Raw genomic sequence first — 57,671 nt, 5'->3', positions numbered from 1 at the left:
TGTAATCATAATAAGTAATAAGAAAGAATAGGAGTCAAACCTCTCCTTCTAATTTATTGAGGATTAGTTGTCCACAGCGATGCTGTTTTAACCATGGCTCTTCTTGGTAATCTCAATGTAGCTACGATAAGCTCTGCGAAGTCCTCTGGCTGTAAGATATGATCAGGGTTACCATCTGTAAGCCCTAATTCTATAGACATATCTGATGCGATAGTACTTGGCGTTAGCGTACATACTCTAATGTTGTTTTTACGCACTTCCTTCATTAGTGATTCAGACATCCCGATCACTGCAAATTTAGACGCAGAGTATGCAGACGTAGTTGCATTTCCGTTAAGACCAGCTGTAGAAGCTACGTTGAAGATATCTCCTTCATTCTGATCTATTAAGTGAGGTAGTACTTCTCTAGTCACATTATACACTCCCATCACGTTAGTAAGTAAGATCTCTTCCCAACGCTCAGCAGACATATCTGTGAATTTTCCGAATTCTGATATACCAGCATTGTTCACTAATATATCTACTCCTCCTAATGTTTCTATTAATTTAGCTATTTCAGCTTTTACTTTTGCTTTATCAGTCACATCGAATACGGCATAAGTAGCTTTCACTCCTAATGCTTCTAACTCTGTAACAGTAGCTTGTAATGTTTTCTCGTTTCTACCAGTAATAGCAACGTTTATCCCTTCTTGAGCGAAAGCAATAGCAGTAGCTTTACCTAATCCTCTTCCACCTCCGGTGATAATTGCGTTTTTACCTTTCAATTTCATGTTTTTAATGCTTTTGTGTAAATATATGTAAATTAATGAGAAATTAGTGTTTTGTAAACGTTAAACTTACTTGGTTTTTATAAATTTTTCGATAGAATTCCACAAGTTATAACGTTTTATTAGTGCCTGTTTAGAGATTGCGATGACATCTTGCCATTTCTGTTGATCATCTCCACATAGCTCAGAGATCATCTTCATCGCCATCGGACCATGCTCATCTCCATCTAGTTCGATATGACGTTCGAAGTAATACACTAGCTTTGTCAAGTCTGTCTCAGGGAAGTTTTGTTGAAAACCTTTTAAGATTTCGGTAAACATATCTGGTATCAAATCTTCGCGACCAAATGTGAAGGCTGCTGCGATCTCATGTGCTTTACCTCCTTCGATAGTCTTGAATGTAAAGTTTAAAAACTCTTTTACCCCTTCATCTAAGTCTGTCTGTGCTATCGCTTCGAAGATAGGTGTACCAGACTTAAGAGTGCGGATAAGTGCTTCGATAGCAGTAGTATCTGCTTTAGCCGTTATCATCGCATCTAAGTACATCTCGAAGTGGCTCAGACGCTGTCCATCATAGGCTAGGTCTGACTCTTCTGCTAGTACAATCTCGTTGATCAAATAGCGTGTCTGTGGAAACTCTGAGGCAAACCAAGGAGTCGTAGTACAAGTCAATTGTTGTTGTAACGCTTTAAGCAATGACATAAAATCCCATACCGCATATACATGCCCTTCCATAAATGTACATAAGTGAGGGATAGTCTTTATTTTATTATAAAGAGGGTGTTGAAGTAACGCATTTCTTTCTTCAGCTATCTGTGCATTGATTTCTTGAATAGTCATATCTTCTAAAATTTAGTACAAAAGTAAAAAAGCTTCACCGAAAGGCGAAGCTCTTTGTATAAAGTTTATCTATAAAGATATTTATTACTTAAATGCAGGGAATCCTGTCACATCCATACCTGTTATTAACAAGTGGATATCATGTGTCCCCTCATAGGTCACTACAGATTCTAAGTTCATCATGTGGCGCATGATAGAGTATTCTCCTGTGATACCCATACCTCCCAACATCTGACGCGCATCACGTGCGATGTCTAATGCCATAGCCACATTGTTTCGTTTAGCCATAGAGATCTGTGCAGAAGTAGCTCTTCCTTCGTCTCTCAGTACGCCTAATCTCCAAGTTAACAACTGTGCTTTAGTGATCTCTGTGATCATCTCTGCTAATTTCTTTTGTTGTAACTGAGTCGCACCGATAGGTTTGTCGAACTGTATGCGCTCTTTCGAGTAGCGAAGTGCTGTGTCATAGCAGTCCATAGCAGCTCCGATAGCTCCCCATGCGATACCATATCTAGCAGAATCTAGACAGCCTAGAGGCGCTCCTAATCCTGATTTGTTTGGCAATAAGTTAGCTTTAGGTACTTTGACATTATCGAATATTAACTCCCCTGTAGCCGAAGCTCTCAGTGACCACTTATTATGTGTCTCTGGAGTAGTGAAGCCTTCCATACCACGCTCTACGATCAGCCCGTGTATACGCCCTTCTTCATTCTTAGCCCATACTACAGCGATGTCTGCGAATGGAGCATTAGAGATCCACATTTTAGCCCCATTTAGCAGGTAGTGGTCTCCCATATCTTTAAAGTTAGTCAGCATCCCACCTGGGTTAGAACCGTGATCTGGCTCTGTTAATCCAAAGCATCCGATATACTCTCCCGTCGCTAACTTAGGTAGGTACTTCATGCGTTGCTCCTCATTACCATACTTCCAGATAGGGTACATCACTAGTGAAGACTGTACTGATGAGGTAGAACGAATACCAGAATCTCCTCTCTCGATCTCCTGCATGATTAGTCCATACGAAATTTGGTCTAATCCTGCTCCTCCATATTCTGTAGGGATATAAGGACCGAATCCACCTATCTCGGCTAACCCTGGTATTAATTGTTTTGGAAATTCTGCACGTTGAGCGAAGTCTTCTATAATAGGAGAAACTTCTTTCTTCACCCATGCTCTCGCTGTATCTCTAATTAACTTGTGTTCATTACTTAACAAGTCGTCTAATAAGTAATAATCAGGTGCCTGAAATAAATCTGGTCTCATATATCAATATCGTTTTTTGTGGTTGTATAACAAAAATAGACATTATTTCGAATTGACCAATTTTTACCTCTAAAAGAGAATATAAAAATTCAAATACACGTCGTTTTTATACAAATAATGCTTTATTTCTATCTTAATCTATAGTAGATGGTTCGGGTACAACCTGAATACAGTTCGGTAAACTACCTCTTATCCCAAGTAAATACTGGGTGTTACCGAATAGCTTCCGAATAAAAATAAATGGAATAAGCTTAAAGTTTTGAATCACAGATGTCTATGTGCAATAAGAAAGTGCATATCTGTGCAAAAAGAGCTAATGAGGTCATTATCTCCATAAGGGGGCAGGGATATTTGAAATCATAAAGAGGGAGAAGGTTATTCTTTGAATAATATTGTTCTGTATAAGTTGAATTACCTATCTTGTAGAGATTAAATAGTAAGCTATGATGAATAAAGTAATGATATTAATCGCATTATTCTTCTCTATAGGAATAATGGCTCAAGATAAACTACACGTAACAGGTAAGATTACGGGGATAGATAATAAGACTAAACTTAGTATCTCAGGAGGAGAGAAAGAAAAAGAGTTCTATCTAAAGGATGGTGTGATAGATGTAGAGGTTGATCTAAAAGAAGCACCTGCTTCTGTATCTATAACTGTGTATTATGACAATGATATCAAGTACACTTATTTTTTTTTAGGTAACGAATCTGTGACTATCGATGCTTCTATTGATGATTTTCCTAATGAGGTAGTTGCTAAAAACTCGAAGTATGATGGATTAAGATATGAGAATTATGTATTGACTAAAGATCTTGAGAAGAAGCGCAATGATATTAACAAGGTCATAGAAAAAGAGATAAAGGAAGGGGCTAAGCCTGATAGCATATTTATAAAATATAAAGCGGAACTAGAAACTATTAGAAAAGAGGTGGCTGTGCGCCAGTACGAGTTTCTGAAAAAGCACATTAATACTGATTATGGTAGACATTTAATTAGGTTTTATGTAGATCAATTTACTGAAGAACAGTTTAAGACTTTGTATAGCTTAGTGGATCCTATAAATATGGATAGAAGTGAGATTAGGTTTTTAAAGGCTTTATGTGATTCTAAACAGTTAGAAGTAGGAGATATATATTATGACTTTACCGCATTAGATTTGAAAAATAAGGAAGTTAGGTTCAGTGACTATTATAATGGTAAGTATGTCCTATTAGATTTCTCTAATGTTCACTGTTGGTTTTGTGGCAAGGCAGCTCCCAAGACCGCTTTGATAGCAGAAGAGTTAAAGGATAAAGTAATGTATGTGACTTATCACACAGGTGATAATCTGAAAGAAGCTGAAGAGTATTATGAGTTAAAAGGAAAGAAAGGAAACATAATTTGGAATAAAGAAGGTTATCTCCATCCTGCTATGGCTATGTACCGAAATATGATGACACCTACTTATCTTTTGTTTAACCCAGAAGGGAAGTTGGTAAAAGAAGTTAATGGGGCTAATACAGACCTAAAGACAATTATATTAGAAGAGATAGAGAAGTAAGATTAATCTTATTGTGTAGAATTTGTGATTATTGACATCTTAAGACAGTAATAATAAAAAAGAGACAGTAGTATCTATCTGTATTTACCAACCTAATTATTTAAACAATGACTAATAAACTAATGATGTTAATCGCATTATTCTTTTCTATAGGAATAATGGCGCAAGACAAACTACACATAACAGGTAAGATTACAGGAATACCTAATGAAGCTAAGCTTACATTAGAAAATAATTTTAAGAAGGTTGTCTTTCAATTAAAAGATGGAGTACTAGATGTAGAAATGGAGTTGACAGTTGTACCTACATTAGTCTTTATGATGGTAGAACACGAAGGTAAACAGAAGTATACTACTTTTTTTGTAGGTAATGAAGCTATTGTACTTAACGGCTCTATAGAGGATTTTCCTAATAATATAAAAGCAGAGAATTCTAAATATGATGAGCTAAGATATCAAGAGCATTTATTGACAAAAGAGTTAAATGATAAGATAGAGATCCTAAGTGCTGAAGCTCGTACTATGATAGAAGAGGGAGCTATCCGTGACAGCGTGTATAAAATGTATATGAATAATGTAGAACCTCTAGGAAAGATAACGAAAATCATAAGGGAGATAGAGCAGAAGTCGGCTGACTTTATAAAGGATAATATCAATACAGATTATGGGCGTTATTCATTGAGGTATTGTTTGAGTCAGTTTACTCCTGAAGAGATTAGAGAGATAGCACCTTTAATAGATCCGAAGTATAAGAATACTGAAGAAGTTCGATTTGTCTACTCTATAGCAGATAGTAATACACTAGAAGAAGGAGATAAGTATTATGATTTTATAGCTAAAGATATCAATCAAAAGCAAGTGAGATTTAGCGATTACTTTAAGGGTAAATACGTGTTGTTAGACTTTTCTACATTGCATTGTGGATATTGTCAAGAGGCAGCTCCTAAAACAGCTCAAATAGCAGAAGAGTTAAAAGATCAGTTAACATACGTTACCTATTATGTAGACCATGATATAGAAGGCCTTCATGATTATTACAAATTAAAGAAGGATAGAGGGAACTTAATTTGGAATAATGGAGGACGTTTAGAGCCTAATCTCGGTATGTATAGACAGAATGGGACACCACATTATATGCTCTTTGACACTAAAGGAAAGTTAGTAAAAGATTTCTTAGGAATGCAAGGAGAGGATTTTGAAGAGCAGTTGAGAGCGTTGATGAAATAAGAGCGTATCTATATTTATTTGAATGTTGATATTTAGTTGTATTTTAATTAGTTATATTGCTGTTACTTAGCTCTAATTAATTTGTGAATTATGAAATATAAGATATTCTATATGCTTTTAATGCTGTGTTCTATAGGAGTATTAGGACAGGAGAAGCTACATATAACAGGAAAACTGGAAGGAATAAGCAATGAGGTAAAGATGAAGTTATCTAGTGGTGGACAAGAACAAGAGTTTAGTCTAATGAATGGTAAGGTAGATGTATCTATGGTACTAGAAGATGTTCCTAATTATGTGAGATTAGATGCTTATGTAGGAAAAGAGACAAAGAGTACCTTCTTCTTTTTAGGAAATGAGTCTGTAACTATTCATGGCTCTATAAATGATTTTTCGGGTAATCTTAGAGCGATAAATTCTGTGAATGACAGTCTGAGATATGAAAATATGTTAGTTAATAAGCAGTTAGTAGAAGAACGAAGTGTTTATATCAAAGAGTATTATCGTCTTCTAGAAGAAGGGAAAGATAAGGATAGTGTAGCGAAGGTGTATCTAAGTGATGAAGAACCTCTAGGTAAGATTAAGAAGTTGTCAAATCTTATTAACAAACAAAATAATGCTTTTATAAAAAAGAATATTAATACAGCTTATGCTCGATACCTACTACAATACCAGGCTAGAGATTATTCATCTGATTATTTAAACGAGCTATATGCTCTTATAGACCCTAAGTATTATGATACTAAAGAAGTACAGATGCTTAAGATATTTATAGATCATAAGCCTCTGGAAGTTGGGGCTAAGTATTATGATTTTTATGCTGAAGATATGCAAACTAAGCAAGTAAAGCTTAGTGATTACTTTAAGGGGAAGTATGTATTGTTAGATTTTTCGACTTACCACTGTGGTTATTGTGAAAAGGCAGCTCCTAAGACAGCTCAGATAGCTGATAACTTGAAGGATAAGCTTGTACATATCACATATTACGCAGGACATGATCAGAAAGATAAGTTTAAATATTACTCAGAATTTAAAGGTAATAAGGGTATTTTATTAAGTAATAAAGAGGGGAGACTAAGTCCTGTTCTAGCAATGTATAGAAATAATAGTACACCTGATTATTGGTTGTTTAATTTGGATGGAAAACTAGTGATGAGATTTGAAGGAATGCAAGGAGAGGATTTTGAAGAGCAGTTAAGAGCGTTGATGAAATAGGAGTAAACGAAGGTGTATACGTTAGTCTAGGACAAAAGTCTTTTACCATCAAGAAGATTACGTATATTTTCGCTGTGAATAAAACAACACAACAAAATGAGAACTAAGATTGATACCACTCAATGGGAGAGAGGGGAGCAATATGCTTTTTTTAAACAGTTTACAGAACCTTTTTTTGGTATTACAGTACAAGTAGATTGTACTACGGTGTATAATAGAGCTAAAGCGAATGAGGATTCTTTCTTCCTTACTTATCTATATGATGCACTTAGAGCAGCTAATGAGGTAGAGGCGTTTAGATATAGAATAGTGGATAACGAGGTATATCTGTATGATGAGGTGCACGCATCACCTACCATCAATAGACCTAATGGAACTTTTGGGTTTGCCTATATGAATTATTATGCTGATAAACAGACTTTCTTCGCAGAGGCAAAAAGTGAAATAGAGAGTGTACAGCAGTCAACTTCATTATTACCTGCGTCGAATAGTGAGAATGTATTACATATCTCAGCTTTGCCATGGCTAGACTTTACGAGTATGAGTCATGCACGTAATTTTGACTTCCCAGATAGTTGTCCTAAGATTTCTTTTGGGAAAGTAATGGAGGAGAATGGTCGTAAGCGCATGGCAGTATCTATACATGGACACCATGCACTGATGGATGGATATCACGTTAGTCAATTCGTAGAACGCTTTCAAGAATTATTAAACGAGCAATAGGATGAGTACAACTGCTGTTCCGTTAGGAATAAAAAGAATAGCAACACTGTGTGTGTTGAGAAATGGGAATAACTTTATGCTTCTAAAGCGTTTAAAAGAACCCAATAAAGATACGTATACTCCTGTGGGAGGTAAGATAGAACCTTTCGAAACTCCTGAAGAGGGGGTGATCCGTGAGACATTTGAAGAGACAGGGATAAGAGTAGATAAGGTGAAGTTCTGCGGAATACTGACAGAGACTTCTCCTGTGAAGTATAATTGGCTAAGCTATGTGTACGTAGCAGATATCGATGCTGTCACTCCTCCTGAGTGTAACGAGGGAACTTTAGAGTGGATAGCGTATGAGGACTTGCTAAATGTACCTACTCCGAAGACAGATTGGTTTATTTATAAATACATCTTAGAGAATAAGCCTTTTGTGTTTCATGCATTATACGATGGAGAGTTGAATCTGTTAGAGATGAAGGAGGAGATTTCTAATGAGGAATTAGGAATTTAGAATTAGGTATGGTTTACGGTTCATAGTTTATGGTTTTTACCTGCGACATTAGGTATAAGTAGGATTTTACTGTAGAGACGCAAGATTTTGCGTGTCACATAAAGCAGGTAGATACACAATTAATATAAAAAGCCCTACTATAATGGTAGGGCTTTTGCTTTATATTAGTTTATTTTATTCTGTTTTCTGCGTTTTCTGATACGTCTGATGATAAAGATTAATCCAATTGAGATTAGGATAAATGGCCAGATATAGAATAGCCCTATTACGAATGATAATAGATTACTCCATCCAGAACCAAAGGCAGATGATATTTCGTGTCCAAAGCCTGTTGTTGATTCTCCTTTTTCATAGAAAGTTACCGTAAGAGTACTTAGCGATATTCTACTCTTTAGGTACTTTAGTCGTCCTTCGAATGACTCAATATCCGCACGTAGAGCCCCTAGTTCTCTTTCTATTCTTAGAATATCATCTATCGTGTTAGCGCGTTTAAGTAATTCTTTATAGCGTTCTTCTATTTCTTTTTTCGTCTTGATTCTCGCTTCTATATCGATGAACTCTTCGGTTACATCTAAGGCATTGATATTTTTGCTGTCTACTTTAGTGGCAGTCTGTGTAACTCCTTCTAACAAGGTTTCGAAGTTCTTTGCTGGTACGCGAATCACAATGGTATGTTCAGTGCGATTGCCATAGACATTTGATGTGTCTTGTGATAGATATCCGTTGAGTTTTTTACTACTTGCTACGATATTAGCTCGAGTTTCTTGTGCATTAGAAGTTTCGAAACGTATATTCCCTTCTTTGACTATCATACGCTCAGGTACAGTGATATCTTGAGTAGAATCTGTGGATTGTGGTGCTTCGGCAGTAGTTTCTGCAGCCGCATCTGTTGTGCTGATATCTTCTAAAGCAACAGCAGAGATTTCTCCGTATTCTGCTGATTTAGAGCAAGAGGCTAATGCTATGAATAACATTAGGGTTAATAGTTTGAGTGTCTTTTTCATAGTTATTGTTTTACATTAACAAATGTAATAGATGGTTTAATATATAACCTATTAGAGGTTAAAAATATTGTTTTAAATCACTGATTATAGGGAGGAGTTTAATTGGGAATGGACAATTAAGAATGTTTTATATTGTCCTATTAGCTACAGTGTCCCACTTTCTGCTACTAAAAGTGATTAAATGATATCATTCATAGTCAGAATAGTCAGTATTAAAAAGAGCATTTGATAAGAGAAGTACTTTTGGAGGGTGATTGATAGTGTATCAGTTACCTTTTAAGTTCACTTAGAGGATGTTCTTTGAAATATTGTTTACGGTTCAATGTATTGTGGTTATTGTTTTTGACACGCAAGATATGCGTCTCTACTTTATGTGTGTTGTGGAGCTGTATGTGTAATGTTTATTGTGTAGTATTGGTGGTAGATGTTTATTGTGGTTACTGTGTTTGACACGCAAGATATGCGTCTCTACTTTATGTATGTTGTGGAGCTGTATGTGTAAGTTTTATTGTTCAGCATTGGTGGTAGATGTTTGTTGTGGTTACTGTGTTTGACACGCAAGATATGCGTCTTTACTTTATGTATGTTGTGGAGCTGTATGTGTGAGTTTTATTGTGTTGCATTGGTGGTAGATGTTTGTGGTGGAGTTATGATTTGTATAAAACATAAAACCTCTTGCTTTAAGACAAGAGGTTTATCACAACCAAAAAATTATAAATAACGAGCTTATTAGTTTGCGGTCTACAAGTGGTCAACCGCTCCCTGTTCTCTAAACTGTTGCAAGCTTAATGATGTTCTTGATATTGTCAGATTTACCCATTGAGTAGTAATGTACTATAGGGGTTCCTGCTTCTATCAATTCTCTTGACTGCTGGGCACACCATTCGATACCGATTTCGCGGATGGCAGCATTGTCTTTTGCTTTGAGTACCTCAGCAACCAAATCATCTGGTAAGTCAACTTTAAAACGTTGAGGTAATAGATTGAGTTGGCTTAAGGTAGCTAAAGGCTTTAGTCCTGGGATAATCGGCACATCAATACCAATTGATCTACATTTATCTACAAAGGCAAAGAACTTACTGTTGTCAAAAAACATCTGTGTAACAATGTATTCTGCTCCATTGTCTATCTTCTGCTTTAGGTATTTAAGATCTGTGTCAAAGTTAGGTGCTTCCATGTGTTTCTCAGGGTAACCTGCTACTCCAACACAGAAGTCAGTCTTACTGGTATTCTCAAGTTCTGGGTCTAAATAGATACCTTGGTTAAGCTCACTTATTTGGGTAACTAGGTCAGAGGCATACTTATTTCCTTTGGGTTCAGGCTTAAAGTAAGTTTCGTTCTTTACAGCATCACCTCTAAGGGCTACAACATTATCAATACCTAAGAAATCAAGGTCTATGAGGAAGTTTTCGGTGTCTTCTTTGGTGAATCCTCCACATAAGATGTGCGGTATGGCGTCCAACTTGAATCTATTTTGGATAGCCGAACAAATGCCGACAGTTCCTGGTCTTTTTCTAACTGTTCTTTTTTCCCACAGTCCGTTGCCTGCTTCTTTGTACTCATATTCTTCTCGATGATACGTTACGTCTATGAAAGGAGGATCAAACTCCATTAGCGGTTCGATAGAGTCAAATATTCCTTGAATATTTTGCCCTTTTAAGGGAGGTAATATCTCAAAAGAGAATTGTGTTTTACCGTTTGCTTTTTGGATATGTTCTGTTACTTTCATGATTCGTTCGTCGTTAATTTATTATTTTGTGCTAAGTTGGGAGATAACCAACGTTCAGCTTCTTCTATTGATATATTTCTTCTATTGGCATAATCTTCTAATTGATCTTGTTCTATCTTACCTAACCCAAAGTATCTACTCTGTGGGTGGGCGAAGTAGTAACCAGATACTGCAGCAGCAGGGAACATCGCATAACTTTCTGTTAGACTAACACCTATTCGTTCTTCGACTTGTAGGAGTTTCCATATTGTACCTTTTTCTAAATGATCAGGACAAGCAGGATATCCTGGTGCTGGTCTGATACCTTGATATGCTTCTTTTATCAGTTCTTCATTACTAAGGTGTTCTTCAGAAGCATATCCCCATATTTCTTTGCGAACACTGTGGTGCAGATATTCTGCAAAGGCTTCTACTAAACGATCTGCTAATGCCTTCACCATAATAGCGTTATAGTCATCAAGGTCATCTTCGTATTCTTTTGCTATTTCATCTACTCCAAAACCTGTTGAGACAGCGAATAAACCAATGTAGTCTTCTAATCCACTTTCTTTTGGAGCAACAAAGTCCGCTAAGGCAATATTCGGAGCCTTGATATTCTTTAATGATTGTTGACGCAGTGTTAATAACTTATCTAATGTTTCTCCTTGTTCATTATACACTTCGATATCATCATCATTAACTTGATTTGCAGGGAAAATGCCTAAGACACCTCGTGCTTCGAACCAACGTTCATTAATAATCTTGTCTAACATAATCAAGGCATCGTCATATACTTGTGTAGCTGTCTGTCCGACTACCTCATCTGTTAATATCTGAGGGAACTTACCATACAACTGCCAAGAACGGAAGAACGGTGCCCAATCTATAAATGGCAATAACTCGTCTAACTCTACTGTTACGGTTTTCGTACCGATAAAGTTGGGTTTGACAATGTCTTTAGCATCCCATTCTATCTTGACTTTGTTAGCTCTTGCTTGTTCTATTGTGATATAGCTTTTGTCTCTTGCTCTACCTAAGTAATCGCGTCTTAGCTGATCATATTCTTCTCTGATGTTATCTTTAAATGTTGCTTCAATTTCTTTTTGTAATAACTGATTAGCAATGGTAACTGAACGTGAGGCATCGTGTACATGTACAACACAATTCTTGTACTCTGGTGCTATCTTCACAGCTGTATGAACACGTGAAGTAGTTGCTCCACCAATCATGATTGGAATATTGCTATTGACCTTGTCTAATTCTTTAGCTAAGTGTACCATCTCGTCTAAAGAAGGAGTGATTAATCCACTTAGTCCGATGATATCCACTTGTTCTTTAATAGCTGTTTCAATAATCTTCTCAGGCGGAACCATTACCCCAAGGTCTATAATCTCATAGTTGTTACAAGCCAATACCACAGCTACGATATTCTTACCGATGTCGTGTACATCCCCTCTCACGGTAGCCATAAGTATCTTACCAGCATTACCTACAGAGGCTTCTGCATTCTGTTTTTTATTTTCTTCAATAAAAGGAAGTAGATAGGCTACAGCTTTCTTCATCACACGTGCAGATTTCACTACTTGTGGTAAGAACATCTTACCTGCTCCGAATAGGTCTCCGACTACATTCATTCCATTCATTAGGTATTGTTCAATGACTTGGATAGGTTGAGGTACGCTTAGACGAGCTTCTTCTGTATCTTCTATGACGTAAGTTTCTATTCCTTTTACTAATGCATGTGTTAGTCGGTCTTGGATACTACCTGAACGCCATTCTTCTACTTTGATTTCGGTTGATTGAATAGCACTTTCATTTTTAATACTTTCGGCAAAGTCAAGTAGGCGTTCAGTCGCATCATCACGTCTATTTAGCAACACGTCTTCTACGTGTTCCATTAGATCCTTGTCTACCTCATCGTACACTTCTAACATCTCAGGATTCACTATACCCATATTCATACCGTGCTGTATCGCATGGTATAAGAAGGCTGCATGCATCGCTTCACGTACTTTATTATTCCCTCTAAACGAGAAAGAAACATTACTTACACCACCACTTACATTGGCGTAAGGAAGGTTCTCTCTAATCCATTTGGTGGCATTAAAGAAGTCCAAAGCATTGTTGTTATGCTCTTCCATTCCTGTCGCAACAGGAAATATGTTAGGGTCAAAGATGATGTCCTGAGGAGCGAAGTTTACTTGGTTGACTAATATATCATAAGAACGTTGACAGATCTCTATACGTCTTTCTAAAGAGTCTGCCTGTCCTTTTTCGTCGAATGCCATTACTACAGAAGCAGCTCCATAGCGTTTAATTAATTTAGCGTGTTCGATAAATAACTCTTCTCCCTCTTTTAGGCTGATAGAGTTCACAATCGCTTTACCTTGTACTACGCGTAGTCCTGCTTCGATAATTTCCCATTTAGAGCTATCAATCATAATAGGAACTTTCGCAATATCTGGTTCAGAGGCTATAAGATTAAGGAAGTTAGTCATACAGTGTACACCGTCTAACAGTCCTTCATCCATATTAATGTCTATAACCTGAGCACCACCCTCTACTTGTTCTCTTGCAACAGCTAAGGCTTCGTCAAATTTCTCTTCTTTAATCAGACGTAGGAACTTACGAGAACCTGTAACATTGGTACGTTCTCCTATGTTGATAAAGTTAGCCTCGGCAGTTACATATAGTGGTTCTAATCCAGATAATGCAAGTACAGGCTTTAGGTTGTATTGCTTTGGTTGTCTATCTTTACTGTGTTCTGCTACTGCCTGAGCAATTAACTTAATATGCTCTGGTGTAGTACCACAACAACCTCCAATAATCTGTACCAAGTTTTGACTCAAGAAGCTATCGATTAGTTCTTTCATCTCTGTTGGTGTTTGGTCATATTCTCCAAAGGCATTTGGTAAACCAGCATTCGGGTGAGCAGAGATATTCACTGCTGCGTGTTGACTCAGTTGTTTTACATACGGCTCTAATTGTTCTGCTCCTAAAGCACAGTTAAATCCTATACTCAACAAAGGGATATGTGCTATAGAAATCAGAAAAGCCTCAACAGTCTGCCCTGACAAGGTACGCCCCGAAGCATCAGTTATCGTACCTGAAATCATAATCGGAATATCGATACCTCGTTCTGCTTGTATCTCGTCTATAGCGAATAAAGCTGCTTTAGCATTAAGGGTGTCGAATATAGTCTCGACTAATAGTAAGTCACATCCACCGTCTAATAATGCTTCTGCTTGCTGTTTATACGCTATACGTAGTTCTTCAAAAGTAATGGCACGATATCCTGGATTATTTACATCAGGAGATAAACTCGCTGTCTTATTCGTCGGACCAATAGCTCCTGCTACATAACGAGGTTTATTAGGGTCTAAGGCCTCTACTTCGTCTGCTACTTCTCGCGCTATCTTAGCCGATTGGTAGTTTAGTTCGTATACTATATCTTCAAGGTGATAATCTGCCATAGCAATGGTAGTACCCGAGAAGGTATTCGTAGATAAAATATCAGCTCCTGCCAAAAGATATTGTCTGTGTACTTCTTTTACAGCGTCAGGTTGAGTGATAGACAACAAGTCATTATTTCCTTTTAAAGGATGAGCAAAATCAGCAAAGCGCTCTCCTCTAAAGTCTTCTTCTGAGAATCGGTAAGCCTGAAGCATTGTACCCATTGCTCCATCGAGTACTAATGTTCTTTGTTTTAATAGGCTTCTGATATCAGTATGTATAAGTGTTGTTGACATAATTTTCTCTTTTAATCAATGTTTTTTGAAGTGTCTTGAACTTGTTTTACTGTGCAGCAGTTAAAGCTTGTTCTAAGTCACGGATAATATCTTTTGTATTCTCTAAACCGACAGATAGACGTATCAGGTTGTCTGTAATACCTGTGGCTATTTTTTCTTCTGCAGGAACCTTACTATGTGTGGTAGAAGCAGGGTGGGTAACGATAGTTCTACTATCTCCTAGATTAGCAGTGCGACTACATAACTGTAAAGCATCTAAGAATGTTCTACCAGCATCCAGTCCTCCTTTAATCCCAAAGGCAATGATGTTGCCCCCTTGTTTCATTTGTTTTTTAGCAATTTCGTATTGTGGATGACTTGGCAAGAAAGGGTATTTGATAAACTCCACTGCTGGATGTTTTTCTAAATACTCGGCTATGGTCAAGGCATTCTCACAATGTCTATCTACTCGTATGGCTAATGTCTCTAAGCTCTTAGATAATACCCAAGCATTAAATGGTGAGATACTAGCGCCTATGGTACGGGCAAACAGATATATCTTATGGATGTATTCTTTATATCCTACGGTGACTCCTCCACAGGCTCTACCTTGCCCGTCAATTAACTTCGTAGCTGAGTGTACTACGATATGAGCTCCTAAGGTAATAGGGTTCTGTAGGTAGGGTGTAGCGAAGGTATTGTCAACGATAAAAATAAGGTTGTGTTTCTTTGCTATTTCTCCTAAGTAGGCTAAATCTAATACGTCCACTCCTGGGTTAGTAGGACTTTCTGCAAATAGTATCTTAGTGTTAGGTTTGATTAAACGCTCTACATCATATACTTGATTAAGGTCAAAGTAACTCGTCTCAACTCCCCACTCTGGAAAGGTATTACTGAATAACCCTCTAGTAGAACCAAAAATATTAGAACAAGAAACAATGTGATCACCTGTTTTTAATAATGGGAACAAGCTACAGTACACAGCCGCCATACCTGTAGCAAAGGCAAAACCTGCTTCTGCTTTTTCGAATATACGTATCTTCTCAACCAGCTCTGTTTGGTTAGGGTTAGTAAAGCGAGAGTAAGAGTATTGTTGTATTTCTTCTGCGAATACGGCACGCATATTCTCTGCATCGTCAAAGACAAAGCTAGAGGTTAGGTATAGTGGTGTAGAGTGCTCATTGTATTGGGAGCGCTCTGTCTGTGTTCTTATGGCTTGTGTCTCAAAACAACAGCCTTCTTCATTGTTTCTTGTATTCATCTTTATTTAGTTTACGGTTAACGGTTCACAGTGGACAGTTAACGGTGTTAGTCTTTAGTTTTTGGGTAATAGTTATATATCAAATACAAATCAAAAGTAGTCGCTTGTATAAAGTCTTTTTACATACTTGACTATTATGATCTAATATGATTATTATAGTATTAAATGGTAGCATAAAGTGGGACACTATAGCGGTTCACAGTTTTTGGTTTACAGTTCACAGTCCGTCTGTTAATTCTCCACTGCTTACAGATTTAGTAAACTTGATGAAACTTGGGTGACACGAATAATAATCCGTCTCTACATTGATATACTATGTGTACACAATGCCGAAGGCAAAAAACAGTAAACTGTGCACCCAATCCGTGATAACGACTCTGTTTACAGATTTAATAAACTTGATGAACCTTGGGTGACACGGATGGTAATCCGTCTCTACATTGATATACTATGTATACACAATGCCGAAGGCAAAGAACTGTTTACTGTCAACTGTTCATCGTTAACCAATTTATTTATCAGCTAATCTTAAGATATCTCCAAACACTCCGCGTGCTGTAACAGATGCTCCAGCTCCAGCTCCTTGGATAATGATAGGGTTGTCTCCGTAGCTCTCTGTGTATATCTCGAATATACTGTCTGAACCTTTTAACTGTCCTAATGCTGAGCTAGTAGGTACTTCGATTAGCTTCGTTTCTAATACTCCTTTGTCTTCTTGTAAGTCACCTGATAGTTCTCCAACATAGCGAAGTACTGTATCTGGTGCTAAGCCTTGTTTTATCTTATCGAAATAAGGGTTTAGCTTCTCTAAACTGTTTAAGAACGTTGGTGTATCCACAGCTTGTAAGTCTGTTGGAATTAAGTTTTGGATATTAATCTCTTCGAACTCATTCTGTAGGTCTAACTCACGAGCTAGTATTAATAACTTACGTCCAACATCATTACCTGATAAGTCTTCACGAGGATCTGGCTCTGTATATCCTTTCTCTATCGCTTCTTTCAGCACTTCACTGAATGGTCTGTCTTGGATAGAGTAGTTGTTGAAGATGTAGCTTAGACTTCCTGAGAACACTCCTTTTATCTTTGTGATATTTTCTCCTGATAAGTGAAGTAGTTTAATCGTATCAATCAATGGTAAACCTGCACCTACGTTTGTTTCGTATAGATATTCTTTGTGGTTTGCCTTTAATGTTTGACGAAGCTCTTTGTAGAAGCTATAAGAGATGGTGTTTGCTATCTTATTCGATGAGATAAGGTCAAAACCATTCTCTACTAATGGAATATAATTCTTGATAAACTCACCTGAAGCTGTATTATCTATCGCTATTAAGTTCTCTAAGTGATTAGCATTCGCATAGTCGATTACTTCTTGAATAGTATAAGCAACACTTTTTTCTTTTAGATCTTCTCTCCAGTTACAGTTAATACCTCCATCGTTTAGCAATACTTTTTTAGAGTTACCAATGGCGAAGATGTTAAGAGCTATATTCTTTTTGCCTTCTATAGATTGAGCCGAGTGTAAGATCTGGTCTATTAAAGTTCCTCCTACTAATCCGTGTCCGAATACAGCGATGTTTATCTTCTTCGCGATACCGAATATCTGTCCATGGATGACATTTAATGCTTTCTTCGCTTCTTCCTTACGGACAACTAAACTTACGTTCTTTCCTGTTACTGTATTGTTGAATAGAATAGGAACGATCTTATTCTTTACTAATGCAGCATAAGGCTTGTCAAATGTGCTTAGGTTCTGACCGATGATAGAGATCACTGCTATATCTCGAATGATAGAGATACTATTCACATCACGAGTATAGAAATCATTAGAGAATTCTCTATTTAGTGCTTCTGCTGCTTTATCAGCATCTTTCTCTTCTACGATAAAACCTAATCCACGTTCTGAAGAACCTTGAGAGATAACACCTACGCTAATTCCTTCATTCGCTAATGCTGTAAATACACGTGCATCAACTCCTACGATACCTAATAACCCGCGTCCTTCAAACTGTATTAAAGCAACATTAGACTGTACAGAAAGAGACTTGATTCCTTTAGCAGTAGTCTTGTTAGAGATTAATGTTCCTTTGTTATCTGGGTTTAATGTATTCAAGATACGCAGAGGAATATTGTTTTCTACTAGAGGTAATATCGTTTTAGCATGTAAGATAGAAGCTCCGAAGTTGGCTAACTCATTTGCTTCATCGAAGTGAAGTTCTTCTATCTTCTGAGCGTTCTTTACCCAATCTGGATTAGCAGTATAGATACCGTCTACGTGAGTATAGTTTTGCAATTCATCTGCTTGGATAAAATTAGCTAATAGAGCTGCTGAGTAGTTACTACCATTGCGACCTAGTGTAGTTGTTTCTCCTTTTTCAGTTGCACCGATAAACCCTGTTACTACTGCAATAGTCCCTTTGTCTAAGGTAGCAAAGTAAGCCTGAGTCTTCTTTTTCGATACTTCATCTAATGCTTGTGCACTACCGAAGTTGTTATCTGTGATAAAGAATTGACGGCTATCTACAGCAATGGCTTTTATCCCTTTGGCATTTAACTGAGCAGCTAATATCTTACTTGATATTAATTCTCCTTGTGCTAATACTTGGTCTTTAATTTTTAACCCGTAGTCTTCAATTAAAGAAACTCCTTCGTATAATTTGCTCAATACTTCTATTTCTGTATGTATATCTGCTTCATTGTGATATGCTCTGTTTTTGAATGCTTCAAAAGCAGTTGTATAATCTTGTTTAGTCTTTGCTAAGTCTAATATATTCTCTAAGGTATCTGTTGTATCTCCGATAGCAGAAACTACTATGGTAATAGGCCCTTCGTTTACCTTTTTCTTAATGATATTGATTACGTTGTCAAAAGCTTGCCCTGATGCAAGAGACTTTCCTCCAAACTTTACTATTTTCATGATGTGCTGATTTTAGAATAATGGTTTTAATAAATTGTTTAATTGTTCGTATTCAATTAAGAAGGCATCGTGGCCGTGTATTGATTGAATCTCTTGGTATGTAATGTGTTTGCAACAGTCCTTTAATAAAGCGACTGTCTGTTCTTGTTCTTTGTTTGTGAACATATAATCTGTATCTACTGCTATACAGTGTATTTGTGCACTTGTTAGTTGAGCAAAAGCCTTTAGACTGTTTTGTGTCTGTTCTTGACCTATTGTTTTGAGCAGGTGATTCATTAGCTTGTAAGCTTGTAGTTTAAATCTACCTTCTAAAGTCTGTCCGTGATATTTAAGCCAACTTTCTATCGCATATTGGTTTTCACTTTCTTTATACCCATTGGCGAACTTCTGCTGGAGCGATGCAGGAGTGCGGTAGAGTAGCATAGCATGCATACGAGCGTCTTCTATCGGCTTTGATGAGTTGTTCAGTATGCTGTCTTGTACTAAGGCATTACCTATTAACCAATCTGATGCTTTACAACTTGTCGCGATAGGGATTAAATGATCTACTGCCGTAGGTCTTATAAAAGCTAACTCCCATGCGATACTTCCTCCTAAGCTTCCTCCGATGATCGCGTAAAGGTGACTTACGTGTAATCGGTCTAAGGCTTTCCAAAATACTTCAGCGATAACTTTAGTCGTTAGTGCTTTATAATCTTGGATGAGGTGTGCTTCTTGTTGGTTAAAACCATTGCCGGGGATATCAAAAGCGATAACTGTGTATTTGTTGAGATCGATTACTTTGTCATAACCCACTAAACTATTCCACCAGCCGTTGTCTCCAGCTACTTGACTATTTCCTGTCAAAGCATGGTTAACCAATACGATAGGAGCACTGTGTAAAGGTTGTCCCACCACCTGATAGGTGAAGTGAAAAGTATGTGTACTTCCGTTTGGTAGTGTGTGATTAGTGATTGTTATTTCTTGTAAGCGACTCATGGTATTCTATTGTTATTTATTGTGCTAATGCTTGTTTGATATCTTCTATTAAATCTTCTGTTTCTTCTAATCCTATAGATAGTCGTATTAGACTTTCTGTTATCCCAGCTTGTATTTTAGTCTCTTTAGGTACGGAGCCATGAGACATCTCAAAGGGATAATTGCTCAAGCTCTTTATACCTCCTAAACCTTCTGTTAGGGTAAAGAGCTTTAAATTCTGTATGACTTGTAAGGCAGCTTCTCTTGTATTCTCTTTTAGATCAAAGCTGATGACTCCCCCGAAATACTTTTGTTGCTTCTTAGCAAGTTCATGCCCTTCATGACTTTTTAATCCTGGATAATATATCTTGTCTATCTTCGGATGCGTGCTGAGGTATTCTGCAATCTGGACAGCATTCTCAGAGTAACCTTTATATCTCAACAAGAGTGTTTCAATACCCCTGATGGTTAAGAAGCTATCGAAGGGACTTAGTATAGCTCCTGTTGAGTTTTGGTGGAACTTAATGACCTTTCCGATTTCTTCTGTTTTGGTTATTACTAATCCTGCTACTACATCAGAATGCCCTGCTATATACTTTGTAGCACTGTGTACCACGATATCAGCTCCTAAGTCTAACGGCTTTTGCGCTATCGGGGTAGCGAAGGTGTTATCTACGCATACCCATACGTTATGTTGCTTAGCGATACTCGTGATAGCTTGTATATCTGATATACGCAGTGTAGGGTTAGTAGGACTTTCTATCCATATCAATTTTGTTTTGTCATTGATTGCTTTCTCTACATTAGCGGCTACTGTTGTATCTACATAATGAGTCTTGATCCCAAACTTTGCATACACCTCATTCAATAACCTATAGGTGCCACCGTATATATTAGCTACTGCGATTACTTCATCTCCTTGACTCAGTGTTTTAAATACAGCATCTATTGCGGCAAGTCCACTTCCAAAAGCAAAACCCTTTGCACCGTTCTCTAAAGAAGCAACTAATTCTTCAAGGGCTTGACGAGTAGGATTATTGGTACGTGTGTAGTCAAATCCTTTGTTTACTCCTGGTGCTTCTTGAGCGAATGTCGTAGTCTGATAGATCGGTACGGCGATGGCTCCTGTGTGTGGGTCTATCGGAATATGTTTTAGTATATCTGTTTGGGTACTCATCTTATAATGTTTTAAATACGTTAGCTAAATCAGCTTTTAAATCTTCAATGTTTTCTATTCCTACTGACAGTCTGATTAAGTCAGGTGCTACCCCAGTTGCTTTCTGTTCAGCCACACTTAATTGTTGATGTGTAGTAGAAGCAGGGTGGATGATTAAGGACTTAGTATCTCCGATATTGGCAAGTAGTGAGAATAGTTTTGTCTCGTTCGCTACTGTCTTCGCTGCTTCAAATCCTTTTTTCAATCCGAATGTTACCACTCCACTTTGTCCTTTAGGCAAGTACTCTTTTGCTAAGTCGTGGTAAGGGCTTGACTTCAGACCAGGATAGTTTACCCATGCTACAGCATCTTGTTTCTCTAACCACTCTGCTAATGCAAGAGCATTCTCACTGTGCTTTTGGATACGGATAGGCAATGTTTCTAATCCTTGGATGATTTGGAAAGCATTGAATGGGCTAAGTGCTGCACCTAAATCTCTTAATCCTTCTACTCTGATTTTGGCAATGAAAGCGGCATTACCTAACGCTTGGTGATATATTAGTCCGTGGTATCCTGGAGAAGGTTCTGTGAACTCTGGGAATCTACCACTTGACCAATCAAATGTCCCTGCATCGATAATCGCTCCACCTAGAGAAGTACCATTACCTGTGATATACTTAGTCAGCGAGTGTACTACGATATTAGCTCCATATTCGATCGGATTAAGTAGAGCAGGGGAAGCAACAGTGTTATCTACGATGAAAGGTATTTTAAACTCCTGTGCAATCTTAGCTACTGCTTTTAGGTTAATGATGTCTAACTTAGGATTACCTAAACTCTCTACGAATATTGCTTTTGTGTTCTCTTGAATATTTGTTCTGAAGTTCTCTACATCAGATGGATCTACGAAAGTGGTGTTGATACCGAATCTTGGAAGAGTAACATTAAATAAGTTATAAGTCCCTCCGTATAAGCTATTAGATGATACGATGTGGTCTCCTGCTTTTAATAATGTTAAGAACGTTGTAGAGATAGCAGATGCTCCTGATGCTGTTACTACTGCTCCGATACCTCCCTCAAGTGCAGCTAGGCGTTGTTCTAAGATATCGTTAGTAGGGTTGTTTAATCTTGTATAGATGTACGCTGGGATAGACAGGTTAAAAGCTCCTGCCGCATGATCAGCATTTTCGAATACATACGATGATGTCTGATAGATAGGCACAGCTCTTGTTCCTGCTGTAGATTGTACATTGTGTCCTGCGTGTAATGCTTGTGTTGAAAAATTTAGATTGCTCATGGTTATATTTTTTTAATGTTTTAGTTACTTTTTTTGTTTTCTCAATACTTAACCCTGCTGAGTAAAGGGCATAAAAAAAGTCCTTTCGGCATTGCCAAAAGGACTTCAAGTATTTTAATCTCTTTGTTTAGATTATAACTAACTCGTTGACTTTAGGCAATAGGGCGTCGTGAACATCATCATGTTCATCATCATCATTGCCATCATCATTGTGTTAGTATTGAAAATCATGGTATTTATATTTATCTAATTATATACTGTTTGGTTTGGTGTAAAAAAAAAGCCCTCGCTATTGCAAGGGCTTTATATATGTTATTTAGAATTTAAGTTTATGCAAATAACAAGCCCCGCGGATTTCTCCACATCATCATTGTCATCATCATTGTATAAACTGTATTCATTTTTTCTTCTTTGTTTTCGTTGGTACAAATATCATTAATTTATTTTGGAATAAACAAAATAAAAGTAACTTTTTTTATAATTTTAAATAAAAATCTCTCACAAGTGTCTCAAATGCTGGGGTGTACTGATGTCTCTCTACTTCGATAGTTAGCTCATCTAAGGGGATTTTCTCCACTAATTGACGTGAAAAAGCAATTAAGCTACGTTTAATTTCAGCTTGTTCGTTCCCTCGAACGCGAGTTACCTTGAATGGATAGATACCAAACTCGGCTGCTAATCGCATCAGTGTCTCTTCTTCTTTGGCTGGAATAATTACACTAAACACTCCTTTCTCAGACAAGAAATATTCTACCGCCTCAATTAATAAATCAAAAGGCATCGCATCCTGAAAACGAGCAGTATCTCTCTGCTTATCATTCGTGTGATAATCTTCACTATAGAAGGGAGGATTAGAGATAATTAGATCATATTCTTCTTCCATCTCATTAGCGAAGGTCTCTAAATCGGCATGGTAACAGAATAGTCTATCACCCCAAGGGCTGTTCTCAAAGTTCTCTACAGCTTGCTCATGTGCGTTTTCGTCTATTTCTACTCCATCTATCTGCTCTGCACCTGTGCGCTGCGCCATCATTAAGGCTAATAGTCCTGTGCCTGATCCTATGTCTAACACATTGTAAGGATTATTGTCTATCGGTGTCCATGCTCCTAATAGTACTCCATCCGTACCTACCTTCATCGCACATTTATCCTGCTGTATCGTAAACTGTTTAAATTGAAACATCTTGCTTAGTCTTTTTGCAAAAGTACAAAAAGGAGGTTTAGCGACCTAATGTATAGCTGTACAGAAGTGTAAGTGAGAATAAAAGACTTAAGTTAAAAATCACGTTCAATTGGGTTCTCACTATCACCTACTTTTCTATTGAAATATTCAGCAGTAACTTTGTCCAGAACAGTACCTTTTTCTTCTAATAGTTGAGCATACGTTTTACTAGCCGCTACTTTGCGTGCTTTATTCGTTTGGTCTTTAGAATATTTTGCATACTTATCATCAGCGACAATATCCCATGAAGTAGATACTTTCTGACTGTCAAGTAGTTCAAAAACAAAGTGATTCTCACTATCCCAAGCCTTCACTACGAAGCCAGGTAGATTAATGAATTTATAAGGGCCGCTCTGTACAGGTATATCTTGGGTGAATAGTACTGTCCATGCTCTACCACCATAAGTAGCAGTTGCTTCTTGTACCTTATAGTTATTCCAGTCTTTAACCTCTGGAAGTATAGTCCACTTTATACTATTCTTATCTTCTTCATAATAGCTAAGGTCTAACCCTATCTTATCATAGAACGAAGTAGTAGTTCCATCAGCATATACAGTCCATTTAAAGGTTCCTTGATTCCCCTTCTCAGGGTTGTCTGTTTTTTGAGAGGTTATAAAACTATAGTTCATCAGATCTGTAAATCTAGATTCTTTATCTTTTATATCAAGTATAGCATTACCATCACGGACAAGCTTCTTAGACCCATTGGCAATACTCGTTTTATAACTGTATCTCATCACTTCTACTTCAGAGGTATTCTGAGCAAAAGAAGAGGTCATAATCAATAATAAGAATAGATACTTTTTCATAATTGTGGTTTTTATGAATCTAATATAATTCTTTTATTTAACTTATCTACAGATTATTAATTATGTTTTGAGGTCTTTTATTTGTGCTGTTGATAAAAAATTAGAATATATTTTTTAAACTAATTAAGCGTAATTTATAGTTAAGGAACAACCCAAAGGGGAGGTAGAGGCTTGAAAGAACCTTGGAAAGAATAAAGAGATGATGTGAAAAGTAAGATATAGGTATTGTAAAGGGTATAAATGAATTTTAAATCAATTTAATAACTATCAGAATAGACTATTTACAATCCCCACACTCTATACCACTTCATTAGTTCTTTAAAACTTCTGATATGGATGAAGGTAGCAGAGCTATTGTTAATCAGATCTACATACTTAGGGCTTTTTTTAGGAGCTTCGAATAAGATATACTTGACCATTTTCATACTGAATTGACTCTTGGCACCATCTAAGTTGCCAGGGCGAGTATCTCTATGCGTGATACTGCGCTTTATATATCTATACAGTGCTCCGATAGGAGAGAAGTCTAACCAGATAATACAGGTAGCCTCTTTAAATCGCTCAGGCATTAAGAAGCTATAGTTGCCTTCTATCACCCAGTCTGTATGATCCGTTAAGAATGCCTGATGATCAGCTGTCATAAGCGCTTTGTCACGAGGTGTCCAGTCTGTATTAGGGATATGTGCTATCTGATCTAAATGCAGGATATTTAGATTCAGTTTCTTCCCTAAAGCTTGTGCTAGAGTAGACTTGCCAGAGGAGCTAAGTCCAATGATGCAGATGCGATTACCTAAGTCATGTAGTGCTACCATAATCGACAAATATAAAAACAAAAAACCTCGAAACAAGTGCTGCGGGGTATGCATTATATTTCTATATCCCCTATTGCTCTAAGAAGTGTTAATATTTTAATCTTACAGTCTTCTACAAAAGTAGTAGATTCTATAATGTTTGTTTGCCAATTTTCTAGAGTAAGATTTTCGTTATAAGCATAAAAAGGCCACCATTCACTAGTTTTACGGTTTGTTACATTAGACTCTTCTAATTTTTTATGTATTATAGCTCTGTTTTCTATTGACATTAAATGTGTTTTTGGGTTATTAACAATTCCATAATGATATTTTTTACTTTCAAATGTAAAACCAATCCAAAATTTGCCTTTCCATTCTGTATTTGTAAAATAGAATCGCATATACTCTTCTTTGCTTTCTTCATAAACATACTCCAATCCATTTTCTTTAGCAAATTCTTCCATTAATGGGTTTACGTATTTTTCAGCCAAATAATCAAAAGTTGCGACATAGTTTTGAGCTATAGCTTGCGCAGCTTTAAGATTCTCTATTTTTGATAGTACTGCTACTATTTCTTCTTTATTTTTGGAATCCATATCTTGTCCTGTTAGTTGTTTTAAGTGATTTATGTATTGAATAATAGTCTCTCTTACTATTGGGAAACGAGATGCAATAGTTACACACTGTTCTAACCAATCTATGATTTCTTTACCATGAGCGATAGGAAGATAGGTTACTCCTGCACTACTTTGTTCAGAAGCATCTTCACCATAGAGACTAAGGTAAAGTATTTGGTAATTTTGTTTAGTGTCTTTTGCATAAGTGTCATATCTGATTAATTGTCTATCTTGATCTTCTGCATATATCTTATTCTCTATTATTATTGCATTATTATTGTCATCTTCAATAAATATATCAATACGTCCTTGGGGTGTAGAGTATTCTCTATGTACTTTAGCTGTCTCAGAATTGAAATTAGGAATACTAAAGTAAGGATCTAATGATTGAATGAAGGCATCTAATAGTTTGTGTTTTAGTCCATGACTTCCTTTTGGATTCAAAAGTTCTGCTATGATTGCAGAGTGTGTATTTTCGTAGTGATTGACACCGCAAATGGCAAACATATTAAACAGCCCACCTGTAGTGGCTAAAGTCTCTGTATTTTTCCTATCAATAATACTTATTTGACTAAGTAGATTCTTTATTTGTACCATTGTATTTAGTTTAAATGGATAGTAAAGCTACGAAATTCTGGAAGTATTATAAAAACAAAAAACCTCGAAACAAGTGTCTCGAGGTTGTATTGTATGATGTATTATCTACCTAAATAAATATCTAATAACCCAACAGGTACATTAAGATATAACTTCTTATTCTCACGATCTACTTTATGGATAAGTTCATCTATCATCGGAACTAATATTTCGGTTCCGTTAAAGTCTATCTCGAATAGAGGTTGATAATTACTATCGTTTACTCTTTTTAGTTGACCTATTTCACCTTCGTTAGTATCTATTACATCGAAACCAGTGATTTCGTGGTAGTAGAATTTGTTTCCTTCTAGTTTAGGAAGCATCGTCAGTGGTAGGTATATCTCTGATCCGACTAATCGGTCAGCATCTTCTTCAGAGTTAGACTCCTCGAATTTAACTCTTAAAAAATCGCTTTTATGTAATGAAGCTTGTTCCATAAAAAAAGGAACCAGTTGTCCGTCGAAGTCGACGAACACTGATTCCAAGTTTTCGTATAACTCAGGTTCATCGGTGTCTAAATAAATAAGCACCTCCCCTTTAAAGCTAAATTTCTTTGCGATTTTGCCTAAATAGAAACAATCCTTTTTACGCATATCGCTAGTAAATTATGCTTGAGTTTCTTCGTTGCTTTCTTCAGTTGCTTCAGCAGTTTCTTCTGCAGGAGCAGCTTGTGCTTCAGCAGCTTTAGCTTGAGCAGCAGCAGCACGCTTAGCGTTTACTTCTTTCTCAGCAGCTAATCTAGCAGCTTTGTCAGCAGCTTTAGAAGAAGATAATCCTTCTTTCTTAGCGTTGATTTTAGCAGCTTTTTCTTCTAACCAAGCAGCGAATTTCGCGTCAGCTTGCTCTTGAGTTAAAGCTCCTTTTTTAACTCCACCTTGTAAGTGGTGTTTTAACATTGCTCCTTTGTAAGAAAGTAATGTTCTAGCAGTATCTGTAGGTTGAGCACCGTTGAATAACCATTTAACAGCAGCATCAACATCTAATTCTACAGTTGCAGGGTTAGTATTAGGATTGTAAGTTCCGATTTTCTCTAAGAATTTACCATCTCTTTTAGCGCGTGCATCAGCAGCTACTACCCAGTAAAAAGGTTTTCCTTTTTTACCGTGTCTTTGTAATCTAATTTTTACAGACATAATTAATTTAATTAGTTGAGGTACCCGACCTCGGTTCAAAATTGAGGTGCAAAGATAATATTTATTTTGAAGTGATTCGTTAATATATTGATTTTTTTTATTTTCTATCTATCTGACACACTGTGTGTTCTATGACGTAATTAAATCAATTCTCTTCTACTATTCTAAACTGAGCTAGTCTGTAGATCATTCGGGTAGAGAATTAGAACGCTTCGGTAAACCTTTCTTTACCCTAAGTAAATACTGGTTATTTCCGAATGGTATCCTAAGGAATTAGTATAGAATTATCCTTGTTGTTTGATGGTGAGGTGGTTAGGGTAGGAGTGTGTCTTCATTATTGTGCAAAAAGGGCAAAATAGATCAAATAGATTAAAAGAGGGAATATATTGATATTATACTTATTTTTAATTAAAAAAGTATGAAAAGAATATTTAGTTTGTTATTACTGAGCTTATTTTTAATTAGTTGTAGCCGAGAGGTGTATAATAGTGAGTTAGTAACATCTGGAGGCTGGTATTACTGCCAAAATGAAAATAAGCCTTATACTGGTACTGGGATAGAGTATGATGAGAAAATGACTATTCGAAAGAGGTATAATTATAAGAATGGGGGATTAGAAGGAATTACTTATTACTATTACCCAGATGGTAAAGTAGAAGAGGAAGTAATGTTTAAGAATAATGTTAAACATGTGGTGTCTAGGTCATATTTTAATAGTGGTAGACTGTCTTCTGAAACTGCCTATGTTAATGGTAAACCTAATGGTGTATCGCGTAGTTATTATCATCTCAACGGAGAGCTATCTCATGAAGGGTACGTTGTTTCAGGGTTATTAGATGGTGCACAAAAAACATATTTCGAGGATGGTAATATTAAAAGCATTGAAATTTATAAAGCAGGAATACGCGATGGTTCTTTTATGATATATTTTTCGAATGGTAATGTTAAGGTAAAAGGTTATTTTAAAGACGGAATGGTGGATGGGGAATTTAAAGAATATGACGAGAAAGGTAAGGTAGTTGCTACTCGTATCTTTAAATCTGGAGTAGAGATTAAATAAGGCGTGTCAGTTCTGAAGCTAAAGAACTTTGCTAAGGACTAGTTGAGATAGAAAGAAGATCTTGGTATACTTTGTTTTTAGGAAGTAATTGGTTAATAGTGTGTTTAGTATTTGTATTTTTTTAAAATATGTTAAAAATATTTATATTTGTTGAAAAATATATTAATATGAAAATTTTTAGATTGATTTTTATTGCTTTTTTGTTAATTGTTTCTTCATGTTCTAAAAGTGATGATGGGGGGAATATTGATAATGAAGGACCTGTACTAATAGAAGAGGTTGTTTTTATGACTCCAAACCGAACTATTTTACCACAAGAAAGATATAATATGACTCAAGATTTGAAGTTAAAAAATGTGTCTAGTAAAGATATAATATTTACTGTTGAGGATCCTACTATAGCAAAGTTTGAAGAGAACAGTATTTTAGTTGGGCTTAAGAGTGGTGAAACTACTATTAAGGCACAGTCTAAGAATTCTAAAGCTTTAGCAACTATGAAAATTGTAGTTGATAAACAGAAGGTTTTATTTACAAAGAATGATGTGGTACTGGATTTAGAGGAGAAGTTGGATTTAAAAGAATTAATAGAGTTAACTAACGTTAAGTTGGAAAATATTGTATTCAGTGTTCAGGATGAAGATAAAGGAAAGATAGAAGGTACTATTCTGACAGCATTAAAAGAAGGTGATTTTATAGTGAAAGCTACTATAAAGAATACTGATAATACAGCAGTTTTAAGAGTCAAAAGTATTGAGAGGAAAATTGTATTTAAGAAGGAGTTAGTTGATATTGCTTTAGGTACCTCAATTGATCTTAATGAGATAATGACTTTTAAAAATATTAGTAAGGATAGTATTAACTGGATAAAGGAATTTGGTGATTATGTTGTTATAGATAATATGCAATTGACAGGAAGAAGTATTGGTAAAACTACTATTACAGCGCAGTCATTAGATAAAAAGATAGCAGCTAGTTTAAAAATAAATGTTATAAAAAGAACATTTAAATTTATGAGAGAATCTGTTAAAATAGATGGAGGAGAGTCATTTGATTTAAATGAGTTGTTACTTGTTGAAGATTTTGAAGCGGATAAATTAGTATGGGAAAGTTCTAGTAAAGATTTGCAAGTTAAAAATGGTATTGTAAATGGAGATGGATTTGTTTCCAAAGAGGGTGATTATACTGTAACTGTTAAAACGGTAGCTAGTCCTATTTTGAAAACCACTATAAAAGTACAAGTTTTAAAGACAGGGGTTCTTAAATTTTCTATTAATGAAAATCCTGTTGTAATAGCGAAAAAATCATCTAAAATGTTTAATTGTATTGTAGAGCCTGCTAATGCAAGTCCTTTGTCACTAGAGTTTGTTTCAAAAAATAAAACGACAAAGGTTGAATTTTTGGGTATATATGGGAATAGAATTAAAATCTTTAATTATGATTATATAGATGATGTAATTACTGTTTATGCTCCAAAAAGTGACGGAAGTAAAAAGAAAGTAGGTGAAATATTGGTCAAAGCTCCAAATGAATTAGATTTTAGCACAAGGACTAGTTTTTATGACTTAGGTTTTCCTACAGATTTATCTCCTTCTGAATTTGATATGTCATCTTTAGCTGTACATCCAACTGGCGCGACTGCTGATTGTGTTTGGAGATCAGATAATCCTAATATACGAATTACTCCTAATGGAGTTGTAACTAAACCTTCAGTACATACAACAGGAACATTGACCGTTACACATCCTTTTTATACAAATTTTGAAAAGAAAATTACTGTTAAATCGGGTTTATATGAAGAGTTCTATAAGGTAACTTTAGAGAGAAAGTCTATGGGAGAAGAGCAACTTACTTTAAAAATTCAATTTAGTAATAATACTCCTAATCACTATTATATAAATGATTATGTATTTCGTGATTCACAAGGAAAGAAGATAAGTGTTTATTGGCCTAGTGATAAATCAAGAGATTATAATTTACAAGAGTTTAAACAGTTTAGTATAGAACCAGTATTATATACTAAAGAAGTAGATTATGTGGATTTGAAATACTTTACTAATGAGGAAAAAACAGAAAGTAAGACTATTCGTTTTAATTTGAAATAAAGTGTAGTTTAAAAATAGTTCAAAAATAGTTCAAAAATAGTTCAAAAGTTAATATTATATTAAAATAAAGCTTTTTTGTGTGGTTAAAATACTATATTTTTGTATTTGCTGTTATTAAAGAAGATAGTTAAAAATATGAAAAAGGTTATAGGGATAGTTTTGATGGTATTAGGGTTAGGATTCATCGCATGTGAGAATGAGACGAAGACTGCTGATCCGAGTATTATTGCGATGGTTAATAATGAAGAATTTACAACTGGAGTGAAATTCGAAACATGGAGACCTCAGTATACTGACTTAAGAGTGGCTAATGAGAATATACTGTATCTAAAGGCAGAAACTGATACAACGATGTTTACCTTAAGAGTTCCTTATGCTTTCTCAGACGTACCTGAAGAAAGAACATTCGCTTTTGGGGATGTAGTGCCAGTAGATGTGTCTGACCTAAAGACAGCTTTCGCACAGTATATCGTTTATGATAAAGTAACTAAGGTACCTATCGCTATCTATAAAACAGCGAATAATATCACTAATACTGGTGAATTTACGTTTGCGGATAAGGATAGTCAAGTGCCTGGAATGGTCACTGCAGAGTTCTTTGCGAATATGAAGAAAGATACTATGCCAGGGTTTTATAAATTAACTACGAAACAGAAAGAGTACTATAAGAATACACTTAGGGATATGAAGTCTTTCCAAGATGGCGTGGTGTATAAAATGCCTGTGAGCGTAGGGAAATAATTACGAATTAGGAATTACGAATTAGGAATTTTTGCCTTCGGCATTGTGTGATATATAAGACTACTCTTTATGAGTGGTCTTTTTTTGTTTAGAGATGTCATGGATTGCAAATCTGCGACAACTGTAAATCCATGACAATTGATAACTGATAACATATAGTAGTATACTGTTAAGGATAGTGGAAAAGGGAGTCTATGTTCTGAAAGTTTTGTAACTTTGTTTTTTACACTATTCTACCTTATTTAAGGTTAAAACTCTTATAATCAAGTATGTATTTAATTTTTGATACCGAAACTACAGGGCTTCCTAAAAGTTGGCAGGCGCCCATTACCGATACTGATAACTGGCCTCGATGTATACAGATCGCTTGGCAGTTACACGATGAGTATGGTAAGCTGATAGAGCATCAAGATTATCTGATTAAGCCAGAAGGATTTAATATTCCTTATGATGCAGAGCGCATACATGGTATCTCAACAGAATTAGCAGAGCAAGATGGTATTTCTCTAATGGAAGCATTGGAGAAGTTTAATATTGCGCTGTCTAAGACTAAGTTTATCGTCGGTCAGAATGCTGGGTTTGACGTGAATATTATGGGATGTGAGTTTTATCGTAAGGGAGTGAATAGTATTATGTCAGAGCTACCTGTACTGGATACGTGTACAGAGGTGACGGCTGAGATGCTAAAGCTACCTGGAGGTAGAGGAGGTAGATATAAGCTTCCTACATTGACAGAGCTGCATACATTCTTATTTGGTGAGAAGTTCGCTGAGGCACATAATGCTACTGCCGATGTGGAGGCGACTACTCGATGTTTCTTAGAGTTAATCAAGCACGGGACATTCTCTACGCAGGAGTTACAGCAGGATGAGGAGTATATCGTGCGTTACCGCGAGGCTAATCCTCAGCCATTTCAGCTGATTGGTCTTAAACATATTAACTTAAAGAAAGCGTCTGAAGAGATCCGCAAGCGACTGGCTAACCTTGAAGGTGGGACAGCTGAGGAAGTGTCTGATCACGAGAAAGAATTACTAGATCAGGCGAACTTTGCACACTTACACGTGCATACACAGTTCTCTATCTTACAGTCTACGATAGCGATTAATAATCTAGTGAAGAAGGCTGGTGACTTTGATATGTCTGCTGTAGCGATGACGGATCACGGTAATATGATGGGAGCATTCCACTTCGTGATGGCTGTGAATAACCATAATAAGGGGATAGAGGCTAAGAATAAAGAGCGCGCTGAGAATGGAGAGGAACCATTACAGACACTGACCCCTATCGTGGGATGTGAGTTCTTTATCTGTGAGAATCATACGGATAAGACTAAAAAAGACAATGGATATCAAGTAGTATTACTTGCTAAAAATAAAAATGGGTATCACAATCTAGCGAAGATGGCATCTATCGCTTATACAGACGGGTTCTACTATGTACCTCGTATCGATAAGCAGGTGGTAGAGCAGTATAAAGAAGATGTGATGGTACTGACGGGTAACTTATATGGTGAGGTACCTGGTAAGATATTAAACGTAGGTGAACGCCAAGCTGAAGAAGCCCTACTATGGTGGAAAGAGCAGTTCGGCGATGATCTATACGTAGAGTTGATGCGACATAATCAAGAGGATGAGAATCGCGTGAACAAGGCATTAGTAGAGCTAGCACGTAAACACGATGTGAAGTTGATAGCGACTAATAATGCTTATTATTTAGATAAAAAAGATGCGAATGCACACGACATTCTATTGTGTGTGAAGGATGGTGAGAAGCAGTCTACTCCTATCGGTAGAGGTAGAGGCTATAGATACGGTCTTCCTAATCAGGAGTACTACTTTAAGTCTGCTGAGGAGATGAAGGAGCTGTTCTCAGACCTACCTGATGCCATCTATAATATACAAGAGGTAGTGGATAAGGTAGAGCCATTCGTGCTACACCGCGATGTATTACTACCTAAGTTCGATATACCAGAGGAGTTTCAAGATGCGCGAGATTTAGAAGGAGATGGAAGTGGTAAACGTGGAGAGAATAACTTCTTAAGACACCTTACTTATAAAGGGGCAGAGGCGAGATATCCTGAGGTGACAGCTGAGATTCGAGAACGACTAGACTTCGAGCTAGCGACTATCGAGAGAACCGGGTATCCTGGTTATTTCTTGATTGTACAAGATTTTATCGCAGCAGCGAGGGAGATGGGAGTATCTGTAGGTCCTGGTCGTGGTTCGGCTGCGGGTTCGGCTGTAGCGTACTGTCTAGGAATTACGAATCTAGATCCTATCGAGTATGATTTGCTTTTTGAGCGTTTCCTTAACCCTGACCGTGTATCGATGCCCGATATCGATATTGACTTCGATGATGAAGGTCGTGGTCGTGTAATGGATTATGTAATCAATAAGTATGGCTCTAATCAGGTAGCACAGATTATCACGTATGGTAAGATGGCGACTAAGTCTGCGATTAGAGATACGGCTAGGGTATTAGACTTACCGTTATTCGAGGCAGATAGAATCGCGAAGCTTATCCCAGGTATGATGCCATCTAAGTGGAATCTGAATCGATTCTTAACAGAGGATGAGAACGCTATAAAAGGAGTACTTCGATCAGAAGAATTTGATAAAGTAAAAGAATTAATAGCCTTAGCTCAAGAGGGGTCATTAGCTGCAGAAACTATACAGCAAGCTAAGATACTAGAAGGGTCAATGCGTAATACAGGTATTCATGCCTGTGGGGTAATTATTACTCCAGATGATATTACGAAGTTCGTTCCAGTAACGCTAGCTAAAGATTCTGACTTATATGTAACGCAGTTTGACAACTCGGTAGCAGAGAGTGCAGGTCTACTAAAGATGGACTTCTTAGGTTTAAAAACATTAACCCTTATTAAGGACACGATTAAGCTGGTGAAGTATCGTACAGGTATAGATATAGACCCAGATAAGATACCTATCGATGATGTGAAGACCTACGAGCTGTTCCAGAGAGGGGAGACTATCGGGGTGTTTCAGTACGAGTCTGCAGGTATGCAGAAGTATATGCGTGAGCTGAAGCCTACCGTGTTTGCCGATCTGATAGCGATGAATGCGCTGTATCGTCCAGGGCCATTAGAGTATATCCCTTCGTTTATTCGTCGTAAGAATGGGGAAGAGCCTATCGTATATGACTTAGATGCATGTGAAGAATACTTACAGGAGACGTACGGTATTACAGTATATCAAGAGCAGGTGATGCTTCTGTCGCAGAAGTTGGCTGGATTCACTAAAGGTGAGGCTGATGTACTGCGTAAGGCGATGGGTAAGAAACAGAAGGATGTACTAGATAAGATGAAGCCAAAGTTCGTAGAGCAGGCTTCTGCTAAAGGACATGATGCTACTACACTAGAGAAGATATGGAAAGACTGGGAAGCGTTTGCTTCTTATGCGTTTAACAAGTCTCACTCGACCTGCTATGCATGGATAGCGTATCAGACAGCATATCTGAAGGCGCATTATCCTGCAGAGTATATGGCGGCTGTACTGTCTAATAATATGAATGATATCAAGTCGGTTACCTTCTTCATGGAAGAGTGTAAGCGCATGGGGCTACAAGTATTAGGACCTGATGTGAATGAGTCATTCTACAAGTTTACAGTAAATGATAACTATGAGATTCGCTTCGGTATGGGAGCAATCAAGGGAGTAGGTCAAGGGGCAGTAAACACTATCGTAGAGAATAGAAAAGATGGGTTATATACTTCTGTATTTGACCTAGCGAAGAGGATAGATCTGAGATCAGCAAATAAGAAAGCGTTCGAGAACCTTGCTTTGGCAGGAGGTTTTGACTGTTTTAAAAACACACATAGAGCACAGTACTTCCACACAGACCCAAGTGATAATATCGTGTTCTTAGAGAAAGCTATACGCTATGGGGCTAAGTCTCAGGAGAACGATAATTCTTCTCAGTTTAGTCTATTTGGTGAGAGTAGTGAGGTACAAATACCTGAGCCTCTATTACCTATCTGTGAGGAATGGAGTACGATGGAGAAGTTGGCGAAGGAGAAAGAGGTAGTAGGTATCTATATCTCAGGACATCCCTTAGATGACTTTAAGTTTGAGATGAGATATTTCTGTAATGTGAAGGTAGAGGAGTTGACAGACTTGAATCCTTTCACAGGGCGTAATCTGATGTTCGGAGGAATGATTAGTGATGTACAGTTCCGTACTTCTGCTAAAGGGAAAGATTGGGCTATGTTTACCATAGAAGGTTATGACGAGAGCTTTGAGTTCAGAATGTTCAATGAGGAGTTCTTGAAGTTTAGACATTTCTTATTAAACAATACATTTGTATACATTAAGATATTAGTTAAGGATGGTTGGGTAAATAAAGATACAGGAGAGAAGAGCGAGCCTCGTATTCAGTTTGTGGAAATGAAGTTATTACATGAAGTAATCCCTACTTATGCTAAGAAACTTACTGTAGTGATGAACGTAAAAGATGTGGCTTCTAGGCAAGCGGAGTTAATCAAAGATGCTTTTAGTAGATATCAAGGGGATAGCTTTGTAAACTTCGAGGTACTAGAGGTAGAACGAATAGAGAAAGAAGCTACTCCTGTAGCAGTGCCACAGCTAAGAATGAATGAAGGAGATGAAGAGGATGGTGCTAGTGAAAGCTTTGATATGGATGAGCCTATAGCGGTGGATGTACCAGAGTTTAGAGTAGTGAATAGATTAGAGTTTACCAGTCGCAATAGTAGAGTGAATATCACAGCAGAATTACTAGAAGAACTGGAAGCCTTACAAGTAGATTTTAAATTAAACTAGTAAAAGCAATATTATTTGATAATGCTTTTATAGATAAAAAAAATTGTATGTAGGTCGATTACTATAATAATTTTATTAAGTTTGTTGGTATAATATAAAAAGCAAAGAATAATGGCATTAGAAATAACAGATGCTACTTTCGAGGAAGTAGTATTAAAATCAGACAAACCCGTAGTGGTTGACTTTTGGGCAGTATGGTGTGGACCTTGTAAAATGTTAGGGCCAGTAATCGAAGAGATCAGCTCAGAATACGAAGGAAAAGCTGTAGTAGGTAAAGTAGATGTTGATGCAAATCAAGAATTCGCTGCTAAATTCGGTATTAGAAATATTCCTACTGTATTAGTATTCAAAGATGGTGAAGTAGTACAACGTCAAGTAGGTGTTGCACCTAAGAAAACTTATGTAGATTTCATTGAAGGATTATTATAATCCTCGATATATATATAGTATAAAGGAAGACTCTCAGTAATGAGGGTCTTTTTTTTTGACTCTATTCTAGTGAAGTGAGTATAGTGTCCCAATAGTTGTGACCATAATAGGGCAAAATAATGCAGAAGTGACTATAATAAGCAGTATGTAAGATAAAGAATGTATGATCGTGTAGTTTTGTCAGTGAATTATAATTCATAGGTTCTTTGACATATTGTATTAATAGAGGAGAAATAATCTTAGGAGTAGCTCTTTTATGGAGGTGAGGATTACTCAATTTCTTGTTTTAGGACGAGTAAAGAGAGCGATTTATTAGATGGGACTTGTTTTTTTTGAGTAAAATAGGTTGTTGTTTCTGTTTTTTTTGATGGTGAGGCTTATTTTTTGTGGGAATAGTATGTATTTATTATGGTAAAATAGGGTGAATAATGGTGTCGGATAGTGTGATTTTGATTGTTTAGGGAAGGGGTGTGTGAAGAGAGGGAAAAAAAATGAAAAAAAGTTTATGTTTTATGTTGTTGATACTCAGTTTTATCAAATTTAATAAGGAGAAAAGTTTGATTTTTTTTAAAAGTACATTTGGAACTGTAGAAAATGGTTGTATATTTGCATCGCATTAAAGCAGTAATGACGAAGGTTTGGTAGTTCAGTTGGTTAGAATACATGCCTGTCACGCATGGGGTCGCGGGTTCGAGTCCCGTCCAGACCGCAAAAGGGGAGACTAGCATCTCTTGAAATATAGAGATGCTTTTTTATCCGCTCTTCGTTAGAAAATAAAAACTTTAAAAAAGTTTGGAAGTTTTAAAAAAAGAGTTACCTTTGTCGCCGTTAAAGAATTAAGCTTTAATACAAAAAACACTGGTTTGGTAGTTCAGTTGGTTAGAATACATGCCTGTCACGCATGGGGTCGCGGGTTCGAGTCCCGTCCAGACCGCCAATGAAAAGGAGCCTCTCACAACGTGGGACGGCTTTTTTTGCCCTCTAAAGTTTTTTAGGGAGCTAAAGATTAGTTGTGTTGTTAAGTGCGAAAGCACTAAAGGTTTAGTAGTTAGACCAATGAAAAGCTTTCCTAGTGCGGGAGAGCTTTTTTTAATCAACTGTTGACTTTTGATAATAACACGTAGAAAATATTGAATATTGGTTTGGTAGTTCAGTTGGTTAGAATACATGCCTGTCACGCATGGGGTCGCGGGTTCGAGTCCCGTCCAGACCGCCAATAAAAAAGAGCCTCTCATGAAGTTGGGAGGTTTTTTTTGGCCTCTAAATGTTTAACATTAGAGGAGCTAAAAATAGTTGTGTTGTTAAGTGCGAAAGCACTAAAGGTTTAGTAGTTAGACCAATGAAAAGCTTTCCTAGTGCGGGAGAGCTTTTTTGTTATTATATCCTTATCTGTATTGGTCTCTATTACGATATTTAAAAATTCTTAAGGCTACCTTTAAAAGGTTATTCTGGATATAATCATCTTTGACAAATATATAATCCATATAGATGGCGTTAGGATGTGGCACTGTTACATAAGGTGTACACTTGGTAAAACCATATTCTCTATAGATAGCGTTCTGGCCCTGTTGCGCTTTACTAGTAGTTACATAAATTCTCTTGTAGTTTAGTGATTCTATATGTTGTATGATCTGCTGGCATAGTTTATTTCCTAGACCAAGCCCTTGATGCTGTGGGCGTATATATAGATTAGTAATCTCACATGTCGTATCAGTAAGTCTGTGCATGGCGATACAGCCTGCTAGTGTACCATTCACTTTAGCTATATATAGTAACGCTTCATTAGAGACGTTATCTGTACTTGAGTTAGGACTTATGCTGATGGAGTTGTCTAATGGCCTTAAATCTGCTTGTATAGCTCTATTGTATTCTGTAAGTAATTGTTCTATATCTGTAGTCATAGTTAGTGACTGTATTATCTGGATGTTCATTATTAGGTGTGTTAATCTAAAGGATAGAACAAGGTATAAAAAAGGACTATTGTACATAGTCCTTTTAATGATGTTTAATTGGTTTTATAAACTGTAAGATTTTTAGCTGTAAAGTATGCAGGTGTGTTAACTCCCCATTCTCCTTTATCAGATGAATCTATATAAAACACCAGGTATTTTATATTAGTTAGTTTTTCTAAATTTACTTTTTGCCAGTCCATATTTACCTTACCAACTTCTTTTCTATAATCAATCAGGAAGTGTTCTATTGGTTCTGTAGCAATAGCTTTATTACTATCTAGTCCATAAACAAGTACTTTAAAGAAATCTCCTTTTACAAACTTCTTTGCAAAAGCATCTCCTCTTTGAGTTGAGTGATATGTGTATGGGCTTAATGCTAATTCTATTGATTCTGCAGAGTAGCTCTCTTTAAGAGTAACTACTGTTAATGCTTTATCAGTATCTATAATATCCCCTTTCTTTAGGTCTGATGGAACTCCTGAAGTGTTAGCAACTAAGAATGGTGTAGTGTTATCAGCCATTGTACCATACATGTAAGTAGGAAAGTTGTCATTATGATCCTCTTTATCTGTACTGTTGGATACAGTAAAGCCATTCCAATATTTAACACCACTAAAATCATTTACTTTATGACTGAATGTATAAGGAGAAACAACTAGAGGTGTGTTTTCAAATGTTTCTCTCCATATTTTGCCATCTTTTGTATCTAGCGTTAAAGGAACTGAAGAAAGATTTAATGATTCTCTTTCTCTTAATGGTATGCTATTATCATCACTAGAGCAACTAGTAAATGTAGTAGCAGTAAGAAGTGTAAGCCCTAATATTAAAGAGGTGCTTAGCCTTAAGAAATGTTTTTTCATAGTTTTTTATTTAAAGATTTAAAGAACTATTCTAGTAGTTGTTCTTTAGTTAATTATTTATCTATTTTATCAACTGTTAAGTTGTCCATACAGAAGTAAACAGATGTATTTGGCCCAAAGTCTCCTGCATCTGTAGTCTCCATCTGGAATACTAAATAACTTACTTCACCAAGTGATGATAGGTCTATTTTATGCCAATCTTTAGACATGATTAATTCATCACCTCTGTAATCTGCTAAGTAATGTGTAACAGGTTTTTGGTTGATCTTATTGTCTTTATCAACTCCATAAATCATTAGCTTAAAGTAGTCTCCTTTGACAAATTTTCTAGCAAAAGAATCTCCTGTTAAGTTTCCATAATATGGCCATGGATGGTTAGAGATATCTACATTAACAGCTTTGTAACTGTCTTTAGCTTCTCCTATCTTAATCCAATTAGAGTATTGCTTTTCATTAAATACTGCTTGTGTTGCTTGCCAATCTTTCATATAGTATCCCCAATACCCTATTATAAAAGGTGTGCCTTCGCCTTGTGTACCTCCTTTAGCCATAGAGCCCCATTGGTTCTCTATGAAACCTGCAGATCCTTCTTGGTTATAATTTTTATTGTCTTTTACATTAGATACTGTAAAACCATCCCAAGTATTTGGATATTCTGACGTGTGAGAGAAGGTGAATATCTGATGTTGTAATAGTACTTTATCAGTATAAGTCTTACCCCATATTTGACCTCCTTGTTTATTCAGGCCATTAGCTAGATTGAAAGTAGAAAGGTCTAATGTAATGTAGTTATAATTATAGCTTTTAGCTACATCAACTTTATAAGTATAATAACTATGAGAGTTTCCTTGCTCTACTATTAAAATTAGGTTTCTAGTTCCAGGAGTATTGTATGTGTACTTTAATACTTGTTCATTAGATAGAATAGTTCCTGAAGTATTGTCTTTCCATCTGTAGACAGCATTAGCAATGTTCAGTTGAGGATCTATGGTGACTTCATCGAAAGTTACAGATTCAACTGTTCCACTGAATGTAGGTATTACATAAGGGACATTGTCATCATTAGAACAGCTCGTAAATATAGAAGCTGTTAGTAAAGTTAGTCCTAAAAATAGTATCGAACTTAACTTAGTAAAGTATGTTTTCATTATATATGTTAGTATTGTTCGAAATTAATTATTTTCTAGTATTAATAGAGGTTCCTTCAACATGTAAGTCTATAGCACCAGCTACTTCTGTAGATACTTCTCCTAGCCAACCTGACTCTTGATTGATACCTGTATATACTTTAACAAAATCAATACCTGGTAGATTAACTTTATTACCATCTTTATCTACAGCCCAATTGATATCAATGGCTGATTCGTCATCATTATTAGGTGCGTTGTCTGCATATCCCCAAGGATATGAATATAATACCCAATATGAACCTTGTCCGCTTTCATCTTTAGCATTATTGGCTAACTTAGTTCCTTTAAAGGTAATCTTGTCCCCTGTATGCCATTCTGGAAAATAGCTTTGTTGGTGGAAAGTGTTCTTAGGTTTCCATCCTTTATTACCTTGGTTGTCTTCCCATTTTATATATTCTAAATCAGTAGCCCAATTGATACTAGGATCTTTTACAGGTTCTTTATTTGGGTCGGGTTTGTAATATGTAATTTCGTAATTCTTTATAGTCTCTTTTTTATGATATTCGCTACCAGCTATTTCATACCATTCATCCTCATCAGGTATACCATTTTGATTTTTGTCATACGCTACCATAATGATTCCAGGTTCACAACTTCCTCCACGACCAGGAGCTTCTGGATTAGGGTTGCCACTAGCCCAAAAAGCATTTCCTAGTACTCTAAAGTCTCTCTTTCCTGGAACATTAACAATTGTGTGGTCAAATCCAAATACTACATAACCTCCAAAGCCACCAAGAGAAATCATTCCAGCTTTATCTTTAGCTATTGCGTCTTGAGCCTTCTTAATCATTGTTTCCTTTGTGTCTCCAACGTTATAAACAGGTAGTTTATTAGTGAATTGGCCATAAGAAGGCATGAAGTCAAATACTTTCGTAATATGCTTTTTGTATTCTACACTTTCTTTGTTAACAATAATATTAAATTGTTGATTGATTTTTAATTTAGGATCTTTAGCTTCTATTTCAATAGTATAGTTTCCTGTATTTAGAGTTACAAAGTCTAACTGTTGTTGGTCACTAATTATAGAGTCTTTACTAATATCATTAAGCTTTATTACTTTCCAAGAAATAGAAGGGTTAGTAAACTGTTTTAATTCTGGTTTTATTAGTACTAATTTACTTCGGTCTACTTGATATATAGAGTCAAGTTTTAAGACATTACCAGTTGGAACTACTGGATCAATTGGCGGAGTACCAGGAGATGAATCATCACTAGAACAGCTATAAAAAGTAATAGCTGATAAGCATAGAGTAGCTATTAGGCTTAGTTTTAATCTTTTTGTTTTCATATTAAGTTATTGGTTTATTTTTTAATGAATGCTATATGAGCAGGTATATTACCTCCTGTTGTCTTCCATTTAAGTTTTCCTTCAGGGGAGAAACAGTAGACAAAACCTGTTCCTATATAGTCTTGTGCGTCCGTCATGAAGATTTCTTTAGTTTCAGGATTGACTGCTATTCCATAAGGTATCTGTATTTGTTTTTCTGTGCCATCGGTGATGATGTTATCAGTAATAACTTTTTTTGTCAATGTATTAAGGATACCATAAGACACATTATTACCTCCTGTGTTATGTTTATAAGAAGTAGCGTAGTAGTATAGCTTGTCATCATCCATAGTCATATTAGATACAGGTATGTCAAGCTTCTGCTTCACTTGGTCAGAGTTAGAGTCTATTACATATAAGTTAGGTTCTACATTATAATAGTCTCCTCTCGAAGAAACATAGATATCCCCAGCTTTATCAATTTGCATACGATGTAAGTTGATGGCTACATCTATCTTTTTGGTTTCTGTAAATGAAGGAATGTCTATCACTGATACTGTAGTATCATAATTAGGAACACGGTATCCTCCAGAGTTAGCCACATATAGTTTATTTCCTTTAATGACCATTTCTTCAGGTTGATAACCTACCGTTACTCGTCTAGTTACTTCTAAGGATAAGGTATCTATCTCCGCTACAAAACCACGTTCTGCATTTGGATTAATCTCTACTTTTCCTGCATAAGAGCTAACGTACGCCTTACCATCTTTAAAAGCTAAATAACGACAGTTAGGTACATGTATTTGCTTAATATGTTTGCCTGTTTCTACATCAAATACTTCTATGAAGTTTGATACGTTAATAGTAGCATAAGCTTTAGTACCATATATCTTGATATCATTACCTACATCACCTAGTTCTTTAGTAATGTTTGGATTTCTTTCTGAGAAGATATCTCTAGTATACGTTCCGTTGTGATATTCAAATAAGTCTATAGACGCTCTGTTCATTCCCATATTACCTTCATTAAGCAGGTAAAAACCACTGAATTTATTAGTGGAAACAGGAATAGATACTTGTGAACTATCGGATAAGAATATCATCTCATCTTTGCGACAACTTACTAATGTTAGTAATGCTAAAGCAAGGAATATTATTTTATTTAATTTCATAGGTCAAAACTTAAAGTGAAACGGAAGTTACGTCCAGGCATTGGGAAGTTACTCACAACTTCATAATATTGATTAGCAATATTGTTTGCCTCTATGCTTGCTTTAAAGTGGTATTGTCGCCATTTAAAGCTTTTAAGTAAGGAGATATCATGCGTATACCAAGGCTGTATTTCATTTCGCTTGATATTGTTTTTGTTTCCATTATAGCGTTCTCCTACATAAATAAAGCTATAGTTAAGCCCCCAATCTTTATAATCTAGACTAACAATAGATGACCCTGAATGCCAAGGAGCATAAGGTATCTGATCTCCGTAATAAGAAGGCGTCCCATATAGTGTCTTGCTTTTGTCTTTGGCAACCGTATATTCATAAGTTAGATTTACTCCTAACTTTAAGTCCTCCATGATTTTTAGGGTAGTACCTAAGTTAGTTTCTATTCCGTAGTTCTCTACTTTACCTAGATTAGTCATCATCCATCTCATCATACTAGAAGTAGGAGTAGCGATAATCTTATCTGTAATATTAGCATAATAAGATTCAACAGACAGATGTACTTCTTCAAAAAGAGACTGTTGAAACTGTTTGTTATAAGTAAAACCTAAGTTAACCTGTCTAGATGCTTCAGGCTTTAAGTTAGCTGTACCTAATTGGGTATAATAAAGGTCATTAAATGTAGGTAGTCTATAAATATACTTATAGAATGAATGAATGACTAAATTCTCATTGTCCCATGGTTTATAGCTTAGGAACACAGAAGGTGCCCAAAACTGACGATCAGGTGCCTCAAAGTTATAACGTACTTTCTCTTTTGTAAATGTTCCTAGTATATTAGCCTGAGCCTTTACTTTACCTAGATTTACAGAAGTAGCAAGTGAAGTCAAGAATGTATAGCGTTCTGGATAAGAGAACGGAGTTCCTTGACCCTTACGTGTTGCGTTTAACTTATTGTATTGTAAATCTGTAGATAAAGACACATCCCATATATCAGTAAGCTTGTACAGGTGTGCTGCAGATAGATAATATTCTTGTTGAAAATAAGTATTGTCAAACTGTGGATTATAAGTTACCTCTTCTCCTTCGAAGCCTACCGTCTTACGCGATAAGTAATGCATTTCATCATAAGCATATTTTCCTTTGAGTTGGAATTGATATCTGTCTGAAACAAATCTAGTCCATTCTCCTTGTGCCATGAAGTTTTTGTCTTGTTGACGTTCATTGATATTCTCTGTTTCAAGAGTAACATCACTTTTCTTAATAACAGCACCAGGTAGTCCTCTATCTGATTGATAGTAATATAAATTAGCTTGCCAAGTATCTTTATCTGTTTTTCCAAACCATGTATTCTCTATTCGATACGCCTCTATATCACTATTCTGCCTATGACCAATAGTATCATAAGCTACAGAACCATCTATATTATGGCGTTTTTGTCTGAATTTATAATCACCATTAGAATAGATGTATTCAGCACTGATAGAGGTGCTAATATTGTTGTTTACTTTGATATCTGTGCGTACAGAAGGGTTGACTAATTGGATAGAACCAGCCTTGTATTTAGCTGATATATTTATGTCCTTTCCTTTTTGGAAGACAGGTTTTTTAGTTTGTAGATATACAGTAGAAGCAGACGCAAACTCTTTAGCAGATTGGAAGATGGCACTGCGCTGACCATTATATAGTGTTACAGTCTCAATATTATCTAAAGAGAACTTACCTAAGTCTACGATTCCATTCTGCGCATTGCCTACTTGTACCCCGTTATAAAATACTCCTACGTGATGAGTACCCATATTACGAACGTCTACAGTCTTTAGCCCTCCCATACCACCATAATCTTTGATCTTCACTCCTGCGAAGTATCGTAGAGCATCAGCTACGCTATAACTATTAAGGCGTTGAAGTTTAGCTCCGTCTAGTGTCTGTACAGGTATAAGATCTCGAAAGACTTCTTTTTGTATCACGATCTCATTTAGAGCAGTGATACTGTCTTTAGGTGTCTGCGCATATATAGCAGTATTCGCCATACATAACACAGTGGTTAGTACTAGTAATTTTGTTTTTGTCATATTAGTTTTTGGCTAGTTGATTTTGACATTTGGAGTAGATATAAATGCGTCAAAATCATTGTTGCCAATGACTATATCATAGAACGCCTTATGTTTCATCCCCCGAAAACATCAAAACTTATTTTAGAATGGCAGGTATTCTGACTTACTCATAACGAATATCCTTCCCATCTATGCGACAGTGGATAACTAGATTCGTTATTATTTATGAGCTTACAGCAGCGGGTCTGTTTAGGATTTTCACCTAATTCCCTTTTTCATATCACAGTGATAACCAGTCTGATTACAAATATATAAAAAAAGCTTAATGGAAAGTATTTATTCTGTTAATGGTATTTTATTATAGAATCTTTAAAAATTATTCCAAAAAGGCAAGTGAGATTGATAAGTCTTTAAAGCTTGCTTATTCATTTCAGCCTCTAGATTAGGATAGACACGCATTCCTCTTTTGCCTTCTTTTTGTTCGGTAGAGATGATATTAAGTTTAGCTAATTCTTCTTTGGGGTATAGAAAGTACCCTTGTTGAGTAGATATAATAAAATAGTCAAAATCATCTTTAATATGATAAGGAATAGTCTTCCCTTCATAATCACGTTGCCAAATGGCTACGAAATAACCTACCTTTTTAGGTGTTACTTTAGCTTCTCTATATATAAATTTCTTATCATTTAGAGTAAAAGTACAAGCGTTATAATCATTTTTCTCTATACCCCACTGTATATCTGAGATACTAGTAGATATACAGTTTCCTAATATTTTATTTAGTTGTTCTATATAGTAATGAGGTAGCATTTAATGATATTTATCTATCGTTTTATTATGTTTATAAATGATTGGCATTAGAAAATTTAAACTCTTTTATTTCATATTATTTTTCTACTGTAAGTGCTTTATAGTTAAAAAACTCTTCAGTTATATATTCATTGTGATTTATTTTCTTAGTATATGTTGGATAATTATCTTTATTATATTGATATTCCTTGGTCTCTATGGGATAGAAAACACCTTTATATGTCTTTATATTGTTAGAAGGGGTATAGTTATATCTAATAGGAGAAAATGCAGTACGATATTCTAATACTGATAAGTTTAAAGGCATATCCTTAAAGGGATTATATGCTTCATCATATGTAAATTCTTCTCTTGGTAGAGTAGAACCCTCTAATTTGACACTGGTTACATTGCCTTTTGTATCATATAAGTATTCTATATTACTTTTATTTTCTGAAGCTATAGGATATACATAGTAAATTTGATTATTACTGTTCGTTTTGTATTCATAGTTAGAGTTGCTATACTTATTCGAAAGTACTTTAGTTAAGATTCCTTTGTCATTGTATACTAAAGCATCATCTTCTTTGATTTTTCCTAATGAATCTTTTTCTATTAAATGAAGAAGCTTGTTAGAGGTATTATAAGTATAGTTTGTTTCTGACTTATTTAGATAGAATAACTTTTCATATCCTTTCTTCTTAAAATAATCTACAGTATAATGTTTTATTACATTACCATTTTTATTGTATTCAAAAGTTATTTCGGAGATTAAAATATTGTTGTTTTCTGTTGTAATTTTTTTGTAAGATTCTAATACAGTGATTGTTTTGTTGTTTTCAGTTGTATTGTCTGAGGAGCAACTACTTATGCTTATTGCAACTAATAAATAAGTGAAAAAAGTAATATTTCTAATCATAATTTGTAAGTGTTTAGTAAGTCTTAAAGATATACTTTTGTTTGATTACACTTATAGTTAATATGATATCCTCTCGACTTTTTTAATTTATGAATAGAAACAATGAGTAAACTTACTAATCTTATGGAAATTACTACTGTTATTATTTGACAATATAAATAAGTTTGTGTTTTTGTTTGAAAATGTTAATAAGTAATTATTTTATTTTGATTACTTTTAGATTTGTTTAACAATCTATTAAGTGTGTGAATTATGCGTAAACTATTTGTTTTTCTGTTTTTAGCTACTTCTTTAGTAGGGTTTGCTCAGATTAATTTTGAGCCAGGTTATTATGTTGATAATAATGGTAATCGGGTAGAGGGATTGATCAAAAATATTGATTGGATGAATAATCCTACTAGTTTTCTATATAAAGCAGATGAGAATGCTAGAAGTGAGAACATTCTTTTAGCGGATGCTAAAGAGTTCTCTATTCTCAATAAGAGTAAATATGAAAGACATAAAGTTAACGTTGATATTTCAAGTGATAAACTTCAAAATATGACTAGTGATTCTTTACCAATCTACAAGGAAGAAATGGTCTTCTTAAAATTATTAGTAGATGGTAAGGCAAAATTGTATACATACTATAATAATCAGAGTAAATTCTTTTATCAAAAAGAGGATAAAGAGATTATTCCATTAGTATATAAGAAGTATATTAAGGAAAATAGTAAGGTGAGTAAAGAAAATGGAAATATTGCTACTAATGATAGTTATAAACGTCAGTTATGGATGGACGTTAGTTGTAATACTGACTTAAAGAAGAGAATTAAATATTTAGAGTATAAAATTAAACCATTAACGAAGTACTTTCAGGAATATAATAATTGTGAAGGAGATGAAAGACAATTGTTTGAGAAGAAGAAAGACGGCAATAATCTTCATTTAAGTCTGCGTCCACAGGTATCTATTTCTACTTTTGATTTTGATAATAGTGTTAGTAATGAAAGTCATAATTTAGGAAGTAAAGTTGGTTTTGGAGTTGGTGTAGAATTAGAGTATACGCTTCCATTTAATAATAAAAAATGGAGCTTAATAGTAGAACCTACCTTTAAGAATGTGAATTTTAAGGAAAAGGGTGAAGTAGAGATTAAAATGAATTATAATTCTTTTGAACTACCTTTTGGAGTGAGATATTATTTCTTTATTAATGATAAGTCAAGAATATTTATTAATGCTTCTTATCAGTTTAATTTTGCTTCTAGTACAAATATTAAGTTTAGTAAGGCTAACACAGAAGCATATAAAAGTCTGGATGTTAAATCTGCTAATAATGCAGTATTCGGTATTGGTTATAAGTATGATCGATTTATTGTAGAGTATAGAATTAGTACAAAAAGAGATGTATTGAAAGATTATTCATACTGGGATTCATCTTATGGTAATATGTCATTTATTTTGGGATATTCTTTTTTTTAAAAAATGTTGATATATAATGAAATGAACCATCTTATGATGGTTCATTTTTTATTTATACCTCTAGTTCAATTAAAAAGACTTTATGTATTAGAACTTAATCGTGTTCTTTTAGCGTGATACCATCAGCATCTATTTAATAGATATGTACGCTCAGCTTGCACTTTCTTGGAGATTCCTAGGAGATTCCTAGGGGTTTTCTTGCCCAGAAGGTACTTTTGTCGAAGAAAGGTGCAAGAAACCCTCAAGCAATCCCCTAGCAAATCAAATGAAAACGATCATTAGTTTAGAAATAAACACTAATAAGAAATAGATCTTTTATGTACTTATTTTTAAAATAATGATGTGAATATTTGTTTTTCTAAGGAAGTGTTCTATATTTGTAGAACAACATCTACAAATACCAGTGTTATGAAGTATAGTGTATTCATTTTTAGTCTTGTAATAATTGTATCTTTCAGTTCTTGTAAGATTAATCAGAAAGTAGAAGGAGAGAAGGTAGGACGTTGGGTGTTTAAAAGTACAGTCGAGGGAAAGCAGGAGGTACAACGTGGGAAATACGACAATGAGGGTTTTCAGAAAGGGACATGGAGGTATAAGCGAGATGGAAAGCTGTATAAAAAAGAAGTGATACGAGATTCTATAGCTCACACTACTTTTTATCACCCTAATCATAAGGTAGAAGCAATCGGTAAAACGGTATTGGTCAAAACTAATAAAGGTTTACATTATTACTATACAGGATCTTGGTTTATCTATGATATAAGGGGGAGATTAATACAAGTAAAGCATTATAAAAAAGGAATATTAGAACATATTACAACTGTACGAGAATGATAAAACTACCACAAACAGAAGAACAACTAATGGAATATATTTGGGATATGGAGAAGGCATTTACAAAGGATATTATGGAAAAATATCCAGAGCCTAAACCTGCTCAAACAACAGTGGCAACGTTATTAAAAAGATTAGTTGACAAAGGGTTTATTGATTATAAACTTTATGGTAACTCTAGAGAGTACTACCCTTTAATAGCGAAGGACGATTACTTTGAAAAACATCTTAACGTCATGGTAGAGAACTTCTTTGATAACTCTGCTTTGCGTTTTGCTTCTTTTTTTACTAGAAAAAGTAAGATGAGTAAACATGAATTAGAAGAATTAAAAAAAATAGTAGATGAACAGTTAAAAACGAAATAACTATGTTATTATACCTATCCAAAATCACACTCATTCTCATTGCTTCAATAGTGATATATAAGCTTGTACTAGAGAATAGTAAAGCACATCACTTTAAGAGATATTACCTACTAGGGACATTGCTTATAGGACTTTTCTTACCGTTTATTACTGTTTCTACAGATGTGGAGATGGTATCATGGAATCAAACTTTAGAAGAGTTAAACGACGTCATTATGGAAACTCCTAAACAGGAGGTGATGGTTAGTTCTACTATAGATTGGTCTTATGGAATAGGGGTGTTATATCTGATAGGTATAGTATTCTCACTATCTAAGTTAGTTGTCGAAACTATCAAAATTAGAAGGTTAAAACAAGAAGGAACTAGTATAGAGTTCAATGATGTAGCGATAGTTTTATCTAGTCAAATCACAAATGCCTTCTCGTTTAGGAATACTGTTTACTTTCCTATTACAGAAGAAGTGTCAGAAGACAATAAAATATTGCAACATGAGATAGTACACGTACAGCAGAGACATAGCTTAGATATTATCTTGATAGAGATACTAAAAGTGCTCTTTTGGTTTCACCCAATATTCTATTATTATAAGACTTGTATAGCGTTAAACCATGAGTTTTTAGCAGATGACTCGAGCGTTTCTTCACAAGAGGAAGCAGGAGCATATTTACAGTTATTATTAGCTCAGACTTATAAACAGCATGAGTTACAAGTAACGAGCTCTTTCAACTTTAACTTGACAAAGAAGCGATTCATTATGATTACAAAAAACAATAGTCCATGGAGAAATAGAGTAGGGATCAGTTTGTCTTGTATTCTTTTTTTACTAGTGGGTACACTTGCTATTCAAGCCAAGTCAACTAATCAGAAAGTGACGTCAGATACAAGTAGTAGACCGTTCCAAGCGACAGATACGAGAGCTCAATATCCAGGAGGAATGAATAAGTTTATTAATGACTTTCTTCTAAATTTTACAGATCCATATCCCTATTCAGAAGAGAGTGAAGCTAAAGTAGTAATACAGTTTACAGTAGAAATGGATGGGACATTAGAGAATATAGTGGTTTTAAGAGATCCGCTAGGAGTAGGAGAAGAGATCGTAAAGACCTTAAGGACGATGCCAAAATGGCTTCCTGCACAGAAGAATGGAGAAGTAGTAAGCACAGTGTTTACTTTACCAATAACTTTTAAAAGAGCAACACCATGAGACCAATAACAACAGTATTATTATCATTTAAGCTATATGTTACTTGCGTAGTGACTTTATTAGGAGGTGTACTAACAAGTATGGGACAAGAGATATTAGAGGATTACAGTAACTTTCTTGCACTTGAGAAAGTTGAGCTTTCGTCAGGCGAGATACGTCTTCATAAAACTATAAAAGAAGTAGACTCTACTGTGAAGGGAGCAGAGTATATTAATAAGCATCGTTTGTTTTGGAACTACCTTGTAGTGAATTTTTCAGAGCCTTTAGAGAAGAATACATTTGCTTCGAATAAAGAGATTACTTTGTCACAAGATAGCGTTCTATCTATGATGGTGTCGGATACTATTTTTAGTCCGTTAGTAAAGAAGTATAACGCTCAAGTAATTAAAAAGAATAGTAAAAAAGATACGATCTCTATGGATGAAGTACTTAATGTTGCAGTTAAGTTCTTTAGTATAGAGAATATTACCCCAAAGGGAGAGTACACGGCGAGGGTGTGTGTAGGGCTAAATAGTATTAAAAATACTGAAGCTATACGTATGCCCTTTGTAGAAGCTTTTGCTTTCAATGCCATTATGAAGAATCTTAGAAATGAACAGTATGATGTGTATAATTACTTTATAGATTCAATAAGGGGTATTTATAAGTTAAACCTTGGTATTGATAAAGAAGAAAGATTGCTTCGTGCTCAGGGTGCTCTTTTTATACAGATGCTTCAGAGTGATAAACTGAAAGAGTTATTAGAAGATGAATATGATCTGAATAAGGAGGTATTACCTTTTGTACTTTCTTCGTAATTAGAATAAATTTATATCCAACCTGTCGTTAAAAGACGGGTTTTTTTATACTAGCACTTGAATAATTTGTATTTTTAAAACAAAAAATGAGAACTAATTATTTTAAGTACTTCTTCACTATTTATATCGTTACCTTAGTTATGGACTCGTTTGCACAAGATAGAGTAGTTATTCATGAGCATACCCCTAAGTCTGCTTTGATATGTGCTAGGTCCAATACAGATACTGTTGAATTCACGCATAATAAACAGTTTAAACCTGCTGCTTCTCGTGTGAGTGCTGATCAATTATCTATAAACTTTTCTAAGCACTTCTATCAAGCTTTTCCTGATAAGAAGGTGAGTAATAATATTAGCTTTGTTTTTGAATTAACTATTGAGAAAGACGGCTCTATTAATGGCGTCAGTGTATTGCGCAGTAACTTTACATCAGAAGAGAACGATAAGCTAAAAGAGATCATTTATACGATAACAGCAGATACGTGGATTCCAGCTTCTTATAAAGGAGAGAAGATTACTTCACAGTATACGTTACCAATTATATTATTAGCAGATGTTAATGAAATTTAGTGTCAATGTGATGTAGGGACTTTTTTGTTATAGTTATAAGAGATATCTTAGTTAGCTGTTAATAAAAAGCACAATATAATGTTCAATACAACGACAACTAAAGTAATACTAACACTTGTATCTACTACCTTATTTTGGTTAGGAGGAGGGATGCATAAAGTGGTAGCAAATAATCTATCGAATGAAGTATCTGTTCTGACAGATAAAAAGCACGCTAAGTATCCAGGTCATTTTATGAATGATTTTGTAAAAGCCTTTTATAAGAATAACCAAGAGATAGAGACAGAAGAGACAGAACTTAGTTTTACTATTAATTTTACAGTAACAGAGTCAGGACAAGTAGATAATATTACTGTGCCAGGTATTACAGACTCATCTATATCAGAGGAAGTTGTCCGTACAGTGAAGTCTCTAAAGAAGTGGAAGCCTGCTACAGAGGGTAAAACAGCAATAGCATCACGATATTCAGTACCTTTTTATATTAATTTATCAGATGTCAAATCTGGTAATAGTAAGCCAGTATATTATGCAAAGAAAGAGGATAGCTTATATCAGATGGCGACTTATCCAGGTGGTATAGACGCTTTTTGGAAAGAGTATAATAAGAAAAGAGGCCCTAATGGAGAAGCTAATTTTGTTGGGGATAGACTGAAATATACAATTACGGTGACTATTGAGAAAGACGGAACAATGACTAGCCCACAAGTTAAAGGAGTTGATAATGATAGACATCAGCAGGGAGTGTCAGAGGAGTTTATGAATATAGTAGGAAAGATGACCAGATGGTTCCCAGCTATGTATGATGGTAAACCGATTCGTAGTAAGATGAACTTTACATTTACCAATAATGTATCCATATTAGAAGTATAACGAAATCAAAGAAGAGGGCATATCGGTCTCTTTTTTTGTTTATCTTGAACTTGCTAAAAAAGAAAACAGAATGATACATAGAATCTTAAGACTAGTGTTTGTTTTTACCTTGTTTGTATTAGGTACGCAGTATAGTGTAGCTCAGAGAAAAAATAAAAAGTCAAAGAATAAACACACAACAGAAGTTGTTACAACACCTCAAGATACGATAGCTACGTATCAAGGAGATTTTAAAGAAGACTTCTTAAGGGCATTCTTTAAGGAGAGTGGTAAGATTGTATTTAATGGAGCAGAATTTAAGTTTGTTCTTAGTTTGTTATTGACTGATACAGGAGAGGTGAATGAAGTCATCGTTCTTGGTGTAGATAATAGCAATGTCAAGGAAAGAATGAAGACGATTGCGATGAGTGTAGGAACTTGGAATCCTAAGGTAAAAGAAGGAAAGCATGTCAAATCTCAAGTAACAATCCCTTTCGTTATTAAGCAAAGTGACTTTATTATGACTCCTGCAGATTTAAATAAGTTGTTAGAAAAAAATAAAGAGTAAACGATCTGTTAGTATAAAGCTATATCTCTGAAGAATGTAAACCTATTGATTTTTTATTGGTGTAATAATAACTCTGTAGTAAGTTCATAATTTGATACGAATTTATGGACTTACTACAGAGTTATTTAATAGAAGATTACTTCGCTACGATTTCTATAAGTTGATCTCATATAAGACATGCTCTACTAGAGGATGGTCTTTAGGAACAAGAGGATGATTAAAGTTCTTTACATAAGACATTCCTATTTTCTCCATTACATTATACGAACGCTTATTCTGTGTCGTAGTGAATGAATAGATCTTATCTAATCCTAAAGTTTCTTTACCAAATACTAGACATGCTTTAGCAGCCTCCGTAGCATATCCTTTACCCCAGAACTGTGGTAGCATACGCCATCCTATCTCTACTCCTGGAGCGAAGTCTACATTAAAGGTAATATCTAGTAACCCGACAAACCCAATAAAGCTTCCACTGCTCTTTTCTTCTACTGCGAAGAATGCATATCCTTGAGTATCTATTTTACTCTTCATATTGTTATATGCCTGTGTAGATTCCTCAGCTGTTTTCTTGTCTAAGAAGAATTCCATTACTTGATCATTCTGATTCATTGCTATAAAGTCAGCTAGATCACTTTCTTTATATTGACGAATCAGTAGTCTTTCTGTTTCTATAAATACTTTCATTGTTTTATTTATTTTATTGTTTGTAGAAGAGTAATACTATAGGTTAATCTCTTCACGTACTTTTTTAGTTAAGCTGTTGAATACTAAATCATACGAATGATCTATTAATTCTTTTAATAGAGGCCACTGTACAGAACCTCCTAAGTGTACACTGTTCCAGTGTTTTTTGCTCATGTGATATCCAGGTGTGATTTCACTATAATCAGCACGTAATTCTTCCGCACGTTCAGGATCACACTTCAGATTGATAAAGCAGTTCCCTTGTTCCCATTTCGTTAGGTTTAGGAGTAAGTATATTTTACCTCCCACCTTGAATGTCAGGGTTTCTTTATCAAAAGGGAAGTCTTCTACTGTCCCTTTTTTATTTAGGCAGTAGTCATAGAGTATGTGTACATCCATAGTTATAGTGGTGTTTTACCGAGTTGTATTAGTTCTTTTCGAGATAGAGTATCGTAGACTAGATCATAAGAGTGGTCTATCCATTCTTTGATCTGATCAGGTGTAAATCTACCTCTGAGATATACCGTATTCCAGTGTTTCTTGTTCATGGTATATCCATAAGTAATATCTTCATATTCTTCCCTTAATTCAGTCGCAAGTTGAGGTTCACATTTGAGGATAATATTACGATTACCTTGCTCCCAAAAGTGCATGGCAATCATAGCAAATATCTTCCCGCCAACTTGGAATGTCATTAAGTTTTCGTCAAATGGGAAACCACTTGTAGCGTAAGGTCTAGAAGAACAATAGTCGTATAATTCATCTAGTTCCATAGTTTATATGATTTTATATAATACAGGTTTACTAGGACTAGCATCATTGACAAAAGAAGCTAGTTGTATATTCAGAAAATAGAACCCATCCTTTACCTCATCATTCACATATATCATTTCTGTAATGGTAGATTCTAGTCTTGCATCATCGTTCAGATGATGCGTATCTGTTACATTCCAGAATGCCTTATGAGCGAGTAGTTGCCCGCCATCTTCTTCTCTGTCTACACTTGGCAGATCTATAAGTAGATGATTTATACCTTGCTCTCTTAAGAAGGTCGCAGCCTCAGCACATAAGTAAGGAGGATTAGTATGAGAGTATTTTCTATGTTTTTTGTTTAGCTCATTAGGCGTAGTACGTATGATAATCGCTTTTTGATGATTAGCAGTCCATACCTTTTTTACCTGTGCTAATGTGATTACACAGTCTCCATCTTGTTGTACTTCTGGAGAGATAGTCACAAGTTGAGCAAAGAAGAAATATTCTTTTAAGCTCTCATTGACATTGTAGAAGTCATACGTGATATGTCCTAGACATTCTGTATGAGTCCCATGCCCATGAGGGTTGAAGGCGATATTATTAAAGTTAGTCGAAGACTTTCCTTCGCTTACTTTTCCTATCCAGTCTTCTACGACTACAGGAGATATCTCAGGCTTATCTAGATACCATGCGATAGGGTTATCGTCAGTATTGATAAGTGGGATAGAGATATCTATCGGCTTAGAGAAGTCGATTTGATAGTCTGTATCTGAATAGGTTATCGTTGCTTTCATTGTTTTATTTCAAATCTAAATAAAATAAATCAGATGCAATACCATCACTTAAGAATTTTCCTTTATTTGTGATTGTAAGGATATCACCTTCTTTATGCATGAGTTCCTCTTCTAAGAAAGAGGCGCTAAGTTTGACTAAATAATCGTGATAAGTCTTACCGAACTCTCTTTCTACACGAGTCAGATCTACTCCCCATATCGTTCTCAGTCCAGTCATGATATATTCATTATATCGATCCGTTAGGTTGAGCTCTTCTATTTCTCTAGGTAGTTTATCTTCCGAAATATCTTTGATATAAAGGCTGTTATTCGCTATATTCCAACTTCTGTGTACTCCATCAAAGCTATGTGCTGAAGGACCTATACCTAAGTACTTTTTACCTAACCAATACGCTGAGTTATTCTTAGAATAATAACCCGATTTAGCGAAGTTAGACAGTTCATAGTGGATATACCCATTTGATTTTAGAGTCTCTATTAACAGCATAAAATGTTGATGAGCCACTTCTTCTTCAGGACTAGGGATAACCCCTTTTTTGATTAGCTTATTTAATGCTGTACGCTCCTCTACAGTTAGCGCATAGCACGATATATGTGGAATACCAAGGTCTAAGATACGCTGTACATTAGATAACCATCGTTCATTGCTCATATTCGGAATACCGTATATTAGGTCTATTGAGATATTGTCAAAGAGACTTGTAGCTATCTCTAGACATTCGATAGCTTCAGTAGAATTATGAGCCCTATTCATCATCTTCAGATCATCTTCATAGAAAGACTGAATACCGATACTTAATCGGTTCACTCTAGATGCTGCTAATTTGTATAAGGTCGCTTTATCTAGATCATCAGGATTCGCCTCTAATGTGATTTCAGGATTCTCATTAACCTCAAATAAATTATAGACTGTCTGTATTAGGTCATTAATCTCATCTACCTCCAAAATACTAGGCGTACCACCACCGAAATATATTGTCTCAATGATTTCACCATCTAGTTCAGTTTGGCGCAGTGCCATCTCATGTTTTAGACCTGCTAGCATTTCCTCTTTCTTCTTTAATGAAGTAGAGAAGTGAAAGTCACAGTAGTGACACGCTTGTTTACAGAACGGAATATGTATATAGATACCTGCCATTATTTCTTTACTCTATCTTGGTTTTGTTTTACGAATGCATCCCAGCCACTATAACTTTTAGTAGCCAATGTTCGCCCACTGTTAAAGAAGTGACAGACAGCCGCTGCTAGTCCATCCGTACTATCTAGATTATTAGGTAGTTCTTTTAGTCCAGGTAATAGTTGTTGTAGCATCTTTGCCACTTGTTCTTTACTTGCATTACCACTACCTGTGATTGCCATCTTTATTTTTTTAGGTTCATACTCTGTCACAGGGATATCGCGAGACAGTGCTGCAGCCATTGCTACCCCTTGAGCACGTCCTAGCTTTAGCATAGATTGAGGGTTCTTACCTAAGAACGGAGCTTCGATAGCAATCTCATCAGGGTGAAAAGTTTCAATTAATTCAATAGTTCTATCAAATATCAATCTTAGACGAGTATATCTATCCTCATACTTAGCTAATAGCAATTCATTCAGTTGAAGGAATTCCATCTTTTTATTCACCACCTTGATTACGCCGAATCCCATGATCGTTGTTCCAGGGTCTATACCTAATATGATTCTATCTACTGTCAATCTATTCTTGTTTTTAATATCTATGCAAAGATGATACGAAATCCACACTACTCCAAAAAACTGTTCAGTTTTGCTATAAACCTTAGCAACATAGCTTTTGTATAAGAGCTGTAGTCACTTTTTTGCACTAGATACACTATCACACTAAAAATATCGTTTACTTTGTAGCAATGAAGATACTATCTGACAAAACTAAGCAATATCTCGTACTTCTAATTAAAATATTAGTAGTAAGCGCTGCTTTTTATTACATCTATAATCAGCTGTCAAATGATGAGACACTGGACTTCCATATTTTAGGAGAAGTAGTGAGTGATCCTAAGAATTACCTTGCTATTGCTGCGTTGATGTTCTTGACATTCTCTAACCGCTTTGTAGAGATTCTGAAGTGGCAGAGTCTATCTTCGTTAATCAAACCAGTCTCAGTAGGACAAGCGGCTAAGCAAGTATTGAGTGCTTTGACAC

50 protein-coding genes, 3 tRNA genes and 1 riboswitch (1 of these 54 running past the window's edge) are annotated in these 57,671 nt (G+C 35.5%); of the genes, 22 read left to right on the top strand and 31 right to left on the bottom strand.

Annotation, left to right across the window (positions count from 1 at the left end; translation table 11 throughout):
- Window positions 1-53 precede the first annotated feature (53 nt).
- From MODO_RS01515 to MODO_RS01505, 3 genes are all read right to left on the bottom strand, one after another.
- On the bottom strand, window positions 54-770 hold the full coding sequence (locus MODO_RS01515; RefSeq protein ID WP_006257619.1) for a 3-ketoacyl-ACP reductase: 717 nt from the start codon (window positions 768-770) through the stop codon (window positions 54-56).
- 66 nt (window positions 771-836) lie between these two features.
- Entirely contained in the window at window positions 837-1,607 is a 771-nt protein-coding gene (locus MODO_RS01510; protein WP_006257618.1) for a DUF3050 domain-containing protein, read from the bottom strand.
- Window positions 1,608-1,691: 84 nt separating this feature from the next.
- Window positions 1,692-2,870, bottom strand: a complete 1,179-nt coding sequence (locus tag MODO_RS01505) for an acyl-CoA dehydrogenase family protein (protein ID WP_006257617.1) — start codon at window positions 2,868-2,870, stop codon at window positions 1,692-1,694.
- Between the two features lie 446 nt (window positions 2,871-3,316).
- Here MODO_RS01505 and MODO_RS01500 point away from each other — a divergent pair, with 446 nt between their 5' ends.
- The 5 genes from MODO_RS01500 (at window position 3,317) to MODO_RS01480 (ending at window position 8,074) form a co-directional block, all read left to right on the top strand.
- Complete coding sequence (locus MODO_RS01500) at window positions 3,317-4,414, top strand: TlpA family protein disulfide reductase (RefSeq protein WP_006257616.1); 1,098 nt, start codon at window positions 3,317-3,319, stop codon at window positions 4,412-4,414.
- A gap of 107 nt (window positions 4,415-4,521) precedes the next feature.
- Window positions 4,522-5,640: a TlpA family protein disulfide reductase gene (locus MODO_RS01495; protein ID WP_006257614.1), complete on the top strand. Its 1,119-nt coding sequence runs from the start codon at window positions 4,522-4,524 to the stop codon at window positions 5,638-5,640.
- Window positions 5,641-5,730: 90 nt separating this feature from the next.
- Window positions 5,731-6,852, top strand: coding sequence for a TlpA family protein disulfide reductase (locus MODO_RS01490; protein ID WP_006257613.1), 1,122 nt, complete (start codon window positions 5,731-5,733; stop codon window positions 6,850-6,852).
- A 96-nt stretch (window positions 6,853-6,948) separates the two neighbouring features.
- Window positions 6,949-7,575, top strand: a complete 627-nt coding sequence (locus MODO_RS01485; protein WP_006257612.1) for a chloramphenicol acetyltransferase — start codon at window positions 6,949-6,951, stop codon at window positions 7,573-7,575.
- Window position 7,576: 1 nt separating this feature from the next.
- Window positions 7,577-8,074 (top strand): NUDIX hydrolase, encoded by a 498-nt coding sequence (locus tag MODO_RS01480; protein WP_006257611.1) that lies wholly within the window; start codon window positions 7,577-7,579, stop codon window positions 8,072-8,074.
- Window positions 8,075-8,238: 164 nt separating this feature from the next.
- Here the strand turns inward: MODO_RS01480 and MODO_RS01475 are convergent, their stop codons facing one another.
- From MODO_RS01475 to MODO_RS01410, 14 genes are all read right to left on the bottom strand, one after another.
- Window positions 8,239-9,078, bottom strand: coding sequence for a DUF4349 domain-containing protein (locus MODO_RS01475; RefSeq protein ID WP_006257610.1), 840 nt, complete (start codon window positions 9,076-9,078; stop codon window positions 8,239-8,241).
- Between the two features lie 769 nt (window positions 9,079-9,847).
- Entirely contained in the window at window positions 9,848-10,807 is a 960-nt protein-coding gene (gene metF / locus MODO_RS01470; protein WP_006257609.1) for a methylenetetrahydrofolate reductase [NAD(P)H], read from the bottom strand.
- Window positions 10,804-14,535 (bottom strand): methionine synthase, encoded by a 3,732-nt coding sequence (gene metH, locus MODO_RS01465; RefSeq protein WP_006257608.1) that lies wholly within the window; start codon window positions 14,533-14,535, stop codon window positions 10,804-10,806. Before metH ends, metF begins: the two co-directional genes overlap by 4 nt.
- Window positions 14,536-14,581: 46 nt before the next feature.
- On the bottom strand, window positions 14,582-15,775 hold the full coding sequence (locus tag MODO_RS01460) for a trans-sulfuration enzyme family protein (protein WP_006257607.1): 1,194 nt from the start codon (window positions 15,773-15,775) through the stop codon (window positions 14,582-14,584).
- A gap of 511 nt (window positions 15,776-16,286) precedes the next feature.
- Window positions 16,287-18,689 carry a bifunctional aspartate kinase/homoserine dehydrogenase I gene (gene thrA, locus MODO_RS01455; RefSeq protein WP_006257606.1) on the bottom strand — a complete coding sequence of 801 codons (2,403 nt, stop codon included), beginning with the start codon at window positions 18,687-18,689 and terminating at the stop codon, window positions 16,287-16,289.
- A gap of 12 nt (window positions 18,690-18,701) precedes the next feature.
- Window positions 18,702-19,667, bottom strand: a complete 966-nt coding sequence (locus MODO_RS01450; protein WP_006257605.1) for an alpha/beta fold hydrolase — start codon at window positions 19,665-19,667, stop codon at window positions 18,702-18,704.
- Window positions 19,668-19,683: 16 nt separating this feature from the next.
- Window positions 19,684-20,823 (bottom strand): trans-sulfuration enzyme family protein, encoded by a 1,140-nt coding sequence (locus tag MODO_RS01445; RefSeq protein WP_006257604.1) that lies wholly within the window; start codon window positions 20,821-20,823, stop codon window positions 19,684-19,686.
- A 1-nt stretch (window position 20,824) separates the two neighbouring features.
- The gene (locus MODO_RS01440; protein WP_006257602.1) at window positions 20,825-22,099 is read right to left on the bottom strand and encodes an O-acetylhomoserine aminocarboxypropyltransferase/cysteine synthase family protein; all 1,275 of its coding nucleotides are present in this window, start codon (window positions 22,097-22,099) and stop codon (window positions 20,825-20,827) included.
- Window positions 22,100-22,574: 475 nt separating this feature from the next.
- Window positions 22,575-23,282 (bottom strand): tRNA1(Val) (adenine(37)-N6)-methyltransferase, encoded by a 708-nt coding sequence (locus MODO_RS01435; RefSeq protein WP_006257601.1) that lies wholly within the window; start codon window positions 23,280-23,282, stop codon window positions 22,575-22,577.
- Window positions 23,283-23,374: 92 nt separating this feature from the next.
- A complete protein-coding gene (locus tag MODO_RS01430) occupies window positions 23,375-24,130 on the bottom strand; it encodes a GLPGLI family protein (protein ID WP_006257600.1) in 756 nt (251 codons plus the stop codon).
- A gap of 281 nt (window positions 24,131-24,411) precedes the next feature.
- Window positions 24,412-24,942: a P-loop NTPase family protein gene (locus tag MODO_RS01425; protein WP_036474374.1), complete on the bottom strand. Its 531-nt coding sequence runs from the start codon at window positions 24,940-24,942 to the stop codon at window positions 24,412-24,414.
- A 53-nt stretch (window positions 24,943-24,995) separates the two neighbouring features.
- Window positions 24,996-26,135 (bottom strand): PDDEXK-like family protein, encoded by a 1,140-nt coding sequence (locus MODO_RS01420; protein ID WP_006257598.1) that lies wholly within the window; start codon window positions 26,133-26,135, stop codon window positions 24,996-24,998.
- 101 nt (window positions 26,136-26,236) lie between these two features.
- On the bottom strand, window positions 26,237-26,767 hold the full coding sequence (rimM, locus tag MODO_RS01415; protein WP_006257597.1) for a ribosome maturation factor RimM: 531 nt from the start codon (window positions 26,765-26,767) through the stop codon (window positions 26,237-26,239).
- A 12-nt stretch (window positions 26,768-26,779) separates the two neighbouring features.
- Window positions 26,780-27,307, bottom strand: a complete 528-nt coding sequence (locus MODO_RS01410) for a 30S ribosomal protein S16 (protein ID WP_006257596.1) — start codon at window positions 27,305-27,307, stop codon at window positions 26,780-26,782.
- 418 nt (window positions 27,308-27,725) lie between these two features.
- Here MODO_RS01410 and MODO_RS01405 point away from each other — a divergent pair, with 418 nt between their 5' ends.
- The 8 genes from MODO_RS01405 (at window position 27,726) to MODO_RS01370 (ending at window position 37,651) form a co-directional block, all read left to right on the top strand.
- Complete coding sequence (locus MODO_RS01405) at window positions 27,726-28,367, top strand: toxin-antitoxin system YwqK family antitoxin (RefSeq protein WP_006257595.1); 642 nt, start codon at window positions 27,726-27,728, stop codon at window positions 28,365-28,367.
- Between the two features lie 128 nt (window positions 28,368-28,495).
- Window positions 28,496-30,469, top strand: coding sequence for a hypothetical protein (locus MODO_RS01400; RefSeq protein ID WP_230456701.1), 1,974 nt, complete (start codon window positions 28,496-28,498; stop codon window positions 30,467-30,469).
- Window positions 30,470-30,604: 135 nt separating this feature from the next.
- The gene (locus MODO_RS01395) at window positions 30,605-31,210 is read left to right on the top strand and encodes a hypothetical protein (RefSeq protein WP_006257593.1); all 606 of its coding nucleotides are present in this window, start codon (window positions 30,605-30,607) and stop codon (window positions 31,208-31,210) included.
- Between the two features lie 269 nt (window positions 31,211-31,479).
- Window positions 31,480-36,006, top strand: a complete 4,527-nt coding sequence (gene dnaE / locus MODO_RS01390) for a DNA polymerase III subunit alpha (RefSeq protein WP_006257592.1) — start codon at window positions 31,480-31,482, stop codon at window positions 36,004-36,006.
- A 111-nt stretch (window positions 36,007-36,117) separates the two neighbouring features.
- Complete coding sequence (gene trxA / locus MODO_RS01385) at window positions 36,118-36,435, top strand: thioredoxin (protein ID WP_006257591.1); 318 nt, start codon at window positions 36,118-36,120, stop codon at window positions 36,433-36,435.
- 635 nt (window positions 36,436-37,070) lie between these two features.
- Window positions 37,071-37,144, top strand: a tRNA-Asp gene (locus tag MODO_RS01380).
- Window positions 37,145-37,295: 151 nt separating this feature from the next.
- A tRNA-Asp gene (locus MODO_RS01375) sits at window positions 37,296-37,372 on the top strand.
- Between the two features lie 202 nt (window positions 37,373-37,574).
- Window positions 37,575-37,651, top strand: a tRNA-Asp gene (locus MODO_RS01370).
- Between the two features lie 169 nt (window positions 37,652-37,820).
- Here the strand turns inward: MODO_RS01370 and MODO_RS01365 are convergent.
- The 8 genes from MODO_RS01365 to MODO_RS01330 form a co-directional block, all read right to left on the bottom strand.
- Window positions 37,821-38,366, bottom strand: coding sequence for a GNAT family N-acetyltransferase (locus tag MODO_RS01365; protein ID WP_006260506.1), 546 nt, complete (start codon window positions 38,364-38,366; stop codon window positions 37,821-37,823).
- 74 nt (window positions 38,367-38,440) lie between these two features.
- Entirely contained in the window at window positions 38,441-39,247 is an 807-nt protein-coding gene (locus MODO_RS01360; protein WP_006257589.1) for a DUF4465 domain-containing protein, read from the bottom strand.
- Between the two features lie 53 nt (window positions 39,248-39,300).
- Complete coding sequence (locus MODO_RS01355) at window positions 39,301-40,395, bottom strand: DUF4465 domain-containing protein (RefSeq protein WP_006257588.1); 1,095 nt, start codon at window positions 40,393-40,395, stop codon at window positions 39,301-39,303.
- A gap of 28 nt (window positions 40,396-40,423) precedes the next feature.
- Window positions 40,424-41,725, bottom strand: a complete 1,302-nt coding sequence (locus tag MODO_RS01350; RefSeq protein ID WP_006257587.1) for a hypothetical protein — start codon at window positions 41,723-41,725, stop codon at window positions 40,424-40,426.
- A 14-nt stretch (window positions 41,726-41,739) separates the two neighbouring features.
- Entirely contained in the window at window positions 41,740-42,876 is a 1,137-nt protein-coding gene (locus tag MODO_RS01345) for a YncE family protein (RefSeq protein ID WP_006257586.1), read from the bottom strand.
- Window positions 42,873-44,942 carry a TonB-dependent receptor gene (locus MODO_RS01340; protein ID WP_006257585.1) on the bottom strand — a complete coding sequence of 690 codons (2,070 nt, stop codon included), beginning with the start codon at window positions 44,940-44,942 and terminating at the stop codon, window positions 42,873-42,875. The genes MODO_RS01345 and MODO_RS01340 overlap by 4 nt, the downstream gene beginning before the upstream one ends.
- 113 nt (window positions 44,943-45,055) lie before the next feature.
- Window positions 45,056-45,236: riboswitch (cobalamin riboswitch) on the bottom strand.
- Window positions 45,237-45,293: 57 nt separating this feature from the next.
- Window positions 45,294-45,734: a MepB family protein gene (locus tag MODO_RS01335; RefSeq protein WP_006257584.1), complete on the bottom strand. Its 441-nt coding sequence runs from the start codon at window positions 45,732-45,734 to the stop codon at window positions 45,294-45,296.
- Between the two features lie 76 nt (window positions 45,735-45,810).
- Window positions 45,811-46,632: a hypothetical protein gene (locus MODO_RS01330; RefSeq protein ID WP_006257583.1), complete on the bottom strand. Its 822-nt coding sequence runs from the start codon at window positions 46,630-46,632 to the stop codon at window positions 45,811-45,813.
- Between the two features lie 252 nt (window positions 46,633-46,884).
- On the opposite strand from MODO_RS01330, the gene MODO_RS01325 reads away from it, so the two are divergent.
- From MODO_RS01325 to MODO_RS01290, 8 genes are all read left to right on the top strand, one after another.
- Window positions 46,885-48,093, top strand: coding sequence for an outer membrane beta-barrel protein (locus MODO_RS01325; protein ID WP_006257582.1), 1,209 nt, complete (start codon window positions 46,885-46,887; stop codon window positions 48,091-48,093).
- 408 nt (window positions 48,094-48,501) lie between these two features.
- Window positions 48,502-48,927 carry a hypothetical protein gene (locus tag MODO_RS01320; protein ID WP_036496581.1) on the top strand — a complete coding sequence of 142 codons (426 nt, stop codon included), beginning with the start codon at window positions 48,502-48,504 and terminating at the stop codon, window positions 48,925-48,927.
- Window positions 48,924-49,292, top strand: coding sequence for a BlaI/MecI/CopY family transcriptional regulator (locus tag MODO_RS01315; RefSeq protein ID WP_006257580.1), 369 nt, complete (start codon window positions 48,924-48,926; stop codon window positions 49,290-49,292). Before MODO_RS01320 ends, MODO_RS01315 begins: the two co-directional genes overlap by 4 nt.
- Window positions 49,293-49,294: 2 nt before the next feature.
- The gene (locus tag MODO_RS01310) at window positions 49,295-50,497 is read left to right on the top strand and encodes a M56 family metallopeptidase (protein WP_006257579.1); all 1,203 of its coding nucleotides are present in this window, start codon (window positions 49,295-49,297) and stop codon (window positions 50,495-50,497) included.
- On the top strand, window positions 50,494-51,294 hold the full coding sequence (locus MODO_RS01305; RefSeq protein WP_006257578.1) for a hypothetical protein: 801 nt from the start codon (window positions 50,494-50,496) through the stop codon (window positions 51,292-51,294). The genes MODO_RS01310 and MODO_RS01305 overlap by 4 nt, the downstream gene beginning before the upstream one ends.
- Before the next feature lie 86 nt (window positions 51,295-51,380).
- Complete coding sequence (locus MODO_RS01300; RefSeq protein WP_006257577.1) at window positions 51,381-51,863, top strand: hypothetical protein; 483 nt, start codon at window positions 51,381-51,383, stop codon at window positions 51,861-51,863.
- Between the two features lie 78 nt (window positions 51,864-51,941).
- Window positions 51,942-52,733 carry an energy transducer TonB gene (locus tag MODO_RS01295; RefSeq protein ID WP_006257576.1) on the top strand — a complete coding sequence of 264 codons (792 nt, stop codon included), beginning with the start codon at window positions 51,942-51,944 and terminating at the stop codon, window positions 52,731-52,733.
- Window positions 52,734-52,803: 70 nt separating this feature from the next.
- The gene (locus MODO_RS01290) at window positions 52,804-53,280 is read left to right on the top strand and encodes a hypothetical protein (protein WP_006257575.1); all 477 of its coding nucleotides are present in this window, start codon (window positions 52,804-52,806) and stop codon (window positions 53,278-53,280) included.
- 153 nt (window positions 53,281-53,433) lie between these two features.
- Here the strand turns inward: MODO_RS01290 and MODO_RS01285 are convergent, their stop codons facing one another.
- From MODO_RS01285 to ruvC, 6 genes are read right to left on the bottom strand one after another with little or no spacing between them, the layout of a single operon-like run.
- Window positions 53,434-53,964, bottom strand: coding sequence for a GNAT family N-acetyltransferase (locus MODO_RS01285; protein WP_006257574.1), 531 nt, complete (start codon window positions 53,962-53,964; stop codon window positions 53,434-53,436).
- 36 nt (window positions 53,965-54,000) lie between these two features.
- Window positions 54,001-54,363 (bottom strand): MmcQ/YjbR family DNA-binding protein, encoded by a 363-nt coding sequence (locus MODO_RS01280; RefSeq protein WP_006257573.1) that lies wholly within the window; start codon window positions 54,361-54,363, stop codon window positions 54,001-54,003.
- Window positions 54,364-54,365: 2 nt separating this feature from the next.
- Window positions 54,366-54,737, bottom strand: a complete 372-nt coding sequence (locus MODO_RS01275) for an MmcQ/YjbR family DNA-binding protein (protein WP_006257572.1) — start codon at window positions 54,735-54,737, stop codon at window positions 54,366-54,368.
- A gap of 3 nt (window positions 54,738-54,740) precedes the next feature.
- Window positions 54,741-55,511: a cyclase family protein gene (locus MODO_RS01270; protein ID WP_006257571.1), complete on the bottom strand. Its 771-nt coding sequence runs from the start codon at window positions 55,509-55,511 to the stop codon at window positions 54,741-54,743.
- Between the two features lie 4 nt (window positions 55,512-55,515).
- The gene (gene hemW, locus MODO_RS01265) at window positions 55,516-56,649 is read right to left on the bottom strand and encodes a radical SAM family heme chaperone HemW (RefSeq protein WP_006257570.1); all 1,134 of its coding nucleotides are present in this window, start codon (window positions 56,647-56,649) and stop codon (window positions 55,516-55,518) included.
- The gene (ruvC, locus tag MODO_RS01260) at window positions 56,649-57,206 is read right to left on the bottom strand and encodes a crossover junction endodeoxyribonuclease RuvC (RefSeq protein ID WP_006257569.1); all 558 of its coding nucleotides are present in this window, start codon (window positions 57,204-57,206) and stop codon (window positions 56,649-56,651) included. The genes hemW and ruvC overlap by 1 nt, the downstream gene beginning before the upstream one ends.
- A 170-nt stretch (window positions 57,207-57,376) precedes the next feature.
- Between ruvC and MODO_RS01255 the strand changes: the two genes are divergently transcribed.
- Window positions 57,377-57,671 carry the 5' end (the start) of a lysylphosphatidylglycerol synthase domain-containing protein gene (locus tag MODO_RS01255; RefSeq protein WP_006257568.1) on the top strand. Its footprint extends 644 nt past the window's final position, so 295 of the gene's 939 nt are visible here — the first part of the coding sequence; the start codon lies at window positions 57,377-57,379; its stop codon lies off the right edge, out of view.

This window comes from Myroides odoratimimus, from assembly GCF_001485415.1.
Classification (GTDB): Bacteria; Bacteroidota; Bacteroidia; order Flavobacteriales; family Flavobacteriaceae; genus Flavobacterium; species Flavobacterium odoratimimum.
The sequence above is the reverse complement of the archived record's forward strand: the minus strand, read 5'-3'. Positions and strand labels throughout refer to the sequence as shown.

What these genes read in the sequence shown, in the direction of transcription:
- rimM (WP_006257597.1), bottom strand. Translation starts at nt 26,767, where the DNA reads ATGCGTAAAAAGGATTGTTTCTATTTAGGCAAAATCGCAAAGAAATTT.
- MODO_RS01425 (WP_036474374.1), bottom strand. Translation starts at nt 24,942, where the DNA reads ATGGTAGCACTACATGACTTAGGTAATCGCATCTGCATCATTGGACTT.
- MODO_RS01495 (WP_006257614.1), top strand. Translation starts at nt 4,522, where the DNA reads ATGACTAATAAACTAATGATGTTAATCGCATTATTCTTTTCTATAGGA.
- MODO_RS01405 (WP_006257595.1), top strand. Translation starts at nt 27,726, where the DNA reads ATGAAAAGAATATTTAGTTTGTTATTACTGAGCTTATTTTTAATTAGT.
- MODO_RS01340 (WP_006257585.1), bottom strand. Translation starts at nt 44,942, where the DNA reads ATGACAAAAACAAAATTACTAGTACTAACCACTGTGTTATGTATGGCG.
- MODO_RS01510 (WP_006257618.1), bottom strand. Translation starts at nt 1,607, where the DNA reads ATGACTATTCAAGAAATCAATGCACAGATAGCTGAAGAAAGAAATGCG.
- MODO_RS01420 (WP_006257598.1), bottom strand. Translation starts at nt 26,135, where the DNA reads ATGGTACAAATAAAGAATCTACTTAGTCAAATAAGTATTATTGATAGG.
- MODO_RS01490 (WP_006257613.1), top strand. Translation starts at nt 5,731, where the DNA reads ATGAAATATAAGATATTCTATATGCTTTTAATGCTGTGTTCTATAGGA.
- MODO_RS01445 (WP_006257604.1), bottom strand. Translation starts at nt 20,823, where the DNA reads ATGAGTACCCAAACAGATATACTAAAACATATTCCGATAGACCCACAC.
- dnaE (WP_006257592.1), top strand. Translation starts at nt 31,480, where the DNA reads ATGTATTTAATTTTTGATACCGAAACTACAGGGCTTCCTAAAAGTTGG.
- MODO_RS01480 (WP_006257611.1), top strand. Translation starts at nt 7,577, where the DNA reads ATGAGTACAACTGCTGTTCCGTTAGGAATAAAAAGAATAGCAACACTG.
- MODO_RS01485 (WP_006257612.1), top strand. Translation starts at nt 6,949, where the DNA reads ATGAGAACTAAGATTGATACCACTCAATGGGAGAGAGGGGAGCAATAT.
- MODO_RS01300 (WP_006257577.1), top strand. Translation starts at nt 51,381, where the DNA reads ATGAGAACTAATTATTTTAAGTACTTCTTCACTATTTATATCGTTACC.
- MODO_RS01295 (WP_006257576.1), top strand. Translation starts at nt 51,942, where the DNA reads ATGTTCAATACAACGACAACTAAAGTAATACTAACACTTGTATCTACT.
- MODO_RS01350 (WP_006257587.1), bottom strand. Translation starts at nt 41,725, where the DNA reads ATGAAAACAAAAAGATTAAAACTAAGCCTAATAGCTACTCTATGCTTA.
- MODO_RS01325 (WP_006257582.1), top strand. Translation starts at nt 46,885, where the DNA reads ATGCGTAAACTATTTGTTTTTCTGTTTTTAGCTACTTCTTTAGTAGGG.
- MODO_RS01330 (WP_006257583.1), bottom strand. Translation starts at nt 46,632, where the DNA reads ATGATTAGAAATATTACTTTTTTCACTTATTTATTAGTTGCAATAAGC.
- MODO_RS01290 (WP_006257575.1), top strand. Translation starts at nt 52,804, where the DNA reads ATGATACATAGAATCTTAAGACTAGTGTTTGTTTTTACCTTGTTTGTA.
- MODO_RS01475 (WP_006257610.1), bottom strand. Translation starts at nt 9,078, where the DNA reads ATGAAAAAGACACTCAAACTATTAACCCTAATGTTATTCATAGCATTA.
- MODO_RS01310 (WP_006257579.1), top strand. Translation starts at nt 49,295, where the DNA reads ATGTTATTATACCTATCCAAAATCACACTCATTCTCATTGCTTCAATA.
- MODO_RS01440 (WP_006257602.1), bottom strand. Translation starts at nt 22,099, where the DNA reads ATGAGCAATCTAAATTTTTCAACACAAGCATTACACGCAGGACACAAT.
- MODO_RS01435 (WP_006257601.1), bottom strand. Translation starts at nt 23,282, where the DNA reads ATGTTTCAATTTAAACAGTTTACGATACAGCAGGATAAATGTGCGATG.
- MODO_RS01345 (WP_006257586.1), bottom strand. Translation starts at nt 42,876, where the DNA reads ATGAAATTAAATAAAATAATATTCCTTGCTTTAGCATTACTAACATTA.
- MODO_RS01460 (WP_006257607.1), bottom strand. Translation starts at nt 15,775, where the DNA reads ATGAATACAAGAAACAATGAAGAAGGCTGTTGTTTTGAGACACAAGCC.
- MODO_RS01360 (WP_006257589.1), bottom strand. Translation starts at nt 39,247, where the DNA reads ATGAAAAAACATTTCTTAAGGCTAAGCACCTCTTTAATATTAGGGCTT.
- MODO_RS01450 (WP_006257605.1), bottom strand. Translation starts at nt 19,667, where the DNA reads ATGAGTCGCTTACAAGAAATAACAATCACTAATCACACACTACCAAAC.
- MODO_RS01505 (WP_006257617.1), bottom strand. Translation starts at nt 2,870, where the DNA reads ATGAGACCAGATTTATTTCAGGCACCTGATTATTACTTATTAGACGAC.
- hemW (WP_006257570.1), bottom strand. Translation starts at nt 56,649, where the DNA reads ATGGCAGGTATCTATATACATATTCCGTTCTGTAAACAAGCGTGTCAC.
- MODO_RS01335 (WP_006257584.1), bottom strand. Translation starts at nt 45,734, where the DNA reads ATGCTACCTCATTACTATATAGAACAACTAAATAAAATATTAGGAAAC.
- MODO_RS01315 (WP_006257580.1), top strand. Translation starts at nt 48,924, where the DNA reads ATGATAAAACTACCACAAACAGAAGAACAACTAATGGAATATATTTGG.
- thrA (WP_006257606.1), bottom strand. Translation starts at nt 18,689, where the DNA reads ATGAAAATAGTAAAGTTTGGAGGAAAGTCTCTTGCATCAGGGCAAGCT.
- MODO_RS01395 (WP_006257593.1), top strand. Translation starts at nt 30,605, where the DNA reads ATGAAAAAGGTTATAGGGATAGTTTTGATGGTATTAGGGTTAGGATTC.
- MODO_RS01400 (WP_230456701.1), top strand. Translation starts at nt 28,496, where the DNA reads ATGTTAAAAATATTTATATTTGTTGAAAAATATATTAATATGAAAATT.
- MODO_RS01515 (WP_006257619.1), bottom strand. Translation starts at nt 770, where the DNA reads ATGAAATTGAAAGGTAAAAACGCAATTATCACCGGAGGTGGAAGAGGA.
- MODO_RS01270 (WP_006257571.1), bottom strand. Translation starts at nt 55,511, where the DNA reads ATGAAAGCAACGATAACCTATTCAGATACAGACTATCAAATCGACTTC.
- MODO_RS01305 (WP_006257578.1), top strand. Translation starts at nt 50,494, where the DNA reads ATGAGACCAATAACAACAGTATTATTATCATTTAAGCTATATGTTACT.
- metF (WP_006257609.1), bottom strand. Translation starts at nt 10,807, where the DNA reads ATGAAAGTAACAGAACATATCCAAAAAGCAAACGGTAAAACACAATTC.
- trxA (WP_006257591.1), top strand. Translation starts at nt 36,118, where the DNA reads ATGGCATTAGAAATAACAGATGCTACTTTCGAGGAAGTAGTATTAAAA.
- MODO_RS01280 (WP_006257573.1), bottom strand. Translation starts at nt 54,363, where the DNA reads ATGGATGTACACATACTCTATGACTACTGCCTAAATAAAAAAGGGACA.
- MODO_RS01355 (WP_006257588.1), bottom strand. Translation starts at nt 40,395, where the DNA reads ATGAAAACATACTTTACTAAGTTAAGTTCGATACTATTTTTAGGACTA.
- MODO_RS01410 (WP_006257596.1), bottom strand. Translation starts at nt 27,307, where the DNA reads ATGTCTGTAAAAATTAGATTACAAAGACACGGTAAAAAAGGAAAACCT.
- MODO_RS01285 (WP_006257574.1), bottom strand. Translation starts at nt 53,964, where the DNA reads ATGAAAGTATTTATAGAAACAGAAAGACTACTGATTCGTCAATATAAA.
- MODO_RS01500 (WP_006257616.1), top strand. Translation starts at nt 3,317, where the DNA reads ATGAATAAAGTAATGATATTAATCGCATTATTCTTCTCTATAGGAATA.
- MODO_RS01430 (WP_006257600.1), bottom strand. Translation starts at nt 24,130, where the DNA reads ATGAAAAAGTATCTATTCTTATTATTGATTATGACCTCTTCTTTTGCT.
- MODO_RS01275 (WP_006257572.1), bottom strand. Translation starts at nt 54,737, where the DNA reads ATGGAACTAGATGAATTATACGACTATTGTTCTTCTAGACCTTACGCT.
- MODO_RS01320 (WP_036496581.1), top strand. Translation starts at nt 48,502, where the DNA reads ATGAAGTATAGTGTATTCATTTTTAGTCTTGTAATAATTGTATCTTTC.
- MODO_RS01365 (WP_006260506.1), bottom strand. Translation starts at nt 38,366, where the DNA reads ATGAACATCCAGATAATACAGTCACTAACTATGACTACAGATATAGAA.
- metH (WP_006257608.1), bottom strand. Translation starts at nt 14,535, where the DNA reads ATGTCAACAACACTTATACATACTGATATCAGAAGCCTATTAAAACAA.